Origin of the sequence: Bradyrhizobium sp. 604_D8_N2_3 (genome assembly GCF_051810765.1) — a bacterium.
Lineage (GTDB): Bacteria > Pseudomonadota > Alphaproteobacteria > Rhizobiales > Xanthobacteraceae > Bradyrhizobium > Bradyrhizobium barranii.
The window spans coordinates 5,754,142-5,806,656 of the sequence record NZ_JBPWPM010000001.1 but is presented as its reverse complement, the minus strand read 5'-3'; the positions used below and the strand labels follow the sequence as shown (position 1 = coordinate 5,806,656).

Genomic DNA, 52,515 nt, shown 5'->3' with positions numbered 1-52,515 from the left:
TTGGGGAACCTTTGGGGCTTGGGGAAGGAACCAGATTGAGACTTCTGAACTCCCTCGACCGTCGCGGCTGGTTGTTGCTTGGGGCAGCCGCGCTTGGCGCCGCGCTCTTCGGAGCTGTCGCCACGACCGGCACAACGGCTCATGCCGGCGCCGCCCTCGAAGAGCGCAAGCTGCCGATGAAGTTCAACTGGGTCGCCTGCGACCCGAACTGCCGCGGCTGGATCAGCGCGGTCGGCATCATCACCGCTGATACGCCGAGGGATTTCGAGGAGTTTTCGCGCGGACGCCAGCTTGGCGGCGCGACCGTGGTGCTCGACTCCAGCGGCGGTTCCGTCAACGACGCGATCACGCTCGGCCGGCGCTTCCGCAATCTTGGACTTTCGACCACCGTCGGCATCAGCGTTCAGAACCGCAGCGGGCAGTCGGCCCGTCCGGCGGTTGCGCCCGAAGCCTATTGCGAATCCATGTGCGTGTTCCTGCTGCTGGCCGGCAAGAAGCGCTACGTGCCGGAAGCCGCTCATGTCCGGGTCCACCAGATCTGGATGGGCGATCGTGCCGACGATGCCAAGGCGGCGAGCTACAGCGCGCAGGACCTGATGATCGTGGAGCGCGACATCGGCCGGCTCGCCAAATACACGTTCGATATGGGCGGCGCCGGCGACCTGCTCTCGCTCGCGCTCAGCGTGCCGCCGTGGGAAGATCTGCACGAGCTGGATGCTGGCGAGCTGAAGCTCACCAATCTCGTCACCACCAATCTGGTGGCCGACGTGCTGCCGCATGTGGACGTCGCGGCGCCCGCGGTGGCGGAACTTGCACCGAAGACGCAGGCGAGGTTCGGCGCGGAAGCGGAACCGCAGCCCGTCAAATCGACCAAGACGGCGGAAGCCTTGGTGCCGACCGGTGCAGCGCAAAGCGCAGGCTCGCAAAAGTAGGATTTCCCTGATCGTCATTCCGGGGCGTTCGCAAAGCGACGAAGCCGGAATTCAGATATCGTAGCGCGACCGGGTTCGCGCCGGCGCAGGCGTCGGAATGACCTCGACCAAATCAGCCCTGCGCCGCGGCCAGCTGTTTGGCTTTCGCCTCGATCTGGCCGATGGCATCGACCACGGCATCGAAGGTCAGGAGGGTCGAGGCGTGTCGCGCCTTGTAGTCGCGGACCGGCTCGAGGAACTTGATCTCTTCCCATTTGCCTTCGGGAGGCGCGCCGTTCTCCTTGAGCATCTTGCGAACGGTTTCGCGTAACTCGCGGAGTTCGCTCGCGGTCGAGCCGACGACGCGACTTGCCATGATGGATGAAGAGGCTTGTCCGAGGGCACAGGCCTTCACGTCATGGGCGAAGTCGGTGACCTTGTCGCCCTCCATCTTGAGGTCGATCTTCACGGTCGAGCCGCACAATTTGGAGTGGGCGGTGGCGGTGGCGTCGGGGTCCGGCAGCCGTCCGAGGCGTGGAATATTCCCGGCCAGTTCGATGATCCGCTTGTTATAGATGTCGTTCAGCATGTGATGGAGTCCAACACTTCCGCACCGGATCGGCCTTGGCGGGCGCCGTCCACGGTCCTATATAGGGGCGGAACTGGCGGAAAAACAGTCCAGCGGTGCGGCACAGCGGTCCAGACCTGCGCTGCCAGCGTGATGACCCAAGGGCCTTTTTCGTCAAAACTGTTCTCTTCAGGCGTCCGGCGGCTTGCCGCCCCGTCTGCCGGTGACACTCCGGCCGTTAGGCCGTCGAACGGAGTAGACATGGACGCTACGATCAAATCCATCCGCCCGGGCAAGCCCTCCGACCGCCAGCCCGAGAGCCGCCCGGCTGAGCTCGACCCTGCCGAATTCCTCGCGGCCGCCGTCCGCGCCGACCAGCCGCGCCCCGCGCGCGCAGAGGCGGAAGCGGCGGTGAAGACGCTGCTCGCCTATATCGGCGAGAACACCGCGCGCGAAGGCTTGCTCGACACGCCGCGCCGTGTGGTCGAGGCCTTCGACGAGCTCTATCAGGGCTACCACCAGTGCCCGGCCGAGGTGCTCGACCGCACCTTCGGCGAGACGGCCGGCTATGACGACTTCGTGCTGGTGCGCGACATCGAGTTCACCTCGCAGTGCGAGCATCACATGATGCCGTTCTACGGCAAGGCGCACATCGCCTATACGCCGGTGGAACGCGTCGTCGGCCTGTCGAAGCTTGCGCGCCTGACCGACATCTTTGCCCGCAGGCTCCAGACCCAGGAGCACATGACGGCGCAGATCGCGGCGGCTATCGACGAGATCCTCAAGCCCCGCGGCGTTGCCGTGCTGATCGAGGCCGAGCATACCTGCATGTCGGTGCGCGGCGTTGCCAAGCATGGTGCCTCGACCTTCACCAGCCGCTTCACAGGCATGTTCCGCGACAATCCGGCGGAGCAAGCTCGTTTCCTGTCCCTGGTGCGAGGCACGACGCGCTGACCTCGCGAAGGTCTATGTTCGCGTCATGCTCTAGCGAGGACGCCCGTGTCCGCTCACTCCCATGAGATCGAGGAAGGCCTCGCTTTCCTGCCGAAGTTCGACGCCGGCGGCCTCGTGACCTGCGTGGCGACCGACGTCGCCACCGGTGACGTGCTCATGGTCGCGTACATGAACGACGAGGCGCTGCGCAAGACGATTGCGACCGGCGAGGCCTGGTACTTCAGCCGATCGCGCAATGCCTTGTGGCGAAAAGGTGAGACGTCGGGTCAGACCCAGCGCGTGATCGAGATCCGCACCGATTGCGACCAGGACGCGGTCTGGATCCGTGTCGAGCAGATCGGCGCGGCCTGCCACACCGGCCGCCGGTCCTGCTTTTACCGCAAGGTCGACGCCGAGGGCGGCGGCGCCAAGCTGGTCTTCATCGATGCGGACAGGTTGTTCGATCCGGACGCCGTCTACAAGAAATAGCCGGCCGTCACCCCGAGTTCGGGCCGCAATGACGGCGAGCGGCCAGATTAACCCCGCATTAACCATACCTGTCCCACGGTGAGACGACAGGCGCCGAATTGCCGGCGTCGCTCAACGCCGCACGGGGCGGGCACTCCATCATGTCGGTCGACAATTCCAGTGCCTCTCAGACGACGGGTCTCGATCCGTCGCGGGCACGCGTCGCCGGCGCGATCAAGCAGGTCTCCAACCGGACGGGCGTCAGCTTCCAGTACATGCTGACCACCGCCAAGATGGAATCGGATTTCGATCCGACGGCGGAAGCCACCACGTCGTCCGCGCACGGGCTCTACCAGTTCATCGACCAGACCTGGCTGGGTACGGTGAAGGAGGCGGGCACCCAGCTCGGCTATGGCAATTATTCCGACGCCATCACCAGGACGTCGTCGGGCAGTTACGCGGTCGATGATCCCGCCATGAAGCGGTCGATCATGAAGCTGCGCGACGATCCGGAAGCCGCCTCCACCATGGCCGCAGCGCTGACGCAGTCGAACAGTTTCAAGCTCACCGGATTGCTTGGCCGCAGGCCGTCTGACAGCGAACTCTACATGGCGCATTTCATGGGTGTCGGCGGCGCCGCAAAGCTGATCGCCAATGCCGAGGACAATCCGCAAGCGGTCGGCGCGCGGCTGTTTCCCAATGCGGCCTCCGCCAACCGATCGATCTTCTACGCCAGGGACGGCCGCGCCCGCAGCGTCTCCGAGGTCTATTCGGTGCTCGACGCGCGCTACGCCAGCGCGGCGAATTCGAAGACGACGCGCAGTGCGATGGCGATGTATGGCGACACGCCATCCACGACGCAGGTCGCAAGTGCCAATGGCGTGCAGCCCAGCGCGCCTGTCATCGACAACGCCGCCTATCTGCAGACCTTTCCGGAGGCGCGCGGCGTTACGCCGGTGAGTGCGACGTCGTCGTCAACGGCTGCGGACAACACGCCGATCACACCCGCATTCCGCTCGATCTATCAGCCCGGCGATACCACGCAGCCGGTTTCGACCACGGTGCAGAAATTGTGGGGCAGCAACGCCTCGCTAGCCTCGATCGCATCGGCGACGCCTGACGTGCGTCCGCCGCAACCACTCGATCTCTTCAGCGATCGCAGCGGTACGTTCTCGAGCTGATCGTTGCGCGAATAACCCGCTCTCGTGTCCCGGACGCGTGGCAGGCGGCTTTGTTCCCTTAACAAAACGTCAATAAAACCAGCCAGTTATGGTGAACGCTTTGTTAAGCGTCGTGGTTTATTTTGTGTTGCAGGTGACAAGCCGTCACCGTTTTCGTTTGTTGTGTAAGCCGGAAGCAGCATGATTGTTCGGCAGTTCATCAATTGGATCAGGACGGCGCCCGCCGGCGAGCGGGCCGAGGCGACGCGGGCATTGGCCCGGGCCTGGCTGATCTCAGACCTTTCCCATGACGACCGTATCGCGGCCGAAGGCGCGCTCCTGATGCTGCTCGACGATCCCTCGCCGCTGGTGCGGCAGGCGATGGCCGAGGCTTTTGCGCGCAGCACCGATGCGCCGGCGTCGATCGTGCGGGCGCTGTCGGCGGACCAGCCGACCGTCGCGCTGCCGGTGCTCGAACATTCTCCGCTCCTGATCGACGCCGATCTCGTCGACATCGTCGCAACCGGCAATGACGAGGTGCAATGCGCGGTCGCCCGCCGCATCGCGTTGCCGGTGTCGGTCTGCGCCGCCATCGCCGAAGTCGGCTGCGCGGCGGCAGCCCTCGAGCTGATCGAAAATCCCCACGCCGAGCTCGCGCCGTTCTCCTGGAATCGCATCGTCGAGCGCCACGGCCATCTCGCCGCGATCCGCGAGGCGATGCTGGTGCTTGAGGATTTGCCGGCCGCGACGCGCGCCGCTCTGGTGGCAAAACTTTCCGAGACCCTTGCGCAGTTCGTCGTGGCGCGGAACTGGCTGAGCGCCGACCGTGCCGAGCGCATCGCGACCGAGGCGCGCGACCGCTCGACCATGAACATCGCGGCGCGCTCGCGCGGCGAGGACATGCAGGGCCTGGTGCATCATCTGCGCGTCACCGGCCAGCTCACCGCGGGCCTGATCCTGCGTGCGCTGCTGTCGAGCAATCTCGATTTATTCGATGCCGCGCTCGCTGAACTTGCCGACCTGCCGCTGGCACGCGTCTGCGCGCTGCTGCACGACCGTGGCGGCAACAGCCTGCACGCGCTGCTCCGCCGCGCCGGGTTGCCCGAGGCGACATTCGCGGCGTTCCAGGTCGCACTCGATGCCTGCCACGAGCAAGGTTTTGTCGATACCGATGACGGCGCGGCGCGGCTGCGCCGGCGCATGGTCGAGCGCGTGCTCACCCATTGCGAGACCGACCGCGGCGCCACCGAACCGCTGATGGTCCTGCTCCGCCGCTTCGCCACGGAATCCGCGCGCGAAGAGGCAAGGTTGTTCTGCGACGAGCTCGTCGCGGATGACGCGCTCGATCCCGTGTATGACGATCTGATCGCGGCGTAGCGAGATGCCGTAGGGTGGGCAAAGGCGCGTAGCGCCATGCCCACCATTTATCCGCACAGCTTATATTGGTTGGTGGGCACGCTTCCGCCTTCGCTCTTCGAGCTACGGCGGACGAGTCGCTTTGCCCACCCTACGACACTTGCGCTCGCAATGACGCGAGGAGAGCGCCGGGGCGCTACTCCGCCGGCGCGATGCTCGGTGCCAAAATCACCTCGAGATGCTCGGGGCGGTCGCGGTTGGCGTGGGCGAGATAGTCGTCGGCGACCTTGCGCAGGCGGCGGCTGAGCTCGGCCGAGACGCTGATGCTGTCGAGCTTGGTGTTTTCATGCACGATGGCGAGGATGGCGTTGATGTGGTGCGTGAACAGCTCGGCCGGCACCTTGTCGAGATCGGGTGCGTGCTCGATGACGCGGCACAGGCTCTCCGCAACTCCCGCCGCCGCCGGATAGCCGAACGTCGCAGCGTCGCCCTTGATGTCGTGCGCGGCGCGGAACAGCTCGTCGCGCCGCTCCTTGGTGAAGCCCTCATGGCGGATAGCGACATAAGCGGCCGACAGACGATTGACCTCGGTCGCCATCCAGTCCTTGAACTCACCGGCGAGGCCCGCCAGCGCCTGCTCGGCGCGGGCGACCGGATCGTCCAGGTCCTTTTCTTCGACACGGCGCAGAACCTTGCGCAGCGGATTGGGCTGCGTGATCACTTGGTGCGTGGCGAAGGCCGTGACCTCGATGTCCTTTGCGCCGTTCTTCGCCATGATGTCTGCCCCGATCGTGTGAGACGTTGCGCTAGATGGAGGAACGAGCCTTGTCGAGCAGCGAGGGTTGCTGGAGCACCTCGTGCTTTTCGCCGACGCGGCGCTCGGGGCCCATATAGGCGGAGTTGGTGTTGCGGCGCCGGTCCGGACCGAAATAGGTCTTGGTCTTGATGAAGGGCCGGGGATTGGCGACGACGTTGAGGATGCGCTGGTAGAGGCCCTTGGCGGAGATCGGCTTGGCCAGGAATTCGGTGACGCCGGCATCGCGCGCGACCGTGACGCGGCGTTTCTCGGAATGACCGGTCAGCATGATGATCGGCGCGTAAGGATTGCCCTTGGATTCCGGCTGCCGGATCATCTGCGCGAGCTCGAGCCCGTCGAAGATCGGCATCGCCCAGTCGGTGATGACGATGTCGGGCACGTAATGGCTGTACATTTCCAGCGCGGTGGCGCCGTCCTCGGCCTCGTAAACCTCGCGCGCGCCGAAGGAGTGCAGCAGCGTCCGCAGGATGCGGCGCATGTGCGGATTGTCGTCGCAGACGAGGAAGCGCAGCTTGTTGAAATCGATGCGGAACATGACGCCTGGGCCGGAGCGGTCAACTTTCGTTAACCATATCGCGGCGGGGGTTAAGGAAGGGTTGCTGCCGGCATTTCGCGGAGTACGTGACGAGGGAAGGGATTAATATCGTAATTCTGCCATTTTTTATTGTAAAACGATAAAAATATACAATTAAATGGGAGCTAGTCCGATGAGCGTCGTCGCGTTTCCTTTTCCTGCGCCGGTCGAGCCGCGGTTGCGGCGCATCGGACGGATCGTGGCCGTCGGCGCGCTCCTCTGCGTCGCCGGCGGTGTGCTTGCGGTGCCGCTGCTCTGGTCGAGCGACGAGATGCTCCGGCACTGGATCGCGACCCAGTCCCCGCTGGGGGCGCGGCCCTTCACGCTCAACCTCAGTACGCGCCTCGCCGGTGCCCTGATCAGCCTGATCGGACTTGCGCCTGTCCTCTACGCCTTGTTGCAGCTCTCGATGCTGTTCTCCCGTTTCGCGCGCGGCGAGGTCTTCGTGACCGACAACGCCTGGCGCATCCGCCGGATGGGCCTCGCGCTGATCGCCAACGCGTTGATGTCGCCGCTGGTGCAGATGCTCACCACGCTCAACCTGACGCGGGCCAACCAGCCGGGCCAGCTCGTGGTCATGTTCGGCATCGAGCAGTCGCATGTGCTGTCGGTGCTGAGTGGCCTCGCGCTCGTCGCCTTCGCGACCGTGATGGCCGATGCCGTTCGCATGTGGCACGAGAACAGCGAGATCATCTGACCATGCCGATCATCGTCAACCTCGACGTCATGCTCGCCAGGCGCAAGATCAGGTCGCGCGAGCTTGCTGCGCGCATCGAGCTCACGGAGGCGAACGTCTCCCTGCTGAAGTCGGGCAAGGTGCGCGGCATCCGCTTCGACACGCTCGAGCGGATCTGCGCCGTGCTCGACTGCCAGCCCGGCGATATCCTGGAATATGTCCCCGACAGCGCGGACGACGCGCTGGAGCCGCGCGGGGCTGGCCGGAAATCGGCCTAGCCAATCCTTCAAGTCCAGACTGGAGATGCCTGCGATGAACCGCCTGGCGCGTGTTCTTGCGAGCGCGGCTGCGCTCATGCTTGCCGGTTGCAGCTCGGTGCCGCTGACATCGATTCCGCCGCTTGCCCGCATCGATGCCAGGACGACGGATCTGTCGATGCTGCGCGTCGCCGTGCAGTTGCCTGACGCGCTGCGGCCACGTTCGGGCGGCGTCAAGCTCGACGTCGTCACCAAAGTGTCCGGCGAGGCCGAGACCAGGACGAGCTTCGCCATGATGGAGATGAGCGACCCGCGAGATCGCGCCGGCCTGCCTGCGCCGTCGCTGGGCTCCTCGACCTACGCCTATCGCTTGTCGCCAGGCGATGCTGCACGCTTCGAAGCGCTACGTGCGTCGATGGTCGAGCAGGGGAGGCAAGGCAAACGCGGGTCGATGGGGCTCGGCGTGGCAGCCAGGGAATTCTGTCGCGCCAACGCGGCGCCGCAGGGATCGCTGCCTGTCACGATCTATCTGATGACGTCGGAGACGAAGAGCTTCGTTCCCGTTGTCAGGGATTTTGATCTGCTCGGAGATCCCGCCATGGCGGGCGGCCTGGAATCGATTCAGCCTTGCGGCCAGTGATCCGCGCCGGCGCTCAGTAACCGAACTGCTCGCGCAGGATGCGCTCTTCCAGGCTGTGGCCGGGGTCGAACAGCATGCGCATCGAGATGGTCTTGTCGGACAGCACCTCAACGCGGCGGACGTCGCGCACCTCGTCATGGTCGGCCACCGCCGCCACCGGCCGCTTGTCGCCCTCCAGCACCTCGATCACGACGTAAGCCGTATTGGGCAGGAGCGCGCCGCGCCAGCGGCGCGGGCGGAAGGCGCTGATCGGCGTCAGCGCCAGCAGCGCGGCGTTGATCGGCAGGATCGGTCCCTGCGCGGACAGATTGTAGGCGGTGGAGCCGGCAGGCGTCGCCACCATGATGCCGTCGGCAATCAGCTCAGCCATGCGCTCGCGCTCGTCGATCAGGATCCGGAGGCGCGCGGCCTGGAAGGTCTGCCGGAACAGGGCGACCTCGTTGATGGCGTGATGCAGGTGAACGCGGTCGTTGACGTCGGTGGCGCGCATCAGGAGCGGGTTGATCTCGGATTCCTGCGCTGCCTCGAGACGGGCGCGAAGGTCGACCGTCGAGTACTCGTTCATCAGGAAGCCGACGGTGCCGCGGTGCATGCCATAGATCGGTTTGCCCGAGTGCATGTTCTGGTGCAGCGTCTGGAGCATCAGTCCGTCGCCGCCGAGCGCGACCACGACATCGGCGTCGTTCGGGTCGCAATTGCCATAGTCCCGAGTGAGCTGGCCGAAGGCGGTTTGCGCCTCGCTGCTTGGGCTCGCGACAAAGGCGATCCGGTTGTATCGCGCTGGCTTGGTCATGGCTTCCGGGCAGGGCCGCTGGCTGGAGAAAGTTCCGCCGGGCTCGTCTATACGACCTGGGCCTGCATTGTCGAGAAGGACCGCTGTTCAAGGCAAACAGCGTCCATCCCGATTCAGGGCAAATCCGGGTCGATTTGTGCTCGCCCGGCTTCTTCAGGCGCCGCCGGGCCGGCCATCCCCCAAACCGTCGCAATTTCTCGCTAGCCTTGCGATGCTCGCCGGCTCTCGCAGCCGGACAAGGAGAACGATCATGGTCATGCGTTTGCCGGCGCTCCGCCGCGCGACCCTGGTACTGGCGGTGTCGACTTTCGCGCTCGCGGGATTTGCCCGCGCGGACGATCCGCCGCAGCCGCGCGCCGAGACGACGGCCCCAGCGGGACAGAAGGGTGGGCGCGGCGGCAACGCGCCAGGTGCGTCACAGGGTTCATCGTCCGCCGCCGAGCTGCATCGTCTTCCGTCGGATTCGACCACGAAGCAGACGCTCGATCTGCCGGGCCGTGCTCTCGACTTCACCGCGACTGCCGGCTCGATCCGCGTGTTCGACGGCAAGGGTGAGCCGCTCGCCGACATCGCCTATACGTCCTATGAGCTCGATGGTGCCGACCGCGCGACGCGCCCCGTGACGTTCCTGTTCAACGGCGGTCCCGGCGCGTCCTCGGCATGGCTCCAGTTCGGCGCTGCGGGTCCGTGGCGGCTGCCGCTCGATGGCGAAGCCCTGTCGCCGTCCGCCTCACCCGATGTGAAGCCGAACGCGGAGACGTGGCTCGACTTCACCGATCTCGTCTTCATCGATCCCGTCAGCACCGGCTACAGCCGTTTCGTTGCCAGCGGCGAGGACGCGCGCAAGTCCTTCTACTCAGTCGACGGCGACGTCAATTCGATCGCGCTCGTGATCCGCCGCTGGCTGGAGAAGCACGACCGGCTGACCTCGCCGAAATATGTCGGCGGCGAAAGCTATGGCGGCATTCGCGGGCCGAAGGTCGTGCGCCAGTTGCAGCTCCAGCATGGCGTCGGCGTCAGGGGATTGATCCTGGTGTCGCCGCTCCTGGACTTCCGCGAGTTCACCGGCACCAGCCTCCTGCAATATGTCGCGACGCTGCCGAGCTATGTCGCGGTGGCGCGCGAAGCCAAGGGGCCGGTCAAGCGCGCCGATCTCGCCGACGTCGAGGCTTACGCGCGGGGCGAGTTCCTGGCCGACCTCGTCAAGGGCGAGGCGGACAAGGAGGCCACCAATCGCCTTGCCGACAAGGTTGCCGAGCTCACCGGGATCGACCAGGCCGTGAGCCGCCGGCTCGCCGGCCGTTTCGACGTCGGTGAATTCCGCCGCGAGTTCGACCGCAAGAACGGCAAGGTGACAGGGCGCTACGACGCCTCGGTGCGAGGCTTCGATCCCTATCCGGATTCGAGCAGCTCCCGGTTCGGCGATCCCTCGGGCGATGCGCTCCAGGCGCCGCTGACGAGTGCGGCGGTCGATGTTCTCACGCGCAAGCTCAACTGGCGGCCGGATGGCTCCTATGAAGTCCTCAACGGCGCCGTCGAGGGCAATTGGGATTTCGGCCGCGGCATCAACCCGCCCCAGTCGGTGTCGGAGCTGCGCCAGATCCTCGCCACCGACGGAAAGCTGAACGTGCTGGTCGCGCACGGCCTGTTCGATCTCGCCACGCCCTATTTCGGATCGAAGCGGGTGCTCGACCAGCTTCCGGCGTTCGCCACGCAGCGGGTCAAGTTCGTCGTCTATCCCGGTGGCCACATGTTCTATTCGCGCGACGGCTCGCGGCAGGCGTTTCGGAGCGAGGTCGAGGCTCTTATCCGAGAGTAGGCCGCCGCTTGCGCGGCGGATATCTCCGCGCGATCTCGCGCGCCACGACACGCTCCGGCTTGATATTGGCGCCGGCGATCCAGATGTCGCTGACCTTGCCGCGCGCGTCACGGACGCGGCGCACCGGCTCGCCGTGGCTGGAGTACCCGGCAGCCCAGGCGAGCTTGCCGGTGTCGCGGCCGGTGACCTCGATCTCGGCGGCATCCATGAACGGATTGATGAACTGCGGATTGGCGACCAGCACGCGGTTGCCCGCGGGGACGAGGTCGGTTGCGCCCCAGATCGTCCACCAGCGGCCGTTCCAGTCGCGGACGCGGCGGTCGGGGGCGCCGCGAGTCCTGAACACGCGCAGGATCTGCATCGCGCCGTCCATCCAGAACGGCGCCGCGCCGTCGATGGAGTTGCTGAGGATGCTGATCGCGAGCTCGCAAGCGGGGATGGAGCAGGTCCGGGAGATGTAACCCTGAAAATGGCCGCCATGGCCGAACCAGTCCCAGCCGTCGGTTTTGCCGGCGTTGATGCCAAGGCCGTAATAGGCCTCGAAACTCTGCGGGATGCGCCAGTGATGCCGGGTCATTTCGCGGCGGCTTGCGACTGAGAGCACGCTCTTCCTGGCGTTGGGCGCAAGCTGCGCGAAGAAGCGGGCCGTATCGCCGGCGGTGGCGGCGAAGCCCGTAGCGGACGCCATCGCGTGCGTCGGATTGTCGCCGGGGATCACGCAACGCTCGCCCAAGGGCACTTTTCGCGTGTGGCCGCGCGCGAACGATGCGCCCTTGGGAAGCGGCGCATCCGGCTCAGTCTCGCGCAGGCCTGCGGGCTCGATGATCTCGCGCTTGATCCAGGCGGAGTAGGGCTCCTTCGACACGGCTTCGATGACGAGGCCGAGCAGGCCAAAGCCGTGGTTGGAGTATTTGAAGCGCGTCCCCGGCTCGATCGCGGTCGGCAGCTTCAATTCCGCGAGCAACTCCCTGGCGTTGAGATAGGGACGGTTGTCGATGAACTGTCCGGAATCGGCGCCATCGCGCGTCAGCCCCGCGCTGTGCGAGAGCACCTGCGCAATCGTCGTCTCGGCGACGCGCGGATGCAGGCCGCCGACATGTTGGCCGACCGTGTCGTCGAGCCGGAGCTTGCGCTGGTCGCGCAGCTTCATGATGCCGGCGGAGGTAAAGCTCTTCGAATGCGAGGCGATACGGCAGCGGTGGCGCGGGGTGAGCTTCTCGCCAGTGTCGAGATTGGCAAGACCAAAGGCGTGCTCGGCGACGATTTCGCCGCGATGGGCAAATGCGATGATGACGCCGGGCTGCTGGAATGCCGTCTGTTGGAATTCGATCCAGGAGCCGATGTAGTCGATCGCGGATCGCAGCCACGTATCCATTGCGCACCAATTTGCGAGGGGAGCACTTGATGCGAGAGGCTAACCGAGAAAGCGGAACGGGCACAACCCCGAGGTTGTGCCCGTTCGTTTCGTTCGAGGATGCGATGTCTCAGTAGACGAGCGTCGCGCCGGTCGGCTTGTCGAGCGCCGCGGCGAGCGAGCGATACTCGGAGCTGTCGGTGCCGGCGAGCGAGGCGATCTTGTTCAGGTGGTACTGCGCCTGTTCGCGGTTGCCCTGCTCGAGCTGCCAGAGGCCGTAATACTGCCAGGTGCGGACGTGGTTCGGATCGTCCTTCAGCGCGATCTCGTAATAGACCTTGGACGACTGGTAGTCGCCGAGCTTGCGATAGGAGTAGCCGATCAAATTGGCGACGTCGGCGACGTCGTCGCGCTCGAGCGACTTCAGCTGACCGATCGCGCTCGTGTAGTCGTGACCGTCGTAGATCGTGGTGTAGGCGGTGCGATAGGCCGCGAGGAATTTGGGATCGCTGATGGAGGAGCTCTTCTTCTTCCCCTTCTTGGCCGAGCTGTCCGACTTCGGCGGCGGCGAGGGCTCGTCGCTGCCCGCGGCGTAGGCGCTGGTCAGCATCGGTCCGGCGGCCAACGCCATCGAGACAAGCCCCGGTACCAGAAGCATGGAAAGTTTGCGCATCTATCTTCTCCCGTATGGAACGTGGCGATCCTACACGATTGCCCAAAGACCGGAACACCCAGAGGGCAAAAACATTCCCGCTTCGCACGATCTATTCGCCCCTCCGCAGATGACAAACTTGTCATCGAGATGAACAGAAGCCTGCAAGGGACTTCAGACTGGGTTCAGCGCGCGCCGCCTAGGCTCCCACCCACGATCGAAGAGTAGGCGAGAGGGCGCCGCCTCAAGATCCTTCCAAGAGGAGACCAACCATGTTGAAGACCATTTCCGCAGCCTTGCTCGCCGCTTCCGTAATCGCAGCCCCGGCCTTCGCCGCTGAAGCCGGCAAGACCACCACGACCGCGCCGGTGATCAAGGCGGACCAGAGCCAGACCAAGGTGTCGACCACCGCCGTGAAACCCGAGGCCGGCGTCAAGGCCGACACGAAGGCCGCCGACGTCAAGGCGGACGCCAAGGTGGATACCAAGTCGAAGGCGATGAACGCCAATGCCGCGGTCACGCCCGATGAGCACAAGGCCGTGCGCACGCATCGTCACCACCACAAGCATCTGTCGGCCAAGAAGTCGCTGAAGGCGCAGCCTGACGTGACCAAGCCGGCGGCCATCGACAAGCGCAGCTAACGACTGATCCGGCGCGGCGGCATCCCTGGCATTGCCCGCCGCCGCGTGCGGAATTCAGGCCCGGCCCGTCGTCTCGGCGTCAGCGCGAAAGCGCAGGCGCCAGCGGCGGGGCGGTGCGTTATTTGCGCAGCATACGAGCAGGACCGAATTCCCTTCGTGCAACCTTGGGGCTAGAACATCCTCCGAGTCTGATCGAGCGGAGAGCGTGGCCTGTGGGGCGGTTGGCGAAGCGTGCGGTGATCTTGGCGTTGGTTCTGGTCTTGCCGCTGGCGCTCGCGGCATGTTTCGGCAGCGACGGTGATCGTCCATCCCTGATGGAGGGGACCCAGGCGGGAGGGCCGCAGCCGTTTCCCGACAATTTTCGCAGTGACACGCTGGCCTTGATGCGCGCTTACCTCAACAATCCCGTCGGTGTGCGCGAGGCCACCATGGCCGATCCGGTGCTGCGCGAGATCGGCGGACGGCAGTTCTACGTCGCCTGCCTGCACTTCACGCCACGCGAGACCGACGGCAGCTACAAGGGCATGCGCGAACGGGCCGCCGTCTTCGTCAACGGGCGGGGCGACCGCATCGTCGATCGCGCCGGCGAGCTCTGCGCCGGTGCGGTTTACGCACCCTTTCCGGAACTGGAAAAGATGGCGCGGTAGCGCAAAGCCGGCCTTCATCGGCAGGTGCTAGGACAGAGGCCGCCGGAGCCGCTGGATCACAATTTGGCGAGCTTTGAACGGGGCTGGTTTGCCTTGCGACAGATCGTTACAGCCCGCCTTGCGCAGACGACGAAAACAGTCGGTGCAAGCAGGTGTGACGGAACAAATCGCGTTGTTGCCACTCCGTCACAGTTACAGACGATCAACGTTCCGGCATCGCCGCGAAGCAACCTAATTCACGCCACGTTGTTTCCTGAGTGTCGAATTTGAAAGAACGGGGATGATCATGAAGACGATTTTGCTGGGCGCAGCAGCCGCTCTGCTGGCGCTGGTCGCACCGGCCGCTGCGGCCGACATGCAGCCGCGCACCTATACCAAGGCGCCCGCCTATACGCCGCCGCAGGTGATCTACAACTGGACCGGTTTCTACATCGGCGGCCATGTCGGCGGCGCGTTCGCCGGTGACAGCAGCTTCCAGTCGAGCGACGCCCGTTTCCTGGGCGGCGTGCAGGGCGGCTTCGACTACCAGTTCGCGCCCAATTGGGTGGTGGGCATCGAGGCCCAATATTCCTGGCTGCCGACCAACAACAACGGTGTCACGTTCCCGCTGGGGACACAGGTGACGTCCAACACCGACCAGCTCGGGTCGGTGACCGGCCGCATCGGCTACACCTGGGGACCGGCGCTGGTCTATGCCAAGGGCGGTTACGCCTGGCGTAATGGCGGCCTCGGCGTCAATGTCGCCGGCGTGGCGCAGCCCTTCACCGCCACTGGCAACAACAAGGACGGCTATACTGTCGGTGCCGGCCTCGAATACATGTTCGCACCGAGCTGGTCGGCCAAGGCCGAGTATCAGTATTACAACTTTGGCAGCACGACCTTCACCTCCGGTCCGGCCGACGTCGTCGGCGTCCGGGGCCGGGAGGACGAGCATACCGTCAAGGTCGGTGTGAACTACCGCTTCGGCTGGGGCGGGCCGGCAGCCTCGCGCTACTGACGCTCAACAGCGACCACGACCTGACAAGGGCCGGCTCACGCCGGCCTTTCGTTTGCCAGGCCCTTGTTTGCCTGCCTGTTGTTTGCTTTGCGTGAACCATCTGGCGCGTCATTTGCAAGCAAATGGTCTGGGGCGCGCGTTCTCACGCGCGTCATGGGACTGGCGTAAAGCAAAAATAATTTTTGCCGCCTACGGAACTCGCGCTCCGGAAGGCGTTATATGAGAATTACCGGGCTGGTGGGACGACGGACATGCGTATCTTTGTGTCGGCAGTAGTGCTCTCGTGCTTCATCTCCCTGCCGTGCGCTGCACAGACAATCCTCAAATCCGAGCCTCTGATGCTGGCACCCTATGAGGTGGCCTTCGTCAAGGACGCTTCCTGCCCATCCGGTAAGGTGCTGAAGGTAACGGGCGCGATCCGCGGGCTGCACCGTCGCAAGGCCTGCGTGGTGCTGGCGGGCGAGCAGGCCTCGCTGGCGACCGCGACCCCCTGAGAGATCCCATCCTGAGATACCCTGGGTCTAACCTCAGGAATTCAGCGCAAGCTCCATCCTCGACTGCTGTTCGGCCTCGGCCTTGTTCCTGGCGGGGTCCTCGCCCTGGGCGGCCCGGCAGGGCTTGATCTCGTAATCATTGTCCAGGACCCGGCGCGGCCCGTGGCGCTGGTCGTCGGTGCTGACATCCACGACGAGGCCGCTTTGCTGCGCGAGCTGCCAGACGTCGGCCTCGCTGGGATAGGCCTTGCTGATTTGGGCGTCGTTGCAGAACAGGGCGTAGGGCATTCTTCCCGCTCCCGGAAAGCGCGTTAACGGCTTCATGGGGCAGGGGGTTCCGGGACGATTACGGGGGCGTGATCGGAGCCGTGGACCCTGAGTCTTTAACGAGTCCTGAATCCCAAAAAAAAGAATCCCTGGGACTCATTTGCCGGAATCAGCGGATGTTTTCGGCCATGACGACCGACCTCAAGACCTGCTGCGGGCACATGCTGCTGCCACTGACGCTGGGATTGCTCAGCGCCTGTGCGGCCAATCTCTGGTTGGTTTGGTCCTGGCTGTAGGTGTCTGATCGACCGTCGGCCTTAGTTTTCGGCTGGCGGACGGAGGGAGGGGTCGCGAATGGCCGCGCGGAGCCTGGTCAGGGTCGCCGCGCAATACTCCTCCCGCTCACGCTCGAATCGCTCCTGATGCTTGCGGAAATTGGCGATGCGGGCCTGCATCTCGGAACGGAAATCGCCGCTTGTCCGTGCTGGCGGGATCATGACGGGCGGGGCGAGCGGGACTGGCGGCGGCTTGATCTCGACCGCCAATGTCTCGACCGCCACGGTCTCGACGGTGACGGTCCCCACCGGCACGTCCGGTGCAGCCGTCGGTCTCTCCGGCGGATGGAAGTCACCCTTCTTGCCGGTTACCGATTGGACGAAGGCCATTGTCTGCGCGATCAGTGCGTCGCGCTCGCTGATCCACTTCATGGTCCACCTCTGTTGGAGCTATTCCAGCAAAGCTAGCCGGCCGAATCAAGGAGGTGTCCGGCTGGGGATTGCATATTTTTCCCGACCGCCCGACAGTGGGGAATGGACGTCAAATCCGACCAGTCGGACGAAGCGCAGGGCCTGAGGCTGGTCCGTGCGTTCTTGTCGCTGCCGCCCGACAAGCGGGCGGAGGTGATCGCGTTCGTGGAGGAATTGGCGCGGGCTCAAGGCCGGCCCGAGGCGGGCACAGAGGCATCGCCGACGTGAGCGCTATCGCTCGCGCGGGTTGATGTTGGGCTCGAACGGCGCGCCCACCACCCGGACCGCTGTCGGCGCCGTAACGTCGATCGCCGCGCGTTCGGCGACCTGCGTTGCCGGAGCCGGCCCTGGTGCCAGTTCGAACAGCGCAACGGTGCCGGCCACCGCGACACAGCACAGCGTCACTGTCGCCAGCAGAAACATGTTTCGGTTTTCTTCCTTGATCCGCATGGGCCGACAACGGCTGACGCCGGCGACCGGTTCCGGCCGGTCATGTCCGGATCACGCCCCCAAAACAGGCAGAAGCTTACACGAGGCTTACGCCGACCCCCCGAATAGTTATTTTTCCGTAAGACTACTCGGGGGATTTGGCATCAAATCTTAACGTCCGCCGGTTCCAATGCCCGTTGCTGGGATTATGCGTCGGCAGAAGCATTGGGGCGGCTGTTATGAGCTTTCTGAACAATCTGAAAATCGTGTGGAAGGTCGCGCTGATCGTGGCGGTGATGGGATGCGCGATGCTTGCCGTCGCCGGCTTCGCGGCGCGCGAACTTTCGGCGACCGTCGACGGATTTGCCGAACTCTCCGCCGCGCAATCCTCGGCGCTCAACCTGACGCGGGCCCAGCGCCGCGCCGAGACCTATCATGCCGCGCTCTATGCGGTCTTCACCGAAGCGACGGAGGCGGGCAACGCTGGCCGTCTCAAGATCGCCAACCAGAACCGCAGCGAAATCGGCCAGTACCTCGATGCGGCCGTGCAGGACGACCCGTCGCGCGCCAGCCAGGTCAAGAGCATCGGGGACCAGCTGAAGGCCGCGTTCGCCAGCTGCGATCCGGTACTTCAGGCCGGCGCGCAGGCAAGCAGCGTGGAGGAGAATGCCAAGGCCGCCGAACGTGCGCACAAGGAGTGCGATCCGGTGCTGGACGCGGCGCTCGCACGCATCGTCCAGTTCGTGACCGAGTCCGCACAGGCGGTCAGCAACCGCAAGGAAGCCATCAACCGCGACGCCAGGTCCGCGACCTGGACCGTGATCGGAGTCAGCGCCGGCGGCCTGATCGTCGGCATCGCGATCGCGCTGTTCATCGGCCTCAATGCGATGTCCCGGCCGATCGCCCGGCTCAAGCTCGCCATGGAGGGTCTCGCCCGCAACGATCTCAAGACCGAGGTGCCCGAGAAGGACCGGAGCGACGAGATCGGCGACATGGCCAGGACCGTCGAAGTCTTCAAGACCAACGCGCTCGAGGTCGAACGTCTCAAGGCTGCGCAGCTCGAGATCGAGAAGCAGGCTGCCGAGCAGCGCCGCCGTGACATGGTCAACCTGGCCGACGGCTTCGAACGCGCGGTCGGCGAGATCATCGAGACGGTGGGCTCGGCGTCCACCGAGCTCGAAGCGTCGTCCTCGACGCTAGCCACCACCGCGCAGCGCGCGCAGGAGCTGACCTCGGTGGTCGCGGTCGCTTCGGGTGAAGCCACCGGCAACGTGCAGTCGGTCGCGACCGCCACGGAGGAGCTGTCGTCCTCGGTCAACGAGATCAGCCGGCAGGTGCAGGAATCCGCGCGGATGGCGGGCGAGGCCGTCACCCAGGCGCGCACCACGACCGAGCGGGTCAGCGAGCTCTCGATCGCGGCGACGCGGATCGGCGATGTCGTCGAGCTGATCAACACCATTGCCGGCCAGACCAACCTGCTCGCGCTGAACGCCACGATCGAGGCGGCACGTGCCGGCGAGGCTGGCCGCGGCTTCGCGGTCGTCGCCTCCGAGGTGAAGACGCTGGCCGAGCAGACCGCGAAGGCGACCGGCGAGATCAGCCAGCAGATTTCCGGCATCCAGACCGCGACCCAGGAATCCGTCAACGCGATCCGCGACATCTCCGCGACGATCGAGCGGCTGTCGGAGGTGTCGTCCACCATTGCCGCGGCCGTCGAGGAGCAGGGCGCCGCGACCCAGGAGATCTCGCGCAACGTACAGCAGGCCGCTCACGGCACCCAGCAGGTCTCCACCAACATCACCGACGTGCAGCGCGGCGCGGCCGAGACCGGCTCGGCGTCCTCGCAGGTGCTTTCGACCGCCAAGATGCTGGCGACCGACAGCAACCGGCTGAAGGACGAAGTCGGAAAATTCTTGCGGACCGTGCGCGCGGCGTAAGTGTGTGCGGCGGCACTCGTCCGCCGCGCTCACCGCGCCTAATGCGGAAGCAAGAGGCCGAGCGCGAACACCAACAGCATGGCCGTCATGACGACGGCCGTCACGGCGCCGGCAACGATTTTGGCCTTCTCTTTGCTGGTAGTCGAGCGCATGCGGCCTGCATGCTACCTCATGTTGAACTTCGGTCCAATCTGCGGTCAGGAGCCATCTTCGTGACCCGCCTCGATCAGGCGGCGAGCCTTGGCTGGAAGAACCGTGTGACGCGATCGATCGCATCGGATGTCATCGGGTCGGTGTCGGAGAAATCAAAGCCGTGGGCTTTGCCTGGATAGGGCACGAATTCGGCCTCGGCGCCGACCGACTTGCCGAGCTCGACCAGTTGCCGTCCCTTCGCGACCGGCACGTTCCTGTCCGCCTCGCCATGCAATGCGATCAGGGGCGGCAGGTGCTTGACCTTGGCGGCCATAGCGTCGGGCATGCCGCCATAGAGCACCGCGAGCGCGGTGATACGCGTGTCCCGCGCGGCGGTGTCGGCGGCGACGTAGCCGCCCAGCGAGAAGCCGAGCAGGACGATGCGCCCGGAACTGTCGGACCGGCCCAGGATGGCCGTCACGGTGGCGGAGACCGTGTTGGCCCAATCGTCGAACCGCGTCGTGTCATAGGCATCGCGGCTCTCATGCGTGCTGGACTTCGGCGTCAGCGCGGCCGTATCGGCCGGTGTCATATAGCGGAGAAAATAGACGTCGATGCCCTTGGCGGACAGCGCATCGGCATATCGCTCGTAGGCGCGGAGCCTAAGCTCGATGCCGCGGGACCCGTGCAGCACGATCACGGCAGGGCGCTTCCCGGCCACCGTCGCCGCGTAACGCGATACGGGCAGGCTGTCATTGCCGGAGGTGACGCTGAACTGTTCGCCTGGTGCACCGTGTGCAGGGATAGACGTCAGCAGCGCGGCGATGCCGGTCATGGCCGTTCGTCGGGTAATCATCAGCGAACTCGCGCCAGGGAGATTTCGGAGGCGACGCGTCGGCTGTATAGTGTGCTTGCGACGGAATCTTGACGCGAGTCCCGCCCGATGATCACCAATCGTCCACCCGTGCTCGCCCATGAGCGCTTCGTTGCGGACCGCGAGAACTTTGACGGCCTCGATCTCGCCGCGCGGTTCGAGCGGATCGAGCAGACCAACCTGTGGGGCGCGGCCACATCCGTCTCGGGCCTCGGCTCGGAGGACCCGGCGACCGCTGCGATCCGGGAGGAGCTTCCTCCCCTGCTGCAACGGCTCGGCGCGAGCTCGCTGCTCGATGCGCCCTGCGGCGATGCCGGCTGGATCGGCCGCATCAAGCTCGACCTCGACTACACCGGCATCGACATCGTGCCGTCGCTGATCGAGACCAATCGCCGGCGTGTGGCCGGCGGCGATTGGTCTGGCCGGTTTCTCGTTGCCGACGTCACGCGCGACGCGCTGCCGCGCGCGGATGTCATCCTGTGCCGGGACTGCCTGGTTCATTTGAGCTTCGACAACATCGCCCGCGCCGTTGCCCGCTTTGCCCAGAGCGGCGCGGGCTTCCTGCTGGTCACGACATTTCCCGAATGGGATGCAAATCGCGATTGCGCGGATGGCGATTGGCGCGCGCTGAACATGGAGAAGGCACCATTCAACTGGCCCGCGCCGCGCGCGCTGATCAACGAGCGTTGCGAGGAGGGCGGCGGCGGCTGGCGCGACAAGAGCCTTGCCCTATGGCGTCTGGATGAACTGCCCGATCGTATCCGCACGGCCACAGCGATGTGACGGACGCAGGCGGAACTCCATTGCGTCCGTGACCGCACTGGCGATACACTTCAGGTTGTGTGACGCGATCTTTGGGTCGCGTGTCGACGATGCCGGAGAACGCCATGAGGCCGAGTTTTGCCGTAGCGGCTCTGTTGATCTGGTGCTCCACGCCGGCACTGGCGCAGCAGGACGGCGCCGCGCTCTACGCCACCCACTGCGCGCAATGTCACGATGCCGGCGATGCCCAGAACCGCGCGCCCGCGCGCGGCGCCATGCAGGCGATGTCGTTCGATCACGTGCTGGGGACGCTGACCTCCGGCAGCATGGCCGCGATGGCGAAGGAGCGTAGCGACGACGAGCGTCGCGCGATTGCTGCTTTCGTCACCGGCAAGGCCGCAATCAACAGCGCATCCGACGCGCAGGGCCGCTGCACGCAGCAGATCAGCGGCTTTCCGCAACCGCTCGACGGTCCACGCTGGAACGGGTGGGGCGTCGATCTCAACAACAGCCGCTTCCAGCCGGCCGACATGGCGGGGCTGACCGCGGCGCAGGTGCCGCGCCTGCGGCTGAAATGGGCCTACGCGTTTCCCGGCGCCTCGGTGTCCTTTGCGCCGCCGACGATCATGGGCGGCCTGCTGTTCATCGGCGGCACCGACCGCAAGGTACATGCGCTCGACGCGCGAACCGGCTGCACGCTGTGGACGTTCGCGATCGATGCGGCGGTGCGCGCCGCGATCACGGTCGCGCCGCTTCCCGGCTCCGATCAGTTCGCGATCTTCTTCGGCGATTTGCGTGCCAACGCCTATGCCGTGAACGCGCTGACGGGGGCGCTGATCTGGAAGACGAAGGTCGAGGAGCATCCGGCCGCGCGCATTACCGGCGCGCCGGTGCTGCATTCCGGCGTTCTCTACGTGCCGGTGTCCTCGCTTGAGGAGGCCGCCGGCTCGCAAGCCTCTTACGAATGCTGCACCTTCCGCGGCAGCGTGGTGGCGCTGGAGGCCGCGACCGGCAAGCCGGTCTGGCAAGCCTATACGATCCCCGAAGTGCCGCATCCGACCGACAAGAACGCGAAGGGCGTGCAGCTGTTCGGCCCGTCCGGTGCCGCGATCTGGTCGGCGCCGACGATCGATGTGAAGCGCGGCGCGATCTATGTCGCGACCAGCAATTCCTATTCGAATCCGCCATCCGCGACGAGTGACGCGATTCTCGCCTTCGATCTTGCGACGGGAAAGCTGCTCTGGAGCCAGCAGGCCACGCCGAAGGACGCTTATGTCGTGGCATGCTACGGCGTGGACAAGACCAATTGTCCCGAGGATCACGGACCCGACCACGATTTCGGCCAGTCGCCGATCCTGGTAACCATGCGCGACGGCAGGCGCGTTCTTGCCATCGCACAGAAATCCGGCGTCGTGCACGGGCTCGATCCCGACGACGGCGGCAAGATCCTGTGGCAGACGCGGATCGGGAAGGGCGGTGCGCTTGGCGGCAGCGAATGGGGCTCGGCCGCCGATCAGGATCGCATCTATGTCGCTAACTCCGACGTGCGTTTCCTGCGTGACGGCACCAGACGTCTCGACTCCACGCAAGGCGGCGGCCTGTTCGGCCTCGATCTCGCCAGCGGGACAGTCGTGATGGAGGTGCCTCCTGTCGCCTGTGGCGATCGTCTCCAATGCAGCCCCGCGCTTTCGGCGGCGGTGAGCCTGATCCCCGGCGTCGTGTTCTCCGGCGGCGTCAGCGGCTTCCTGCGGGCCTATGCCAGCGACGGCAAGCTGCTCTGGGAGTTCGATACCGCGCAGGATTACAAGGCCGTCAACGGCGTCCCCGCCCATGGCGGCGCGATCGACGGTCCCGGACCGGTCATCGCCGGCGGCATGCTCTACACCAATTCCGGCTACGGCCAATGGAGCGGCGTCGCCGGCAACGTGCTGCTGGCGTTCGAGGTGGGGACGGAGTGAGCGCGACGTTCGGAGGCGCGATGATCGATGCCCGATGCAGTTGTGGCGCCGTTGCATTGTCGCTCGCGGGGCCATCCCGCGCGGTCGTTGCTTGTCACTGCATGGACTGCCAGCGCCGAACCGGTGCGCCCTTCGGCGTCGGTGCCTTCTACGCGGCTGAGGCCGTCACGAGCTCGGGGACCCCAAGCGAATACGTTCGCAAGGCCGCGAGCGGCGGCAAGGTCCGCAGCTATTTTTGCACCCATTGCGGTTCGACGGTCTATTGGAAGGCGGACAATCTGCCAGGGATGATCGGCGTCGCCGTCGGCGCGACGGCGGACCCGAATTTCCCGGCTCCGCTAAGATCGGTTTTCGAGCAGTCGAAACATGGCTGGGTCGAAATCAACGGTGCGGAGCACTTTCAGCAAAGCAGTGCGCCGAAGAATGCAAGCTGAGGTTTCCGCCTCAAGCGCTGTTGCCGGCTGAGGGGATTGAACCCCCGACCTTCAAGGGGATCTACGAAGCTTGACCACAGCGCTGGGCATGTGGTGCGCGTTCCCGTTCGCTGTGGGAACGCTAGGTTCTTAGTTCCGGTTCAGCAATGAAGGTCAGCTTAGACTTGCCACATAAGTCACCTTGCCGCGCGGTGAAAAACCGCGCGACGATGAGTAGCATTGCTTTTTTGATCGCCCAGTTCGTTCTTCTTGGAGAGCAGATCTTGTCGATCGTGGGTGCACTCTCGCGAGAAGCCAGCACGTGATTGAGCTTTGGAACAAGTGGTACGGGACCTTGGCCTCTGTCGAGGCGCTGGCAGCCGTCGTCGTTATTGCCGTGGTGACCGCTGGCATTCTTACGTTAATTGAGAGTCAGCGGCATAGGACAAAACATTGATGGGGAGACGTCGGAAAACGATCAGCTAGACCAGAGTAGTTCAGCAGGTGAGTGGCGCTAAAAAATGCTCCTATGCAGGAGGATCAAATGATCCTTTCTCGTGCAAGTTGGACAAACAGGAATGCTTCTTGGCGGCAAGCATTTTGCACATGCGCGGTGTTGAGCATACTGGTCGCAGCTCCTGCATTCTTGATGATACTCCTGCTGGATTCCCAGCTCGTCTTGCCAGCGCTCAGTATTCTATTTTTCTCAGACGCGATGATCACTGCGGTCTTGGCTTGGGCAAAGTCGGGAAATGCGACATTAGAAAATGTAACGCTATGGGATGTTGCCGGGGCATTGACCATGTTGGGTTGTGCCGCCGCGATTCTTGGCGAACCAGATCAAGTGGCAGTTCTTTTCGAGCAACCGGTCAGACTACATTCGGACGCGGCTCTAGGCGATAGCGCTAGCCCCTGATAACCGGCGGCGTTAGGACCCCCGTTTCTTGGTGGCAGGTATCGGTCAACCGATCCGATAGACGTATGCGATCTCGCTTGCAGCTGCCCATTCCCCCGCGGCGGGGACATGACCCGTGCCTGATTATTTCGATACAGATGTCCTTAGCGTATTCTTGCAGATCGTTCTGATCGACCTGGTGCTTGCTGGCGATAACGCCATCGTCATCGGTCTTGCTTCAGCCGGACTTCCTGAGGCGCAACGAGGCAAGGCGATTTTGATCGGTATTGTTGCCGCGACGATACTGCGCGTCTTACTCGCCGGGTTGGCGACGCAAATCCTCCAGATCGTCGGCCTCTTGCTCGCCGGCGGGATCCTGTTGTTGTGGGTATGCTGGAAAATGTGGCGAGAGTTGCGCACATCCTCCACAGAGCCAACAGGTGCGATGGACGCCGCTGGAGCAATTGCAGGCAGCAAAGCTCGCAAAACACTCGCTCAAGCGAGTTGGCAGATTGTCGTGGCCGACGTTTCCATGTCTCTCGACAACGTTCTGGCCGTGGCAGGGGCAGCACGCGAGCATCCGATGATCTTGATTTTCGGCCTGGGGCTTTCCATCGCGATGATGGGCGTGGCCGCTTCTTTCATTGCGCGCCTTCTGCAAACTTATCGATGGATTGCTTACGTCGGTCTCGCCGTCATCCTTTATGTGGCGGGTGACATGATCTTTCGCGGGACGTTGGATGTCATCAACGTTGCGTCGATATGAGATGCTGTTTCACCCTAGGTATCCTAGGTCGTCAGGCAGAATTCGAACGCGGTACGCATAGGCTGCAGATGGGGTGTGAAGCCCGCAGAAGAAAGGGCCGCCTTTGTGGGGCGGCCCTGTCCAAAGTCTGTCGACGCCGGTCAAAAAAATTAGGTTAGAGCAAAGCCAGCCCCGGGAATGAAAACAACTAAGGATACAACGCCGCGCCCGGTTGAGGGACATCGAAATAAAACAAGCTAAGCGCTGGTGCCGGCTGAGGGGATTGAACCCCCGACCTTCGGTTTACAAAACCGCTGCTCTACCGCTGAGCTAAGCCGGCAAAACCAAACAATTATAAGCAGTTAACGAGAAGAAACTTGTCCAGTCGGCACGTTGGGGTGCACGGTCGGGCAGCGTTTGCGTCGATATAGCCGCAGTCGGGGTGTAGGTCTAGTCTGACTGGCTTGCGCTCTTCTCCGCACCGCCGCCTGGCAGAAAATGTGTAGAGCCGGAAACCAGACTGCCCCCGTTGGAGGTACGGGCGAGGGATGTCAGACCAAAAGAACGGATGATCGTCGACGCAACCGTCAACCGATTCTTGGAAGACTAAAGCTGACAAAACGAATGGTGCTCCAAAGCTGTCGAAGCCTTGCGCGGTCTCGGAACCAAACACGTCCCTTTGGAGTGAGGACGAGACATGAAACGCTTTCTCGCCGTCGCCGCTGCACTCGCGGCCGCCGACGCTCACGCGGCGCCTCTTGACGATGCAATCAACTGCGCGAATTACGCGACTATTGATGCGGTCTGTCGTGAGCAAAAAGACCCAAGCGACCCTTTGCTCGGCAAACTCAAGACTGCAGCAGGCGTGTTGCACGGTCGCAGCATTCGCATAGGTGCGCAGGCTGGCGTTTCCAAAGAAGCGGTTGGAGCCTTGGCTACGGTCGCCAACGACAAGATGACAAACGAGATGTCGCGCAAGTGCGACAACATCAAAGTGTTGCGTGATCAATTCGAGGGCACTTGCCGCCCGGTGATGGATCAAGCGTATAAAGATACGCTCATGATGATAGACGAGATCATGAAGGGAAAGGGTCGCTAAGATGATAGCGAACGCGCCGCGCTAAAGCACTAGCGACCTTTTTTGTGCCTGCGCATTGCAGGGCAGAGCGAGAATGGTGACGGAGGGTGAGGGCAAACTTCATGGCTTCATACCCTCTTCGATCATGCGCAGCGTCTTGGGAGCGCCAGCGCACCACTTGGCCATCGCAGCCTTGTCGCCGTTCCACGACCCGATGATAGCGGCGCTGCCTATCATCACTATTTTCTTGCCGACGTTTTTCAGCAATAGCTCCTTGGCCTGCTCGACAGCCGGGGACAGCTTGATCTCGCAGACCGATTCGTACAACGCGATCCTGATTGCCAGACTGATCTTGGTGCTTTCCACGTCGGATGCTTCTTCGGTCGCAGGAACGGCCAACAAGGTCGCATTCTTCTGGTTCAATTGTTCCTGCGCTTCGTTTTCTTTAAGTTTTCCGTCGGCGTAGTCTTGCAGGATGACCCGTACCTCCGGGGCGATCCTTAACCACTTTTGTCGTGAGGCTGCATCGACACAGATCGACCAGAGACTGGACATGTCGCGCCGCTCACGATTGGCGATGTAGTCGTAACCCTCGGCGTAGTCCTTTTTCCAGCGTGAATTGTTTCGGTACATCCGGTCGAGCTTGGCTTTCTCCTTCGCATCGGCCACGGTCAGGATACCCTTACAATAGAGTTCGAGGGAGGCGTTCGCAAAACCGTAGTCACTGGCGGCCTTGCCGTGATCGACCGCGTGCGCGGCGCCGGTCAGGGCGAGCAGTGTTGCGGAGGCTAGGACGATGCCGGCGGTGCCGGGTAGTCGTTTCATGTGTCACCTCATATCCGCGAAGTGAACTTTTCGGCATTCCATGCTTCCAGAGGTGCGTTTCGCCGCCATGAAACAGGCGGCCCGTAGGGCCGCCTGATCCTCTTCACCCGACTTGTGCGGTGTTACTGGCAGATGTGCTGGAGGCCGTCCGCTCCCTTGTACCAGGTCCCGGGCCGGCAAACGATGCCGTTGCGGGCCGCATAGGTATCCCAATTGCCGTACCAGCCCATTTCGCTACGGCCGCCGGCATATCCACCGGAATTGTCATAGGCGTAGGAATTGTCCCAGCCGCGGAACGGCGCGGATGCAACGGCTGCCGCGGTGCCGACGGCGGCGCCAGCAACGGCGCCTGCGGTGTCGACCGGCCAGAAGCCCGATCGAGTTCCGTCATCCGGATTCACTTGGCCGCGGGCCATGTGCCGGCGCCGATAGGCGCGATCGGTGGTGGGATTGCCGGGGGTGAGATTCTGGCAATTGGGATCCTGGAAGAGCCCCGTGCAGCGGCCCGAATTGTCGACTGTCGTTTGCGCGAAGGCCGGTGTTGCCAGCGTGGACGCGACGATCGCGGCCAAGCCAAGAAGCTTCAGGCTCGTCATGGCATTTGCTCCATGTTGTTGAGACCTGTGCTAAGCGCGCCATCCGGCAGTCGTTCCGCGGCTTCTCGCATGTGGGGTCACATCGACGTGAGCCCGCCGAGGATGTACAGTTTGTGCCACGCAACCTCGTGCGATCCAGCATGTGCGGCGGGTTTGTGTCCCGTTAACGCTTCGCTAGCGCAGCTTGCGGCATTTGAGCCGCTATCGACCCTTGCACGTTAGGCTTACCGGAAATTGGTGAGCGGGCCTTAACCTTCTCCGCGTGGCGATCGGATAGGTTGAGCGTCGGATAAACCGGGATCCTTCCATGCGCGCTCTCGCGCTCGCCGCCTTTCTGATCGGATTGCCCGCGACGGCGTTTGCCGGCGGCGGCTTCGATATCGTCGTTCCCGGCCGCCCGGGCGTGCCCATCATCATCGACAACATCGACGCGTCCTACAGCGTGGTCGAGGGGGTCTGGGGCCTCGGCAAGAACGTCCAGGTGCAGCCGACCATCTATGGCGGGCGCTACATCGCCGAGCGGCAGCCCGAGGACGTCGGCCATTATTATCCGACCATGGGCTTGCGGCCGGGCTACGGCCGGCTCGAGGTCGAGCCGCCCGCCAACCGCAAATTGCCCAGGCCCGCCGAGAGCTATCACCAGAGCTGGGGTGTGCAATCGGCGCCGCTGCCGCCGCAGATGGACGTGCCCGTCAATCCGCCGCCGGTGATCTTTGCGCCTGAGATCAACGACCGTCCGCGGCGTCCTCGGCCGCGGCCGCATGCACAGGCGCCCGGAAGGCCGCCAACTTAAGAAACGTCAAAAATTCAAGAAAAAATCCAAGATACGAAAATCAACAGGAGAGAGTAATGCGTCAGATGATTTCGGGACTGGTTGCGGCGGCTGCCGTGATGTTCGTCGCCACCGCGCCCGCCGCGGCTTGCGGCTTCAGCACGTGCGCACCGGTTGCGCCGGTCTATAGCGGCTGCAACACGGGTTGCGGTAGCTGGGGCTATGGCCCGGGTTATGGCGGATGGGGCTTTGAGCACCTCGCCGAGCCAGCCACGCAGTATTACTACGTCAACCAGGGGCCGACCTACACCGGACCGGGCGCATTCGCGCCGTACCCGACCTATCGTGAGGACGCAGTCGTCGCGCCCGCCAACTACGGCTACGGCCGTGGTTATGGCTACGGCAACGGCTATGGCTATCGTGCCGCCGCCGCCTATCCCTATCAGCGCCCGTACTACCGTCCGTATCGCTACGGCTATGGCCCGCGCTACGGCTATCTGCCGCGCACGCACTACGGCTACGGTCCGCGCTACGGCTACGCCCACCGCGCGCCGTATTACGGCGGCCACCGCGTGCTGCGCCGCTATTACTGATCGTTTGATTGGTTGAGTTGACGAAGCGCCCGTCCGCGCGATGCGGATGGGCGTTTTGTTGTTTGGATTCTTAGTTTGACGCGTTTTCTTGACGCGAAGCGGTATCCAATTCGCTCGAAAACGCTCTACCGCTTCATCAGCCCGAGACGGCTCGCGCCGACATAGAGCGAGAGCACGGCGGCGTTGGAGACGTTGAGGCTCTTGATCTCGCCGGGCATGTCGAGCCGCGCCACGACGCTGCATGTCTCGCGGGTCAGTTGCCGCAGGCCCTTGCCTTCGGCACCAAGCACCAGCGCGAGCGGCTCGCGCAGCGTGACGTTCGAGAGGTCCTCGCTGCCTTCGCTGTCCAGCCCAACGGTCTGGAAGCCGCGCTCGTTCAGCGCGGTCAGCGCTCGGGCGAGGTTCTGCACGGTCACCATTGGCACCAGCTCGAGAGCACCGGAGGCGGCCTTGGCCAGCACGCCGGTTGCCTCGGGGCTGTGCCGTGCCGTGGTGACGATCGCCTTCACCGCGAAAGCCGCTGCGGAGCGCAGGATGGCGCCGACATTGTGCGGATCGGTGATCTGGTCGAGCACCAGCACCATGCCTTCCTGGTCCAGGGTCTCGATGTCGGGCGAGGGCAGGGCGTCGGCCTCGGCCAGCAGGCCCTGGTGCACGGCGTCGGGCGACAGCAGGCGGTCGATCTCCTGGGGCCGGACGATCTCGGGCGCGACGCGGGTCGCGATGTTCTCGTCCGCAAGCCGCTTTGCGGCGTTCTCGGTCAGCGTCAGCTTGCGGATCTGCCGCTGAGGGTTGGCCAGCGCCATGGTCACGGTGTGCCAGCCATAGAGGATGACCGGTCCGTCGGACTGCGAATCGCGGTCGCGCCAGGCCGGCCGGCCGGCTGATTTTCCGGGCCTGTTGAAGGGCTTAGCCCCGCCGCGGGGGCCCCTTGGGGTGAATTTTCGATCCTTCATGGGCTCGCTTGTGTCACGGGTCCCGGAATATGGCAATTTGGGTGGCTTCGGGGGCGATTTTAGCTGTTCGCCTCGGTTGACTTTGCCCCACCGCATCGCCCATAAACGCGCCCGGTCGCGCCCCCATCCGGGCTGTCGCGGCCTTCACGTTCCATGGCCGTCTTCGGTCGCCGGCAAGGTCCGGCCCGATTGTGCTGCCGTCGAGCGGGGGAGTGTCCCGAGTGGCAAAGGGAGCTGACTGTAAATCAGCCGCCTCATGGCTTCGCAGGTTCGAGTCCTGCCTCCCCCACCAGCCTTCGCTCGCTTCGCGAGCTACGGCTGGGCAAGCCAGACCAAATCACCGTCACGCGAAGCTAGCGAAGGCTGTCACGCCGTAGCCGGGAGGGCGCAGGCGGACTGGCCCAGAGCGTAAGTCACCCCATCATCTCCCTGACGATCGGCACCACTTTCCGCCCGTAAAGCTCGATGCTTTTCATCAGCTTCTCGTGCGGCAAAGGCCCCGCCGAATATTTCAGCTGGAAGCGCGAAATGCCAAGCGCCTTTGCGGTCTTGGCGATCTTGCGCGCGACGGTTTCCGGCGAGCCGACATAGAGCGAGCCGTGCTCGGCCTCATTGACGAACTCGTCGCGGCCCATCGGCGGCCAGCCGCGCTCCTTGCCGATCCGGTCGCGCATCGCCTTGTAGTCGGGCCACAGCTCTTCGCGCGCCTGTTCGTCCGTCTCGGCGACGTAGCCAGGCGAGTGCACGCCGATCGCCTGTGCCGGGCGACCGAACTCCTTGAAGGCGCGGTGATAGAGATCGACGTAAGGCGCAAAGCGCGTGGGATCGCCGCCGATGATCGCGAGCATCAGGGGCAGGTCGTAATGCGCGGCGCGCACCACCGATTGCGGGCTGCCGCCGACGCCGATCCAGGTCTTAAGCCGGCCATTCTCGACCGGCGGATAGACCAGTTGATCTTTCAGCGGCGGACGCAGCTTGCCCTCCCAGGTCACCGGCTGCCGCGACAAGAGTGCCGTGAACAGGTCGAGCTTCTCCTCGAACAGCGCCTCGTAAGCGCGCAGGTCGAAGCCGAACAGCGGAAAGGACTCGGTGAAGGAGCCGCGGCCGAGGATCACCTCGGCACGTCCGTTGGAGAGCGCATCCAGAGTCGCAAAGCGCTGGAACACGCGAATGGGGTCGTCCGAGCTCAGCACCGTCACGGCCGAGCCGAGATGGATGCGCCTGGTGCGCGACGCGATCGCGGCGAGCACGGTCTCGGGCGAGGAGATCGCGAAATCGGCACGGTGGTGCTCGCCGAGGCCGATGAAGTCGAGGCCGAGCTCGTCGGCCAGCACGGCTTCGTCGACGACATTGCGGATCACCTGCGCGTGCGCAAGCATGGCGCCGGTGGCGTCCCTGGTGACGTCGCCAAAGGTATCCAGTCCGAATTGAAGCGGTGGGGTCATCGATCAGGTCTCTGAGGGGGGCGCGAGCGGCGCCCGCATGTGGGAAATTGTTTACTGTGCAGCTAGGGCGTGGAGGCCGCTTCGACAATGCTGCTCCGGGAAAGGCATGGTTTCCAGTTTTTCACCGCGCCGGCGGGATCAATCGGACCTGGCGAACATCTCCACCAGGGTCTCGCGCAGCCAGCGCTGCGCCGGTACGGTGTCGTTGCGCTGGTGCCAGAACAGGCTGACGATGCGCGGCGGTGCCTTGAGTGGCAGCGGCATGGCGTGCAGGAACGGCGCGTGCCGGGATTGCGAGCGCAGATCGCTCGGCAGCACGGCGATCAGGTCGGACTGACGCACGACCTCGTAGGCGGCGCTGTAATGATTGACGGTCGCGACCAGATTGCGCGACAGCCCGCGCGAGGCGAGGAAAAGATCGTAGGACGGCAAGGTCTTGCCGGCGAGGCTCACATCCACGTGTCCCGCGTTGAGGAAGCTGCGCGTGCTCAGCCGCTTCATCGCCGCGAGCGGATGGCCGCGCCGCATGAAGCAGGCGTAGTCGACGGTCCACAGCGAGCGCGAGCGAATGGCGGCCGGCTGTTGCGCCTCATTGACATAGACGCTCAGCACGCAATCGACCCTGTTGTCCTCGAGCTGGTCGGCGATCTCCAAAATGGTGTTGGGCACGGTGTGGATGCGCGCCTTGGGCGCGACCTTGCCGAGATGACCGAGGAGGTTCGGCATCACTAGCGAGGCGACGTAGTCCGACATCGACAGGCTGAACTCGGTCTGCGCGCGGGCGGGATCGAACACCTGCTCGTCGAGCGCGCCACGGACGCTTTCCAGCGCCTCGCCGATCGGTTCCCACAGCACCACGGCGCGCTGGGTCGGACGAATCCCGGTGCCTGATCGGACGAACAGGGGATCGCCGAGCGCGTCGCGCAGGCGTGCGAGTGCGTTGCTGACCGCGGGCTGCGTCATCGTCAGCGCGCTCGCCGCGCGCGTGACGCTGCCTTCGGTCATCAGCGCCTCGAAGACTTTCAGGAGGTTGAGGTCGAGCGCGCGGAACGACACAAACATTCACCATGGTGATATATTAGATCATGATTATAAATTATGACGATAATGTCACTTTGTCTATGGTTCCCCAAGGGACACGCGGAGCGCCGGGCCGCCAAGACTGAGGGGACTTTCATGTCGATGATCTCGGCGCGCATCGAGCGCCTTCCATTCGCGCGTTTCCACACGCATCTGCTGTTGATGGGCGGGCTCGGCTACGCATTCGACGCGATGGACGCAGCCGTTCTGGCGTTCATCCTGCCTGTGCTGCGCACTGCCTGGAACCTGTCGAGCGTGCAGATCGGCGTGCTCGGCAGCAGCACCTATATCGGCTTCCTGTTCGGCGCGTTGTTCGCCGGTACGCTCGGTGACCTGATCGGGCGCCGCGCGGTGATGATGTCGGCGCTGGCGCTTTACTGCGCGGCATCGATCGTGAGCGCGATGGTCGATACCTGGCCGTCCTTCTTTGCTGCCCGCGTTGTCGCCGGCATGGGGACCGGCGCGGAGAGCGCGATCATCGCGCCCTATCTCGCGGAGTTCGTCGCGCGGCGTTATCGCGGCAGCTTTACCGGCGCACTCGCCGGCTTCTTCTCCTTCGGCTTCGTCGCCGCAGCCTTGCTCGGCTACTTCATCGTTCCCGCCTACGAGAACGGCTGGCGCATCGTGCTGGTGATCACAGCGGTGCCGGTCGTCATGCTGCTGTGGTGGCGCCGGGCGCTGCCGGAATCGCCGCGCTGGCTCGAAAGCCGGGGACGGGAGAAGGAAGCCGAAGCCGTCCTCGACGGGATCGAGGCAGGCTTTGCGCGCGCGGGCCATGTCCTGCCGCAGCCGGTCGTCGAAGCGACGGCGCCGGCCGGAGCTACCGGAACGCTGCTCGCCAATTTCGCGGCGCTGCTCGCCGGCCGCCAGGCGCGCATCACCATCATGACCTGGATCATGTGGCTGGCGATCACCTTCAGCTATTATTCCTTCTTCGTCTGGATCCCCGGCCTGCTGGTCCAGAACGGGATGAGCATTACCAAGAGCTTCGCCTATTCGATCGCGATCTATTGCGCGCAGATCCCCGGTTATTTCAGCGCCGCGTATTTCAACGAGCGCATCGGGCGGCAGGCGACGATCGCGACCTACATGGTGCTCGGCGGTGCCAGCGCGCTCGGGCTCGCCTTCGCGCAAAGCGACCAGCAGATCATGGCGGCGGGGATCTTCCTGTCCCTGTTCATGAACGGCACCTATGCGGGCGTCTATGCCTATACCGCCGAAGTATTCCCGACGCCGGTCAGGACCACGGGGGCCGGGCTCGCCTCCGCAATCGGTCGCATCGGCGCGATCGTCTCGCCGATCCTGGTCGGCTATCTCTATCCGAATTTCGGCTTCGCCGGCGTATTCGGGGTCACCACCACTGTGCTGCTGCTCGGGGCAGTCACCGTCGTGCTGATGGGCGTGCCGACGCGCGGCCGCTCGCTGGAAGAGATCGCGGCGGGTGAAGTTGCATGACGCGGACGAAAGTTACCGCTGATCCCTGGCTCTGCGCCGTCGCGGCGGCGCAGAGCAGGGCGGATCAGCCGGATGCACTGTTCGCGGCACTCGACGAAGCCGTGAAGTCGGCGATCGGGCACAAGCTGTTCACGATCCTGACCTACGACGGCGACAGCGGCGAAGCCGCGCGGGTCTATTCCAATCTTCCCGGTCCGTATCCGACCGGCGGACGCAAGCGCCTCGCGCCGGGCCCGTGGACCGAGGCCGTGCTCGACCGCGGCGAGGCCTATATCGGCCGAACGCGGGACGATCTGCGCAAGGTGTTCTCCGACCACGAGCTGATCGCCTCGCTCGGCTGCGCGAGCGTGCTCAACATGCCCGTGCGCTGGCGCGGCCGTACGCTCGGCTCGCTCAATCTGCTTCACGAGGCGGGCTGGTATGGCGAGGACGATATCGCCGCGTGCCTTCCCTTTGCCCAGCTCACCTTGCCGGCGCTGCTTGCGCCGGCCGACTTCTGACAGGATTCCGCGATGTCCAGCATCCTCTTCAAGAACGCCGCGCTACTCGATCCGCTCCAGGCGGAATTGCTGGCAGGCCATGATGTGCTGGTCGAAGACAGCCTGATCAAGGAGGTCTCGGACCGGCCGATCCAGGCCACCGCCGATCGCACCATCGATCTCAAGGGCAGGACGCTGATGCCCGGCCTGATCGACCTGCATGTGCACGCCATCGCCGTTGAGCTCAACCTGGCGCAGCAGGTGCACATGCCGAACGTGCTGGTGACGCTGCGCTCGACGCTGCTGCTGCGCGGCATGCTGCGGCGTGGCTTTACCACCGTCCGCGACGCCGGCGGCGCCGGCCATGCGCTGAAGCAGGCGATCGAGACCGGCCTGACCGACGGGCCGCGGCTGTTCGTCTCCGGCCGTGCGCTCAGCCAGACCGGCGGCCACGGTGATATGCGGGCGCGCTCGGATTACCTCGCGAGCGACGCCCCGTGTCCCTGCTGCGTGCGTGTCGGGGCGCTGGCGCGCGTTGCCGACGGCGTCGATGGCGTGCGCAGGGCGGCACGCGAGGAGCTCCAGATGGGCGCCGACCAGATCAAGATCATGGCGTCCGGCGGCGTCGCTTCACCGACCGATCCGGTCGGCGCCTTCGGCTACTCCGAGGACGAGATCCGCGCCATCGTCGAGGAGGCGCGCGGGCGCCAGACCTACGTGCTCGCCCACGCCTACACCGCTGCCGCCATCGAACGCGCCGTTCGCTGCGGCGTGCGCACCATCGAGCATGGCAATCTGGTCGATGCTCCGACCGCGCGCCTGATGGCCGAAAAGGGTGCCTATGTGGTGCCGACCCTCGTCACCTACGAGGCGCTGGCCAACGAGGGCGCCCAATACGGCCTGCCGCCGGAGAGCGTGGCCAAGATCGCCGATGTCCGCGACGCCGGTCTGCGTTCGCTCGCGATCTATCGCGACGCCGGGGTAAAGATGGGATTTGGCAGTGATCTGCTTGGAGCTTCTCAACGCCTCCAGAGCGACGAATTCCGCATTCGCGCCGAAATTCTGGGAGCGCGCTCCGTCATCGCCAGCGCGACTTTGATCGGCGCCGAAGTGCTCGGCATGGAGGGCAAGCTCGGTCGGATCGCGCCCGACGCTATTGCGGACCTGCTCGTGGTCGACGGCAACCCGCTGCGCGATGTGGCCTGCCTGCTCGGCCAGGGCGAGCACATCCCGATGGTGATGAAGGCAGGCAAGGTCCAGTTCGACCGGCTGAACGCCTAAAGCGTTTTCGAGCGAAGAGGATACCGGTTCGCGTTAGGAAAACACGTCTAAACAAGCCTGCGCTACCGCCACATCCCCCGCATCCGCGCCCCGATATCGATCTTCGGGCCCTGCGCCGCCGCGCGGGCCGCAGCCGAAGCCGCCTTCGGCCAGGCGGTGCGCTCGAACAGATAGACGAGGGATTCCGGGATGAAGCGGGTGCGCGAGGCGTAGACGTGGCGGTCGCCCTTGGCGGCCTGTCCGTGCACGAAGAAGCGCTGCGGCACGACGAGGTGGAGATCGTCCTTGGCGCGCGTCATCGCGACATAGAGCAGGCGGCGCTCCTCCTCGAGCTCGGCCGAGGTGCCGGCGCCGAGATCCGACGGCATGCAGCCGTCGACGACGTTGAGCACGAACACCGACTTCCATTCCTGGCCCTTGGCGGAGTGGATGGTGGAGAGGATCAGATAGTCCTCGTCGCGAAGCGGAGGACCTGATTTGTCGCTGGTCGCATCCGGCGGGTCGAGCGTGAGCTCGGTTAGGAATTTTTCGCGCGAGGCATAGCCGCTCGCGATCTGCTCGAGCTGCATGAGATCGGCGCGGCGCGTCTCGGAATCCTCGTGGATGCGATCGAGATGCGGCTCATACCAGAGCCGTACGCGCTCGAGATCGGCGGGCCATTCCGAGTAACGCAGATTTCCGACCGTGCGGACGAAGTCGGTCCACTCGGCGCCGGTGCGTGGCGGCACCGCAAGCTGGCCGAGCGCGGCAAGCGGGTCGATGCTCTCCGCCATCTGGTCGAGCACGCGCTGCGCGGTGGCGGGGCCGACGCCGGGCAACAGGTGCAGGATGCGGAAACCGGCGACGCGGTCGCGCGGATTTTCGGCAAAGCGCAGCAGCGCCAGCACGTCCTTGACGTGCGCAGCATCGAGAAATTTCAGTCCGCCGAACTTGACGAAGGGGATGTTGCGGCGGGTCAGCTCGATCTCCAGCGGACCGGAATGCGAGGACGTCCGGAACAGCACCGCCTGGTGCTTGAGCAGCGCGCCTTGCTCGCGGTTGGCCAGCACCTCCTCGACGATGTAGCGGGCCTGGTCGGCCTCGTCGTGGACGGTGACGAGCTGCGGCTTCTGCGACGAGGTGCGGTCGGTCCACAGGTTCTTGGTGAAGCGTTCGCGCGCAAGCCCGATGACGCCGTTAGCCGCCGCCAGCACGGGTTGGGTCGAGCGATAGTTACGGTCGAGCGTGATCATCTCGGCGCGGGGGGAGAAGCTTTGCGGAAAATCCAGGATGTTGCGGACAGTGGCGGCGCGGAACGAATAGATCGACTGCGCGTCGTCGCCGACCACGGTTAGCCCGCGTCCATCCGGCTTCAGCGCCAGCAGGATCGAGGATTGCAGGCGGTTGGTGTCCTGATATTCGTCGACCAGCACGTGATCGAAGCGGCCGCCGATCTCTTCGGCGATCAGCGTATCGCCCATCATCTGCGACCAGTAGAGCAGGAGGTCGTCGTAATCGAGCACGTGCTGGGCCTGCTTGGCCTCGACATAGGCCGCGAACAGGCCCTTCAGCTCGGCGGCCCAGCCCGCGCACCAGGGATAGTGCTGGCCGAGCACTTTTTCGATCTCCATCTCGGCATTGACGCAGCGCGAGTAGATCGACAGGCACGTGCCCTTGGCGGGAAAGCGGCTCTCGGTCTTCGACAGGCCGCGCTCGTGCCGGACCAGATTCATCAGGTCGGCGGAATCCTCGCGGTCGTGGATGGTGAAGGCTGGATCGACGCCGATCCGCTCGGCATATTCGCGCAGGAGGCGCGCGCCGATGCCGTGGAACGTGCCGGCCCAGGTGAGGGCGTCGCGCATGATCGCGGCGTTGTTCTCGCCCAGCACCTTTCGTGCGATGCGTTCGACCCGGGCGGCCATCTCGGCCGCGGCGCGGCGGGAGAACGTCATCAGGAGGATGCGTCGTGGATCGGCGCCCGCGACGATCAGGTGCGCGACGCGATGGGCGAGCGTATTGGTCTTGCCGGAGCCCGCGCCGGCGATGACGAGCAGGGGCGCGCCCACGGTCGCGCCGTCAGCGACGCCATGCTCCACGGCGCGGCGCTGCTCCGCATTGAGCGTGTCCAGATATGTCGCCACGAATCGCCCCGGTGAAAGGGTGAGAGTCGGCGATCCCGGCGCGAATCGCAATGCGGCTGGACGGAACCAATGTTAAGACCTAGGGACAAGACGGCCCGAAGTTCCAGCCCGAGAAGCGCGCAACCCGGCATGACCGAGCTCAAGCCCGACCAGTTCGAGATGCGGCGGCTGGAGTCGCTCAGCAACACCATCTTTGGTGTCGCCATGACGCTACTCGCCTACGACCTGCCCAAGGCCGCGGTGTTCACCAGTGCCCCGAGCTGGAGCGATCTCGCCCATGTCTACTCCGGCAAGCTCGCCGGTCTCGCGCTCAGCTTCATCATCGCCGGCGTGTTCTGGATCAGCCACCACCGCCGGCTCGCGCGCCAGCCCGTGGGCAGCCGCGGCATGGTGATCCTCAACCTGTTCTTCCTGCTGTCGATCGTGCTGCTGCCGGTGACCAACGGCCTCTACATCAATTACAGCATGAGCAGCGCGGTGGCCGTGCTCTACGGCCTGCATCTGACCGCGATCGCCGGCCTCAATGCCTGGCTGTGGTGGACGATTTTGGGCGGCTGGCGCCACGAGACCATGGCCTCGATGTTTCCGCTGCTGGTGTTCATTCCGGGCACGATCGTTGCGGCCTTCGCGCCGCACGTCGCGCCCTTCCTGTGGTTCATCGCCTTTGGCGGGCTGTTGATCCAGCGCTTCTATGCCGCGCCGACCGGGCCAGGCGCGTGAGGCGGCGGCTCACCCTTTTGTCGCGCCGAACCCGTCGGCCGGCACGTAAAGCTTGACCGGGCGGATTTCGTAGACCGCCGACGGGTTGACCTCGCGCAGCTTTCGCGCCGCCGCGATCGCTTCCTCATCGGTATCGTAGTCGACGAGATGGAAGCCGAGAAGCTGCTCCTTGGTCTCGGCAAACGGGCCGTCCAGCACCATGCCCGCGCCGGGGCCGCGCAAGGTGTGCGCCTTTCGGGTGTCATCCAGACGGGCGGCCGGCCCAAGGTGTCCGCTTGCCCTCAAGGGCGCCTGAACCTCGATCACTTTGGCCACGACCGCGGCGTCCTGCTCCGGCGCCCAGGACAAGATCTCGTCTTCCACATGGTAGGCCAGGATGGCGTAAAGCATCGTCACCTCGTTTGTTTTTGAGCTCGCAGTCCGAAGCATGTATGAGCGCGGTCGATACCGACAATCCCGGAGACTAACATATTGCGTCGCGCAAGTTGCGACGAAACCGTCCTGAAACCCGATTGCCGCCCTCGGAGGTGAACGCCGCCCAAAGCCGAGGCGACTGATTGCCACCAAGAACACTTCGGAGGCGGCCATGTCGACCATAAAGATCATCTGCGACGCGCGTCGGGCGGGAAAATCGGAAGCCGCGGATTTGCACGACCAGTCCGGCCATCACCGCTATTACGGGAGCTCGGCCGAGAACGGCGGCGAGCGGATCGTCGAAAGCCGCCGCGGAAAACGCCCGCGCGCGCTCAATGTGTGCGGCTTCTGAAGCCTTCGGCGACACCGTCTTTCGACATGGACGTCCTGCAAATATCGATCGCGGCGATGCCGTTCCTGCTTGCGCTGATGAGCCGGACGCGAAAGGCAATCGCGCCGTGCCTGCTGACGAGCATCATCACCGTGGTGCTCGGCGCCGAGCCTTATCGGGCGGTCATGGCCTGGTGCGTCGGCGTGCCGATTGCCGCCGTTGCCCTGCGTGAGCGGCTTCGCGCGAGCTGACCCGGCGCCGTCACGGCGTACTCAGGACCTGTTTGACCAGCGCCTCGCGCAGCGTTGCCAGCTCGCCGCTCGCTTCCATCTGCGCGATCACCTTGCCGACCTTCGGCACCAGATCGCGATGGCGTTCGTGCAAATAATGGTAGATGTGGATGCGCTCCAGCGGTGGCGAGAGCGGGACAATCCTGGCCTGCAGATTGAGTTTCCTCACCGCCACGAGCCCGCTGAAGAGGTCGGTGACCATCAGCTCGAAACGGTCGGCGTCGAGCATCCTGATCATGTTCTCGAGGCTGGTGGTCGCGGTGACGCGGGCCATGCCGCGTGTCCCGGCCTCTGAGGAGCCGACGCCGCGGACGATTCCGATGCTGTACTCCCTGATCGAATTCCAGCCGGCCACGTCGAAACGAAGTTTCGTCGCGAAGACCGTCGGCTCGATGTAGTTGATCGCCGGCGTCACCTGAATCAGCGTCGGGTAGTCGCTGGAGAGCGTTCCGATCCGCTGGATCTCGCCATCGACCTCGCCGGCGCTCGACAGCGCCAGCGCGCGCTTGCCGGGGACGTCCTCGAACGCCAGCTTGATATTCAGCTTGGCGTAGACGGCCCGCAGCATCTCGCCGCCGACATATTGATCCGGGATGTCGGCGATCCGCGCCAGCCGGATCAGCTCCTGCGCGTGCGACGGACCTGCGGCGAGCAATGACAGGCAGGCGACGATGATCCGCCACATGACGCGTCTCCTTTGCCCTGCATAGCTACCATTGGATTCGGATGGCCGCGATCCACCTGGGGTGGCACCCGTGTGGCGGCCGCACCGCTCGCTTGTCTTGCAGGCGACTGCGGACTTTAGCCAATGTCATTCTAGTACGCGAAGTGATAGTTTGCGCGAGAATCCTGCTGCTGGGCGCAAGACAAGACCCCGCCAAGCCGCCCATGGGCCGGCAGGATCGCCACGCAGGTCGCGTGATGAGAGAATTTCAACTGTCGAATTGCTCGCGGCTGCGCCCCGCCGTCCGGAGCAGGGTGCCGCCATTCCGGGGACGTGGTGCATGGGCAACGCAGGCGACGAGGACTCCAAGCGCAGCAGTCGCGCCGGTCCCCCGGCGGCCGCGAAGCAGGATTTGAGCGGGATCGGCACTGCATTTGCGCCAGGGATGATCGGAGCGCTGCTGTCGCGGATCTTCAACTGGTCGCGCAGCGGCGTCGGGCCGCGCCTGCTGGCCGCCGTGCTGCTGTTCTCCTCGATCGTCACGCTGATGCTGACCGCGCTTCAGCTCTATCTCGACTACGACCGCGAGGTCGGTGTCATCGAGACGCGGCTCGACGAGATCGGCCGCAGCACGACCGGCAGCCTCGGCGAGAGCCTGTGGAATCTCGACCAGAACCAGCTCAAGCTCCAGCTCGACGGCATCATGCGGCTGCCCGACATCCGCGCCGCCGAGGTGCGCGAGGTCGCCGATCGCCCCAATCCGATCCGTGTCGCGGTCGGCGAGCCGAGCACCCGCTCAGCCGTGACACGCGACTATCCGCTGAGCTACAGCGTCCAGGGGACGTCACGCCCGATCGGCGTGCTCCATGTCGAGGCGACGCTGGCCGAGGTCTATCAGCAATTGCTGAACCGGGCCCTGGTCATCCTGGCAAGCCAGGCTGCGAAGACCTTTGTCGTCTCGCTGTTCATCATCTACATGTTCCATCTGCTGGTGACACGGCATCTGGTCGCCATCGCCGAGTTCGTCGGCCAATACAGCCTGTCGCGGCCACCGCCGCCTTTGCACCTCGAGCGCCGGCCGCCCCGCGATCCCGACGAGCTGGACAAGGTGATCGACGCCTTCAACGCGATGTGCGCGAACCTCGGGCGCGCCTATGGCGAGCTGCGCGAGGCCAACGCAAATCTCGAGCGCGACCTGAATATCCGCCGGCGCGCCGAAGAGGACGCGCGTGCCAGTGAAGAGCGTTTCCGCGACTATGCCGAGACCGCGTCCGACTGGTTCTGGGAGACCGGACCGGATCATCGCTTCACCTACGTATCCGACCGGGCCGGCGCCTTCGGCATGGACAACAAGGCGCTGGTCGGCAAGCACCGCACAGATGCCGCCTCCGACCGCGACGCCGAGCCTGAGAAATGGCGCGCGCACGTGGCGACGCTGGACCGCCACGAGCCGTTCAGGAAGTTCGAATATCGCGGGCGCGACGTGGCCGGCCGCATGCATCATTTCAACGTCAACGGCCAGCCGATCTTCGCCGCGGACGGACGCTTCATGGGTTATCGCGGGTCGGCCACCGACCTCACGGCGCAGCACGAGGCCGAGGAGCGGCTGCGCCAATCCCAGAAGATGGACGCGATCGGTCAGCTCACCGGCGGCGTCGCTCACGACTTCAACAACGTGCTCACGGTCATCACCGGCACCATCGAGATCATCCAGGAAGGGCTTGCCGACAAGCCCGAGTTCGCCGCGATCGCACAGCTGATCGACGATGCGGCGGCGCGCGGCGCCGAGATCACCTCGCAGCTCCTGACCTTCGCGCGCCGCCAGCCGCTGGAGCCCCGCGACATCGACGTCAACGCACTCGTGGTCGAAACGGCGAAGCTGCTCAAGCCGATCCTCGGCGAGCATATCGAGATCGTGACCCGGCTCGCGGACGGCGCCTGGTCCGCGATGGCAGATCCGTCGCAGCTCTCGTCCGCGATCGTCAATCTCGCCGTCAATGCGCGTGACGCGATGCCGGGCGGCGGCCGGCTCACGCTTGAGACCGCGAACCGCGACCTCGACGGCACCAGCGGTGCCGGCGACGGCGATGTCATGCGCGGCGCCTTCGTGATGATCGCGGTGGCCGACACCGGTCACGGCATCCCGGCCGACATCCGCGAGCGCGTGTTCGAGCCGTTCTTCACCACCAAGGGCGTCGGCCGTGGCACCGGGCTTGGGCTCAGCATGGTCTACGGCTTTGCCCGCCAGACCGGCGGCACCGTCGTCATCGAGAGCGAGGAGGGGCGCGGCACGGTGATGCGGCTGTTCCTGCCGCGGTCGAAGGGCGAGGCGCCGGCCAGGACGGCGCCGGTTCAGCCGCCCGCGTCGGCACGCGGGCACGAGACGATCCTCGTGGTCGAGGACGATCCGCTGGTGCAGGGCTATGTCATCGCCCAGCTCGGCACCCTCGGCTATCGCACGCTCGCCGCCAGCGACGGCGCAGCCGCGCTTGCGCTGGTCGACCAAGGCGTCAAATTCGATCTCCTGTTCACGGACATCATCATGCCCGGCGGCATGAACGGACGGGAATTGGCCGAAGCCGTCCGGCTCCGCCGGCCGGGAGCGAATGTGCTCTACACCTCCGGCTACACCGACGACACCATCGTCCACGAAGGACATCTCGATCCCGGCCTGGCGCTGCTCAGGAAGCCGTACCGGAAATCGGAGCTTTCGCAGAAGATCCGCGAGGTGCTTGCAGGCGAGCCGTCGGCCTGAGCGGAGCCATCCATGCAGGCGCCCACCCATGAAAAAGGCGCGGCGGGGAGGCCCCGTCGCGCCCGATTTCTTGCTCGCTGGTCCAGGGCTGAGAGCGCCCCGATGCCAAGCCTTTCGTCAAAGCCTAGCGGGCGATCCCAGCGAGGTGACAGCGCTTGAGATAAGACACTGGATCACCTCCTTTCGTTTGGTTTCGGGACTCTGAATATAGGACGAAATCCCGCCGCCGTTAAGGGGCGCCCGGGGGCGGGAACTAGCCTGTCCGCAAGACGGGAAAGACCGGTCCGGAGCAGTTGAGACTGCCGCCCGGTCGTGTTAGGGAGCCAGTGATGCGGGTGTAGCTCAATGGTAGAGCAGCAGCCTTCCAAGCTGAATACGAGGGTTCGATTCCCTTCACCCGCTCCAATGTTTTCAATGACTTGCGGCATTTTTGCTCCTCCATTATGACAAGCCGGCTGCTGCGCATTATGACAAATGTCCGCCGTTTGTTCGTTTTCGCTCTACATTCTTAGGGTGTCTGCGTCCCACGATGCACGCGACGCTTCTTGATCGCGTTCACGATTTGCCGGGTTGTTTTCTTGGTGTACTTCGGCAGCACTTTCGGTGTGGTGTGGCGACCTGATGCGAGCATCTCGCGGTCGGTCAGTTCGGCATCGCCGCCCTCGGTGAAGCCGCCATGTCGGAACGAGGTGAAAGACAATTCGTCGCGAAGGCCCGCGGCGCGAATCACTTCCTTCACCTTGCGCGACAAGTGCGTGAAGTCCGGCTGGTCAGGCTTCGGCCATGTCGGCCACGGGCCGCGGTTGCCCCAATCCCTGACCAGCATCAGGCCGCCGATGCGTGCGCGCTTGATGGCGTCGAGTTCGGCCATCAGCTCCGGATAGAGCAGGGTGCCTTCATCGTCGATCAACGGAATCCAGCTTTGCTTCTGGGTCTTCTCGTCGATCACGCGGACCATGTCCGGATGTTGCTTTGGTCTATAGTGCGAAACGTCGAACGTCGCGAAGATGTCGGTCTCGCGCTGGAGCCATTCCCATCCGACCAGCGCGGCGGTCGCCAGCGATGGCAACTTCATCTCGATGGCCTTCGCGCGGAAGATCTGCAACTCCTCGAATGTTGCAGTCGGTGTCTCGCGGTCGGATGATTTCAGACCCATGCTGGCGAACGGATTGACCAGCGGCAACTTGCCTGGATGTTTCCGCGAGACGACGTTCCACGCGCGGCGGCACGACTTCATCGCGTGATTGACTGAAGTGCGGCGCTCGCGGATGACGTTGCCCTTGGCGTCCCTAAGGACCAGCAACTTTTCGTACAGCGTATCGGTGACAGCGGTGGTGATCTTGGCGAGATGAACTTGTCCCAGCTTGCGGCCATCCTTCAACACGTGGCCGCTGACCAGCTTGAAGCCGGCTTCGTGATTGCGCTTCTGCTTGCCGCTCAGTTTGGTATAGCGCCGGTCCGCGCGATATTCGGCGGCCATCCAGTCGAAGGTGCCGGCGGCGATGGCAGGCGAGACGGCGTCATCGGAAGCGCCACCCGTGCGCCAGCTGTCGAATGCCTTCAGCAAAACATCTTCGGCGCGACGAACCGCAGCCTCGTAATCGGCGCCGAGCGCCTCGCTTGTGACCGGGCAATTCTTCTTGCGTGCCCAGCTCGGCGCGTTGAAGAAATAGCCCCAACCTCCTTTGACCGGATGCCGCTGTGTGTAGCGGGGCAGGGGCAGGGCGGAGCGGGGCGGTTTCATTTTCAAAGGAGCTTTCTGATTTCGTCGGCGGTCTCGGTGTCATCGTCGGCGGCATCGCTGCCGTCTTTGAGTTTGAATTTGATGCGCCCGTCTTCCATTTCCACGGACGCCACTTCCTTGCCGGCGGCTTCGAGCGCACGCACGATCCGCTTCACGTCGGTTTCGCGAAAGCTGCTGGGTGCGCGGCTCATCACATCGCCTCTGCGCCAGACCTCTGCTTTTGCTTCGTCGATTTCGGCTTGAGAATGGATGGTTGCTCGACCTCCCGCTCAAGCAACCTTCGCACCGTCTCCGTCATGTGGATGTCGGCCATCGCGCACATGACCTTGAGCTTGCGATGCACAGCGGGTGTGATCTCCACCGTAAAGCGTCGATTCTTTTCCATCTGAAAACATCCTTACGCAGAAACACCAAATCACCAGCATCATTCCAGTCACTCAGGTGGGGCACCGTCAAGGTGTTGGGCCTCGCGCGGCTGTTCGGGCGATTATTTATTTTCAGACTAATCTGTGGCGGCTCACAACCGGATGTAAGTAACGACCGCCCAGACCAACCGCTTTGGAGTTCGTAATGTTGCATAACGCAACGCGTTGCAAGGTGCAACCCCATCGGTTAATCTGTTCGGATGAAAGCAGCGGAATACGCCAAATGGCTGGAGCAGCACCAACTCACGCACGAAGCTGCCGGTGAGACGTTCGGCTTCAGTAAGTCGACATCGTCGCGCTACGCCAACGACATCATTCCGATTCCGCGAATGCTTGAGCTGGCCATCGAGGCGCTAGAGGCGCGGTGGCAACGCAAGATCCGCAAGCCGTGATCTCCCAACTCACGCTCCGCCTGATCGCTCCGAACGATTACACCGTGCACGATGACGGCCAGCTGATCGGCCGCATCCGCTACACCCGCGAGCGCTCGCCCGGCTTCTGGATGTGGACCTGCATCGTGACCTTGCCCGGTGCGCCGTTCGGCGGTGCGCCAACACTGGAGAACGCCAAGGCGCGATTCAAGGAAGCCTGGGAGACGTTCAAGGGCAAGCAGAGTCCAGAGAGGCTGACGGCGGCCTATGCCGAGATGAACCACGCCAACCGGCCGGACCGGTACCGGCGGTGAAAGCTCCGAGGGGGACGACCCGTTGGATGGTGCAGAATCAGAGTATGCCCTTGGGAGTGGAGATGCCTTGCTTCAATAAGGGAATCACAGTGCTGAAGTTTTCGCTCGTTACCACCGTGTTGATGTTCACCACAGCCGCGTTTGCTCAAAGCCCCTGCCAGAGCATCAATAGCATTCATCTTAGTCTGAACCGAATCGTCGATCGGATCGAATTGGTTCCTCCCGATGAAGCGAACTACATCCGAACCGAGAAAGCGAAAGCGCTCGAACAACAGAACCGAGGCCGCTTCAATGCGGTCTACAATCGGCGTTTTTACGCCGCCAGCGAATTCCACAACGATGCGGCTGTTGTGATGCAAAATGTTGTCGCGGCGGAAGGGGCAAGCTCGACTAAGGAGGCCGCCAGTTACCTGATCGTGGTCCTGTCGCGGCTGAGTGATCTGAAAAGCAGCCTGGATGATTTCATTCAAGCAGACAGTAAGCGGCAACAGCAGACACTGAGTTCGGAAGACAAGGGCAACCTGTCCTATGAGATCACAGGGCTAAAGGGGCTCACGACCAACATCCTTCAATGTGTTGTAAAACGTCTGTGAACATTCGTCCTACGCGTAAGTCATCCTCAAGGCGACTTCGGAGCAATGATCGCAGGTGTGGACGGATAGAAATGCTCTTTCACCACCACGCCCGCAAAAAACGCAACGATTGCGCTGACCAACACCATGATCAATTGATCTCGATTTCGCTCGAAAAACCCCCGCCGTTCGGAGCGACGCTGCATCTTGATCACGCTCACCCGGCGCAAATTCACGTAGCTAGCCCAGGGTCCCCACAGCGACAGCGTATTCAAAGCGCCAGAGGCTATCTGAGCAGCCAATTCGGGCCGAGCGTTCAGATAGAAAATATTTAGCACCACCGACACCGTGGGAAGGATCATCACGAACCAGAAACGGTATGCCCAAGGCAACAGCCTTTGACACCGCGATAGGACGGCATCGAGTTCGAGCAGCAGCTGCGCCGCTTGTGGACCCGGCGAGATGAAAAGCCGAGCTTCCGAGCGATTGAGTTTTATCGAGACCGATGGCTGGGTGGTGTCGACATCCAAGACGAAGATTGTCGCTTGCGCTCCGACGTGTTCTTTCAATTCGTCGAGGTTTTTGAACTGATAATCTTCGGTGCTTAAGGTGACCTCGGCGTGCTGTTTCAGAGCACTGACGATCTCTGCCAGATCCTCCCACCAGATCACGACTGGTCCATAGCTGCGCCAAAAGGCTTGTTGCCTCTTTACTTTTTCCACCAAGAATCACCGCCACCAGCCCGAAAGAGTGCCGGTGATATGCTAGTCGACTCAAGGTTGCCGGCGATATGGGACCGTGCCGGCTATCCCCAGCCAAAATGTTTGGCAAATCGGTTCAGCGCAGCGCCTCCATCACCCGGCTGAACGCCGGATGCTGTCGATTCTTGACCTTGATCCATTGCTCGCTGCGGCCGGCGCGGTACCAACTGTCGCGATGCTTGGAGACCAACCCCTCCAGGCCAAGCTTGCAAGCATGCCTGAACAGCTCGGGCCCGACCTCGCCCTGTTCGAACGGCGCAACGTGGATGCCGTCAACGCGGCGCGCCAGCACCCTGGCAAGGTTGGTCTTGCGGAGCGTCAGTGGCAGCTTGCGCAGATCATCGCCGTCAGCCACCAGCACATCGAAGGCGTAGAGCTGCACGGCATCATCGTGCTTGCGCGAATGCAGGGCGTTGAAATCGGAGACGCCATCGGCACCGAGCAGCACCGCCTCGCCATCGATCACGAAGCGCGCGGTCCGGACGCGCAAGGCCGCCTCTAGGATACGCGGATAGCGGCTGGTCCAGTCGTGACCGTTGCGGGTGAACAGGCGCACGCGCTTGTCCTCGCGCTCGACGATGAGCCGATAGCCGTCATGCTTGATTTCGTGAAGCCAGTCTGGACCGGTGGGGACCTTGGCGCCGCGTGTGGGAACACAAGGCTCGAACGGGGATTTGAACATACGGACTATTTAGTTGCTAGACGCGAAAGTGGAAGTCGTCACGCAGCCCGCTTGCGAAAGCCACTGGCCACCCAGCCTATCGCCACGCCAAAAATGAGAAGCGCAACGGGAGGCACCAGTAAAACGGTCAGCGCTCGTTGCAGCCGGTCGGCTCTCTTGGTGCTCTCATCGTCGATGACCTTGAGCAGTTGATCGGCAGATTCGTCTAGCTGCCCGAATTGCTTTTTGGCTTCGGCGGCTTCCCCTTTTCGAATCAGGGCTTCAGCTCCCCTGTTCGCTCCCGCGATGATCTGCCGTCGAAGCTCCTCGCGCGGCCGCGAGCCGTCTAACTCGTCCTTGATGCCACCACTGTATTCGACGTCGATACTAACCCTGCGCTGCCAAAGTCCCTTGAATTCGTCTTTGCCCAGAATTGCAACGGTTGCCCCACACCAAAGAAGGGTCAGCAAAATCCACAACCTAAAAAAACCACTTGCCCACGTCATAGCTTCATCAAGGCCTCAAATGAGGAAAACGATTTTTTCTTCTCAATTTAATGCGGCGGGTCTCGCAGAATCATTCGTTTCAATTGTAGTTTTTCCCGAACGATGAAAGCGTGCGCCACGTTCGAGGGCACCTGCACGAAGGTGAACCACGTTCGCAAAGCCTCTTCTTCTGTAGCGCAGGCTGAGAAAGCCCGCTCGGCTACAAGATGATTTTCGCCCGACAAGCCAATGGATACGAGAGCAACGCAATCTCGATATTGCCTAACAAGCGAGTCACGTTGGTCAATCGGTGCTTGCTGAGCGATGCTCGTTGACGCGAACAGGCACAGAATGACAGTTAGCAGGTATCTCGTCACAGGATGACCGACCTTGCTCATTGCTTCACCACCGCACCGGCGGCACATGCTCTGTCATCGCGTAGTAGAGGTGCCAGAACCAGGACGTTCGAGTCTGGACATTCTCAAGACAGTCCCATCTTTTTGCCGGGTTAGCCGGGTCTAGCTTGCACAAATCGACAAACAACGCGTATCGCTGGTTCTCGATGCGCACGACACGATCCGCAAGAAATCCCGCCACCAATATCAGCACCGGAATTAGCGCATTCCTCATCACTTCACCTGGGGTAAATGTCAGTCGTCTACTGGTCGGTCAGGTCTCTTCGCGAGTTTGTGGGCCGCCCCATCGCCCGGAGTAAAGGTCGCCATGGTCAACGTCGAGACCATCATAGCGCTTTCAACATCTTAAGGTTTAGTACGCTTTGCGGGTTGGTCCTCCGCGTTCGCGGAAATGAACCACGCCGACAGGCTGTACCGGCGCTGAGGCCACTGACAGTTGTTATCGGCGAGCGCGATCAACCTAGATCGTTTCCGTTTTTCCCGTATAGTCACATCCGTTGCTGCTGCTGCTGCGAAATCCGCACGCACAAAAAAGCCGCCCTTGAAGGGCGGCTCTCTCTTGTTGTGTCGAGGCGATCGATCAGCGGCAGCCGCAGGACTGCTTGCCGTTGTAAGTGCTCGAACAGTCGTAGCGCGTTCCGGCCGGGCAACCCGCCTTCGCGGGCAGGATCGAGACGGTGAGCAACGCGAGCGCGGAAACAGCCAAAACCAAATGCTTCATAGTAAGCTCCCCCCTTAAGGTCGCCCCGATAATAGGGCGGCCGGGAACTCAGCATGTTCGCGCGCGATCTGCAATCGCTGGGCGCGATCGGATTTCTCATCACAATTGTTTAGGGATGCAGCCGGGGTGATCGCGCTCTTTAACGGCTTCTTTCAAACGGGGCTGTCCCGATTGAAAGAAGGCCAGCGCACCGTGTCGACCAGCACCCAAGGTCACCAGACATAGGAGCCGGTGCACCCGAAGCCGATAACGCGCTGGAGGAAAAGGATCGGGCGAAGCCACATTGGGCCGATCCGGCCCTTTCCGATTGGTGGCACCTCATCTGCGGCCAAAGACTTAAGGATTTTGCGCTTTGGTGGCGGTACCCGCCGTTGCTTTCCGGCAGGGAACGTATAGTTTCCAAACATATTGGTTACGGAGAAAGGAGACGGACATGCGCAAAGAACTGACCGCCTTCCTGCCCGCCGCTCCCGGCCATTCCAAGGGCCGCGCTCCGCTGCCGGAGCCCAAGCCGATCAAGCCGCGCCCGATCAAGGACCCGGACTATGCCGCCATTCGCAAGAAGGTGACAACCCGGTTTAGCAAGACGCTCGCCTATCTTGCTAAGTGAGCCGAACTGGCTCCCGCTCGACGTTGTCGTCGAGACCAATCGCGACGCAGTTCTAGCCACCGGCGAACCGTTTCATGTGAGAGACATCGGGCTTCTGGAATCAGCTCTCCATAAGCCCGTTCATCATTGGCACTACGGTCAGCATGATCTGGCCGAGCTTGCCGTCCAGCTGTTTCTCGGCATCGCCCACAACCATCCCTTCGAGCAAGGCAACAAGCGGACGGCCTGGACCGCCGCCTTGATGTTCCTGGAGGCCAACGGCTACGAACTGCAACACATGCTCGACTCCGACAAGCTCGGTGAATTCCTCACCAGGATCGTCGACCGGAAGATTTCGGCTGCACCGCTGGTCAAACTGCTACGAGGTTATGTTCGCCCGCTGGAATTCGAATGACCATTGCCGCAAGGTGCACGATGAAAACCTGGCACGCCTTCGCTTTCCTGGCCGCCGTCGCGGTGCTGATCCATTCCCGGATGCATTATGTGATCCTGATCATCGCTGCCCTGGTGCTGATCGTGCGGGGCTGGGCATGGCTGTGCTGCCGATTCCCGCGCACCATGATCGTGCTCAACGCTGTCATCATCGGCCTGCTCAGTGGCGGCCGGCGCGGTCGGTGGCGCTAATCACTTCCGATGTTGTTAAGGCCCAATCCGTTCCACGCCTGAAGCGCATCGAGCCGTTTTGCCGGACTCGTCGTCTGTTCGGTCAGCGCCTTCGCAATCTTGGTCTTCACGGAGGTGGGCACCAACGTCCTCAGTTGCGTGCGCCATTTGTCCGCCTCTGCCTGCAAGGTCTTGTTCCTTTTCCTGAGCGCAGTGATCTGGCGGACCGCCTCGCTCTCAGGGTCGAGCGGGACTTTGGCAGGCTTGGCGATCTTCTCTTTCAGCCGCTTGACCTCATAGTCCAGGCCTGAATTCCTGATCTGCACCAAGGTCAGCTCTTTGCTCAGCCGCTTGATCTCGGCCCGTGCGTCGTCCAGCTCCTTTGAGGTTGGTGCGGGCTTGGGGACCGCCTTGCGTAACCGCTCGATCTCCGCATCGCGCTTGGCCCGGAAGCGCGCCTGTCGCTCGGCATTGTTGAGGCTCATGATATTCCCTCCGTTACGTAACGGAGCTGATCATCGGCATGGGCAGGCGTCAAGCTCCCGTTACGTAACGGAGAGAATCAATGCACCGTCGGCCGCGGCGTGCGATCGTGGTCGCGACCATGGTCTCGGAATCGGCCAGCGCAAACACTTTGAGATGCGCGGCGCGGCCTACCGGGCAGCGCAACACAGAGATCGCAGATGTCGTGACTACTTCCGGTTTGCGTTCGCGTCCGGACACGTTGCTACGCCGTGAAAACGCGATAAGCCAACGCGACTTGCGCTTGGTGCCGAACTCGATCTTGCTGCCTATCCTCGCTGCGCTATTGCTAGCGTCGCGATCAAAGTCTGGCGGCACCAACAATACATTCAGGAACGTGATATGGCGGGAGCGCCGGCCAGGCCCGCTTTGGGTGGCGATGCTGGATTGCCGTCGGGTTTTCCTCTGAAAGGCGACATGACACGGATTCGAGCGACCTTCGGCTAATCGCCCAGCAGCTGACATCTCACGATCATCAACTACCTTTACCGGCCGGCTGCGAAATCGTCGTCTGGCATGGTGGGCATTCCCTCGATGGCTTCGATCTTTCGAGGGCTCAGGCCGAGCAAGATATGACCGCAGACAGCGAGGGCAAATATCCTCACCGAAACCGTCCGGGGCGCCCTTCTTAGCTATCTCAACGAGTAGTATAACCCAGCTTTCGAGGGTTGAGAATCATGAGTCTCGTGGACGAAATCATTGAACTGGCATCGAGCGACAAAGAGCCGATCGGCAACGTATTGCGCAAGTGCCTCATTCTCGAAAGCCAGTACTCGAACGAAGCGTTCCGATCATGGCTTGATAAAGAAATGGACGGCTATGATGATGACGAAGAGGATCTTCCGTCCTATCGAGCCTTTCGCGCCATCTCCTACGGGCATTTCATTGGGATAGCGGGTAGATCACTTTCGAGCCAACCATTGTCCCTGCACATCCTGGAAAAGGATGATTACGAGCGGATGAAGATTTGCGCGCTTACGCAGCCAGCCTCCGCATATGAAGGACGCAAGGACGCCTCTTCCGACGCGCAGTTTCCGTGGAATCCAGCACTTACGGTGAAATATCAAAACCGTTTCTTCAAAGACAGCGATCTGGTTCTAAACCGTGCATGGCAGATTATCCCTGGCTCTGTCATTGTCGGGCTATTGGAGACCGTAAGAAACCGCATCCTGCGATTTGCGCTGGACATGAAAAAGTCGATTGCCAACGAAGGTTCGTTAGCTATTTCGACGGAACAGGTCACAACTATGGTGCAGAAGAATATTTTCAAAAAAGAAGATTGGACTTAGGACGCGATCTTTTTGTACAGGATTTTCATCACACCCCAAAATACCTCGGCAGACGGAACGGCCAGCAAGCCAAAGCCAATTGCATAAGACACGACCGCAACTGCCCGCGCGGCCGGATGGCTCCTGTTCAGGAAGTCGAAATAAAGATGCAGATGTTCAGTTCTGTATCTCTCTCTATCGCTCTCGGTGACGGTCCGATTTTGGCCGATCGAACGAAACTCGTCGCTCAGCTCCATCATCTGGGCGTGATAG

Annotated in this window: 64 protein-coding genes and 3 tRNA genes (1 of these 67 only partly in view); 39 read left to right on the top strand and 28 right to left on the bottom strand. The window is 63.4% G+C overall.

Annotated features, from left to right (window positions below):
* Positions 1–35: 35 nt before the first annotated feature.
* Positions 36–932 (top strand): hypothetical protein, encoded by an 897-nt coding sequence (locus AB7245_RS27845; RefSeq protein ID WP_439035108.1) that lies wholly within the window; start codon positions 36–38, stop codon positions 930–932.
* A gap of 112 nt (positions 933–1,044) precedes the next feature.
* On the opposite strand, the gene AB7245_RS27840 is transcribed toward AB7245_RS27845, so the two are convergent.
* The gene (locus AB7245_RS27840) at positions 1,045–1,500 is read right to left on the bottom strand and encodes an iron-sulfur cluster assembly scaffold protein (RefSeq protein ID WP_085405347.1); all 456 of its coding nucleotides are present in this window, start codon (positions 1,498–1,500) and stop codon (positions 1,045–1,047) included.
* Between the two features lie 240 nt (positions 1,501–1,740).
* Between AB7245_RS27840 and folE the strand changes: the two genes are divergently transcribed.
* The 4 genes from folE to AB7245_RS27820 all read left to right on the top strand — a co-directional run bounded on the left by folE (position 1,741) and on the right by AB7245_RS27820 (position 5,417).
* Positions 1,741–2,433: a GTP cyclohydrolase I FolE gene (gene folE / locus AB7245_RS27835; RefSeq protein ID WP_063982517.1), complete on the top strand. Its 693-nt coding sequence runs from the start codon at positions 1,741–1,743 to the stop codon at positions 2,431–2,433.
* Positions 2,434–2,478: 45 nt separating this feature from the next.
* Positions 2,479–2,901, top strand: a complete 423-nt coding sequence (gene hisI, locus AB7245_RS27830) for a phosphoribosyl-AMP cyclohydrolase (protein WP_085405348.1) — start codon at positions 2,479–2,481, stop codon at positions 2,899–2,901.
* 140 nt (positions 2,902–3,041) lie between these two features.
* Positions 3,042–4,061, top strand: a complete 1,020-nt coding sequence (locus tag AB7245_RS27825; protein ID WP_231142209.1) for a lytic transglycosylase domain-containing protein — start codon at positions 3,042–3,044, stop codon at positions 4,059–4,061.
* A 180-nt stretch (positions 4,062–4,241) separates the two neighbouring features.
* Positions 4,242–5,417, top strand: coding sequence for a DUF2336 domain-containing protein (locus AB7245_RS27820; RefSeq protein ID WP_085405350.1), 1,176 nt, complete (start codon positions 4,242–4,244; stop codon positions 5,415–5,417).
* Positions 5,418–5,592: 175 nt separating this feature from the next.
* Here the strand turns inward: AB7245_RS27820 and AB7245_RS27815 are convergent, their stop codons facing one another.
* Both AB7245_RS27815 and AB7245_RS27810 read right to left on the bottom strand, forming a co-directional pair.
* Entirely contained in the window at positions 5,593–6,171 is a 579-nt protein-coding gene (locus AB7245_RS27815; RefSeq protein ID WP_085405351.1) for an Hpt domain-containing protein, read from the bottom strand.
* Between the two features lie 31 nt (positions 6,172–6,202).
* Positions 6,203–6,748: a response regulator gene (locus tag AB7245_RS27810; protein ID WP_008549760.1), complete on the bottom strand. Its 546-nt coding sequence runs from the start codon at positions 6,746–6,748 to the stop codon at positions 6,203–6,205.
* Positions 6,749–6,920: 172 nt separating this feature from the next.
* Here AB7245_RS27810 and AB7245_RS27805 point away from each other — a divergent pair, with 172 nt between their 5' ends.
* The 3 genes from AB7245_RS27805 to AB7245_RS27795 are packed head-to-tail and all read left to right on the top strand — an operon-like array spanning position 6,921 to position 8,360.
* Positions 6,921–7,484 carry a DUF2975 domain-containing protein gene (locus tag AB7245_RS27805; RefSeq protein ID WP_085405352.1) on the top strand — a complete coding sequence of 188 codons (564 nt, stop codon included), beginning with the start codon at positions 6,921–6,923 and terminating at the stop codon, positions 7,482–7,484.
* A 2-nt stretch (positions 7,485–7,486) separates the two neighbouring features.
* The gene (locus tag AB7245_RS27800; protein ID WP_049807677.1) at positions 7,487–7,741 is read left to right on the top strand and encodes a helix-turn-helix domain-containing protein; all 255 of its coding nucleotides are present in this window, start codon (positions 7,487–7,489) and stop codon (positions 7,739–7,741) included.
* A 34-nt stretch (positions 7,742–7,775) separates the two neighbouring features.
* A complete protein-coding gene (locus AB7245_RS27795) occupies positions 7,776–8,360 on the top strand; it encodes a hypothetical protein (protein WP_085405564.1) in 585 nt (194 codons plus the stop codon).
* A gap of 13 nt (positions 8,361–8,373) precedes the next feature.
* Here AB7245_RS27795 and AB7245_RS27790 read toward each other — a convergent pair whose 3' ends face one another.
* On the bottom strand, positions 8,374–9,153 hold the full coding sequence (locus AB7245_RS27790; RefSeq protein WP_063982521.1) for an NAD kinase: 780 nt from the start codon (positions 9,151–9,153) through the stop codon (positions 8,374–8,376).
* A 250-nt stretch (positions 9,154–9,403) separates the two neighbouring features.
* On the opposite strand from AB7245_RS27790, the gene AB7245_RS27785 reads away from it, so the two are divergent.
* Positions 9,404–10,972 carry a S10 family peptidase gene (locus tag AB7245_RS27785; protein ID WP_231142207.1) on the top strand — a complete coding sequence of 523 codons (1,569 nt, stop codon included), beginning with the start codon at positions 9,404–9,406 and terminating at the stop codon, positions 10,970–10,972.
* On the opposite strand, the gene AB7245_RS27780 is transcribed toward AB7245_RS27785, so the two are convergent.
* Entirely contained in the window at positions 10,959–12,347 is a 1,389-nt protein-coding gene (locus tag AB7245_RS27780) for a serine hydrolase domain-containing protein (protein ID WP_085405354.1), read from the bottom strand. The two genes, AB7245_RS27785 and AB7245_RS27780, sit on opposite strands and share 14 nt — an antisense overlap.
* Before the next feature lie 109 nt (positions 12,348–12,456).
* Positions 12,457–12,999, bottom strand: coding sequence for a tetratricopeptide repeat protein (locus tag AB7245_RS27775; protein ID WP_028150223.1), 543 nt, complete (start codon positions 12,997–12,999; stop codon positions 12,457–12,459).
* Positions 13,000–13,250: 251 nt separating this feature from the next.
* Between AB7245_RS27775 and AB7245_RS27770 the strand changes: the two genes are divergently transcribed.
* From AB7245_RS27770 to AB7245_RS27755, 4 genes are all read left to right on the top strand, one after another.
* Positions 13,251–13,619, top strand: coding sequence for a His-rich protein BRANT (locus AB7245_RS27770; protein WP_085405355.1), 369 nt, complete (start codon positions 13,251–13,253; stop codon positions 13,617–13,619).
* A 212-nt stretch (positions 13,620–13,831) separates the two neighbouring features.
* Positions 13,832–14,266, top strand: a complete 435-nt coding sequence (locus AB7245_RS27765; protein ID WP_187388016.1) for a hypothetical protein — start codon at positions 13,832–13,834, stop codon at positions 14,264–14,266.
* Between the two features lie 286 nt (positions 14,267–14,552).
* On the top strand, positions 14,553–15,263 hold the full coding sequence (locus tag AB7245_RS27760) for an outer membrane protein (RefSeq protein ID WP_085405565.1): 711 nt from the start codon (positions 14,553–14,555) through the stop codon (positions 15,261–15,263).
* A gap of 251 nt (positions 15,264–15,514) precedes the next feature.
* Positions 15,515–15,757: a DUF6719 family protein gene (locus AB7245_RS27755; RefSeq protein WP_038935984.1), complete on the top strand. Its 243-nt coding sequence runs from the start codon at positions 15,515–15,517 to the stop codon at positions 15,755–15,757.
* A 33-nt stretch (positions 15,758–15,790) separates the two neighbouring features.
* On the opposite strand, the gene AB7245_RS27750 is transcribed toward AB7245_RS27755, so the two are convergent.
* Positions 15,791–16,045: a hypothetical protein gene (locus AB7245_RS27750; protein WP_014494365.1), complete on the bottom strand. Its 255-nt coding sequence runs from the start codon at positions 16,043–16,045 to the stop codon at positions 15,791–15,793.
* 296 nt (positions 16,046–16,341) lie between these two features.
* Positions 16,342–16,731, bottom strand: coding sequence for a hypothetical protein (locus AB7245_RS27745; RefSeq protein WP_063982526.1), 390 nt, complete (start codon positions 16,729–16,731; stop codon positions 16,342–16,344).
* Positions 16,732–16,833: 102 nt separating this feature from the next.
* Between AB7245_RS27745 and AB7245_RS27740 the strand changes: the two genes are divergently transcribed.
* Positions 16,834–16,998, top strand: coding sequence for a hypothetical protein (locus AB7245_RS27740; protein ID WP_014494368.1), 165 nt, complete (start codon positions 16,834–16,836; stop codon positions 16,996–16,998).
* 3 nt (positions 16,999–17,001) lie between these two features.
* Here AB7245_RS27740 and AB7245_RS27735 read toward each other — a convergent pair whose 3' ends face one another.
* On the bottom strand, positions 17,002–17,220 hold the full coding sequence (locus AB7245_RS27735) for a hypothetical protein (RefSeq protein WP_439035107.1): 219 nt from the start codon (positions 17,218–17,220) through the stop codon (positions 17,002–17,004).
* A gap of 218 nt (positions 17,221–17,438) precedes the next feature.
* Here AB7245_RS27735 and AB7245_RS27730 point away from each other — a divergent pair, with 218 nt between their 5' ends.
* Positions 17,439–19,136, top strand: a complete 1,698-nt coding sequence (locus AB7245_RS27730; protein WP_085405356.1) for a methyl-accepting chemotaxis protein — start codon at positions 17,439–17,441, stop codon at positions 19,134–19,136.
* Positions 19,137–19,362: 226 nt separating this feature from the next.
* On the opposite strand, the gene AB7245_RS27725 is transcribed toward AB7245_RS27730, so the two are convergent.
* Positions 19,363–20,124: a dienelactone hydrolase family protein gene (locus AB7245_RS27725; RefSeq protein WP_245344275.1), complete on the bottom strand. Its 762-nt coding sequence runs from the start codon at positions 20,122–20,124 to the stop codon at positions 19,363–19,365.
* A gap of 87 nt (positions 20,125–20,211) precedes the next feature.
* On the opposite strand from AB7245_RS27725, the gene AB7245_RS27720 reads away from it, so the two are divergent.
* The 5 genes from AB7245_RS27720 to AB7245_RS27700 all read left to right on the top strand — a co-directional run bounded on the left by AB7245_RS27720 (position 20,212) and on the right by AB7245_RS27700 (position 24,936).
* Entirely contained in the window at positions 20,212–20,925 is a 714-nt protein-coding gene (locus AB7245_RS27720) for a class I SAM-dependent methyltransferase (protein ID WP_085405358.1), read from the top strand.
* A 104-nt stretch (positions 20,926–21,029) separates the two neighbouring features.
* Positions 21,030–22,862 (top strand): outer membrane protein assembly factor BamB family protein, encoded by a 1,833-nt coding sequence (locus tag AB7245_RS27715; RefSeq protein WP_439035106.1) that lies wholly within the window; start codon positions 21,030–21,032, stop codon positions 22,860–22,862.
* Between the two features lie 20 nt (positions 22,863–22,882).
* Positions 22,883–23,296, top strand: coding sequence for a GFA family protein (locus tag AB7245_RS27710; protein WP_439035758.1), 414 nt, complete (start codon positions 22,883–22,885; stop codon positions 23,294–23,296).
* 523 nt (positions 23,297–23,819) lie between these two features.
* Positions 23,820–24,191, top strand: coding sequence for a hypothetical protein (locus tag AB7245_RS27705; protein ID WP_439035105.1), 372 nt, complete (start codon positions 23,820–23,822; stop codon positions 24,189–24,191).
* 115 nt (positions 24,192–24,306) lie between these two features.
* The gene (locus AB7245_RS27700; protein WP_085405359.1) at positions 24,307–24,936 is read left to right on the top strand and encodes a TerC family protein; all 630 of its coding nucleotides are present in this window, start codon (positions 24,307–24,309) and stop codon (positions 24,934–24,936) included.
* Positions 24,937–25,180: 244 nt separating this feature from the next.
* Here the strand turns inward: AB7245_RS27700 and AB7245_RS27695 are convergent.
* Positions 25,181–25,255, bottom strand: a tRNA-Thr gene (locus AB7245_RS27695).
* Between the two features lie 357 nt (positions 25,256–25,612).
* On the opposite strand from AB7245_RS27695, the gene AB7245_RS27690 reads away from it, so the two are divergent.
* Positions 25,613–26,014, top strand: coding sequence for a hypothetical protein (locus AB7245_RS27690; protein WP_085405376.1), 402 nt, complete (start codon positions 25,613–25,615; stop codon positions 26,012–26,014).
* Between the two features lie 99 nt (positions 26,015–26,113).
* Here the strand turns inward: AB7245_RS27690 and AB7245_RS27685 are convergent, their stop codons facing one another.
* The gene (locus AB7245_RS27685) at positions 26,114–26,818 is read right to left on the bottom strand and encodes a hypothetical protein (protein WP_085405377.1); all 705 of its coding nucleotides are present in this window, start codon (positions 26,816–26,818) and stop codon (positions 26,114–26,116) included.
* A gap of 122 nt (positions 26,819–26,940) precedes the next feature.
* The gene (locus tag AB7245_RS27680) at positions 26,941–27,414 is read right to left on the bottom strand and encodes a hypothetical protein (protein ID WP_085405378.1); all 474 of its coding nucleotides are present in this window, start codon (positions 27,412–27,414) and stop codon (positions 26,941–26,943) included.
* A gap of 307 nt (positions 27,415–27,721) precedes the next feature.
* Here AB7245_RS27680 and AB7245_RS27675 point away from each other — a divergent pair, with 307 nt between their 5' ends.
* Both AB7245_RS27675 and AB7245_RS27670 read left to right on the top strand, forming a co-directional pair.
* Complete coding sequence (locus AB7245_RS27675) at positions 27,722–28,207, top strand: hypothetical protein (RefSeq protein WP_071912719.1); 486 nt, start codon at positions 27,722–27,724, stop codon at positions 28,205–28,207.
* 56 nt (positions 28,208–28,263) lie between these two features.
* Positions 28,264–28,779: a hypothetical protein gene (locus AB7245_RS27670; RefSeq protein ID WP_063982537.1), complete on the top strand. Its 516-nt coding sequence runs from the start codon at positions 28,264–28,266 to the stop codon at positions 28,777–28,779.
* Positions 28,780–28,904: 125 nt separating this feature from the next.
* Here the strand turns inward: AB7245_RS27670 and rlmB are convergent, their stop codons facing one another.
* A complete protein-coding gene (gene rlmB, locus AB7245_RS27665; RefSeq protein WP_085405379.1) occupies positions 28,905–29,735 on the bottom strand; it encodes a 23S rRNA (guanosine(2251)-2'-O)-methyltransferase RlmB in 831 nt (276 codons plus the stop codon).
* A gap of 206 nt (positions 29,736–29,941) precedes the next feature.
* Here rlmB and AB7245_RS27660 point away from each other — a divergent pair.
* Positions 29,942–30,027, top strand: a tRNA-Tyr gene (locus AB7245_RS27660).
* 121 nt (positions 30,028–30,148) lie between these two features.
* On the opposite strand, the gene AB7245_RS27655 is transcribed toward AB7245_RS27660, so the two are convergent.
* Both AB7245_RS27655 and AB7245_RS27650 read right to left on the bottom strand, forming a co-directional pair.
* Complete coding sequence (locus AB7245_RS27655) at positions 30,149–31,180, bottom strand: LLM class flavin-dependent oxidoreductase (RefSeq protein ID WP_439035104.1); 1,032 nt, start codon at positions 31,178–31,180, stop codon at positions 30,149–30,151.
* 138 nt (positions 31,181–31,318) lie between these two features.
* Positions 31,319–32,242, bottom strand: a complete 924-nt coding sequence (locus tag AB7245_RS27650) for a LysR family transcriptional regulator (RefSeq protein ID WP_041958437.1) — start codon at positions 32,240–32,242, stop codon at positions 31,319–31,321.
* A 114-nt stretch (positions 32,243–32,356) separates the two neighbouring features.
* On the opposite strand from AB7245_RS27650, the gene AB7245_RS27645 reads away from it, so the two are divergent.
* Genes AB7245_RS27645 through AB7245_RS27635 form a run of 3 tightly spaced genes read left to right on the top strand, consistent with a single transcriptional unit; the run spans position 32,357 to position 35,475 of the window.
* Positions 32,357–33,715 (top strand): MFS transporter, encoded by a 1,359-nt coding sequence (locus AB7245_RS27645; protein ID WP_085405381.1) that lies wholly within the window; start codon positions 32,357–32,359, stop codon positions 33,713–33,715.
* Positions 33,712–34,215, top strand: a complete 504-nt coding sequence (locus AB7245_RS27640) for a GAF domain-containing protein (protein ID WP_071912729.1) — start codon at positions 33,712–33,714, stop codon at positions 34,213–34,215. Before AB7245_RS27645 ends, AB7245_RS27640 begins: the two co-directional genes overlap by 4 nt.
* 12 nt (positions 34,216–34,227) lie before the next feature.
* The gene (locus AB7245_RS27635) at positions 34,228–35,475 is read left to right on the top strand and encodes a metal-dependent hydrolase family protein (RefSeq protein ID WP_071912731.1); all 1,248 of its coding nucleotides are present in this window, start codon (positions 34,228–34,230) and stop codon (positions 35,473–35,475) included.
* Between the two features lie 62 nt (positions 35,476–35,537).
* Here the strand turns inward: AB7245_RS27635 and AB7245_RS27630 are convergent, their stop codons facing one another.
* A complete protein-coding gene (locus tag AB7245_RS27630) occupies positions 35,538–37,595 on the bottom strand; it encodes an ATP-dependent helicase (protein ID WP_439035103.1) in 2,058 nt (685 codons plus the stop codon).
* 129 nt (positions 37,596–37,724) lie between these two features.
* Here AB7245_RS27630 and AB7245_RS27625 point away from each other — a divergent pair, with 129 nt between their 5' ends.
* Positions 37,725–38,315 (top strand): TMEM175 family protein, encoded by a 591-nt coding sequence (locus tag AB7245_RS27625; RefSeq protein ID WP_085405383.1) that lies wholly within the window; start codon positions 37,725–37,727, stop codon positions 38,313–38,315.
* Positions 38,316–38,324: 9 nt separating this feature from the next.
* On the opposite strand, the gene AB7245_RS27620 is transcribed toward AB7245_RS27625, so the two are convergent.
* Positions 38,325–38,705, bottom strand: coding sequence for a YciI family protein (locus AB7245_RS27620; RefSeq protein ID WP_071917383.1), 381 nt, complete (start codon positions 38,703–38,705; stop codon positions 38,325–38,327).
* 196 nt (positions 38,706–38,901) lie between these two features.
* Between AB7245_RS27620 and AB7245_RS27615 the strand changes: the two genes are divergently transcribed.
* Positions 38,902–39,081, top strand: coding sequence for a hypothetical protein (locus tag AB7245_RS27615; RefSeq protein ID WP_028149875.1), 180 nt, complete (start codon positions 38,902–38,904; stop codon positions 39,079–39,081).
* Positions 39,082–39,107: 26 nt separating this feature from the next.
* Entirely contained in the window at positions 39,108–39,311 is a 204-nt protein-coding gene (locus AB7245_RS27610; RefSeq protein WP_085405384.1) for a hypothetical protein, read from the top strand.
* A gap of 10 nt (positions 39,312–39,321) precedes the next feature.
* Here AB7245_RS27610 and AB7245_RS27605 read toward each other — a convergent pair whose 3' ends face one another.
* Positions 39,322–40,035: a substrate-binding periplasmic protein gene (locus tag AB7245_RS27605; RefSeq protein WP_085405385.1), complete on the bottom strand. Its 714-nt coding sequence runs from the start codon at positions 40,033–40,035 to the stop codon at positions 39,322–39,324.
* 319 nt (positions 40,036–40,354) lie between these two features.
* Here AB7245_RS27605 and AB7245_RS27600 point away from each other — a divergent pair, with 319 nt between their 5' ends.
* Positions 40,355–42,769, top strand: coding sequence for an ATP-binding protein (locus tag AB7245_RS27600; RefSeq protein WP_354133639.1), 2,415 nt, complete (start codon positions 40,355–40,357; stop codon positions 42,767–42,769).
* A 331-nt stretch (positions 42,770–43,100) separates the two neighbouring features.
* Positions 43,101–43,174, top strand: a tRNA-Gly gene (locus tag AB7245_RS27595).
* Positions 43,175–43,277: 103 nt separating this feature from the next.
* Here the strand turns inward: AB7245_RS27595 and AB7245_RS27590 are convergent.
* Genes AB7245_RS27590 through AB7245_RS27580 form a run of 3 tightly spaced genes read right to left on the bottom strand, consistent with a single transcriptional unit; the run spans position 43,278 to position 44,898 of the window.
* On the bottom strand, positions 43,278–44,513 hold the full coding sequence (locus AB7245_RS27590; protein ID WP_439035102.1) for a hypothetical protein: 1,236 nt from the start codon (positions 44,511–44,513) through the stop codon (positions 43,278–43,280).
* A gap of 2 nt (positions 44,514–44,515) precedes the next feature.
* Positions 44,516–44,704 carry a hypothetical protein gene (locus tag AB7245_RS27585; RefSeq protein WP_439035101.1) on the bottom strand — a complete coding sequence of 63 codons (189 nt, stop codon included), beginning with the start codon at positions 44,702–44,704 and terminating at the stop codon, positions 44,516–44,518.
* Entirely contained in the window at positions 44,704–44,898 is a 195-nt protein-coding gene (locus tag AB7245_RS27580) for a hypothetical protein (RefSeq protein ID WP_439035100.1), read from the bottom strand. The genes AB7245_RS27585 and AB7245_RS27580 overlap by 1 nt, the downstream gene beginning before the upstream one ends.
* A 240-nt stretch (positions 44,899–45,138) precedes the next feature.
* On the opposite strand from AB7245_RS27580, the gene AB7245_RS27575 reads away from it, so the two are divergent.
* From AB7245_RS27575 to AB7245_RS27565, 3 genes are all read left to right on the top strand, one after another.
* Entirely contained in the window at positions 45,139–45,330 is a 192-nt protein-coding gene (locus tag AB7245_RS27575; RefSeq protein WP_439035099.1) for a hypothetical protein, read from the top strand.
* A complete protein-coding gene (locus AB7245_RS27570; RefSeq protein WP_439035098.1) occupies positions 45,303–45,623 on the top strand; it encodes a hypothetical protein in 321 nt (106 codons plus the stop codon). The genes AB7245_RS27575 and AB7245_RS27570 overlap by 28 nt, the downstream gene beginning before the upstream one ends.
* Before the next feature lie 89 nt (positions 45,624–45,712).
* The gene (locus AB7245_RS27565; RefSeq protein WP_439035097.1) at positions 45,713–46,216 is read left to right on the top strand and encodes a hypothetical protein; all 504 of its coding nucleotides are present in this window, start codon (positions 45,713–45,715) and stop codon (positions 46,214–46,216) included.
* 26 nt (positions 46,217–46,242) lie between these two features.
* Here AB7245_RS27565 and AB7245_RS27560 read toward each other — a convergent pair whose 3' ends face one another.
* The 4 genes from AB7245_RS27560 to AB7245_RS27545 form a co-directional block, all read right to left on the bottom strand.
* Positions 46,243–46,917, bottom strand: a complete 675-nt coding sequence (locus tag AB7245_RS27560; RefSeq protein ID WP_439035096.1) for a hypothetical protein — start codon at positions 46,915–46,917, stop codon at positions 46,243–46,245.
* Positions 46,918–47,032: 115 nt separating this feature from the next.
* Complete coding sequence (locus AB7245_RS27555; RefSeq protein ID WP_439035095.1) at positions 47,033–47,638, bottom strand: ATP-dependent DNA ligase; 606 nt, start codon at positions 47,636–47,638, stop codon at positions 47,033–47,035.
* A gap of 38 nt (positions 47,639–47,676) precedes the next feature.
* A complete protein-coding gene (locus tag AB7245_RS27550; RefSeq protein ID WP_439035094.1) occupies positions 47,677–48,123 on the bottom strand; it encodes a hypothetical protein in 447 nt (148 codons plus the stop codon).
* A gap of 975 nt (positions 48,124–49,098) precedes the next feature.
* Complete coding sequence (locus AB7245_RS27545; protein WP_439035093.1) at positions 49,099–49,239, bottom strand: hypothetical protein; 141 nt, start codon at positions 49,237–49,239, stop codon at positions 49,099–49,101.
* Between the two features lie 433 nt (positions 49,240–49,672).
* On the opposite strand from AB7245_RS27545, the gene AB7245_RS27540 reads away from it, so the two are divergent.
* From AB7245_RS27540 to AB7245_RS27530, 3 genes are read left to right on the top strand one after another with little or no spacing between them, the layout of a single operon-like run.
* Positions 49,673–49,849, top strand: a complete 177-nt coding sequence (locus tag AB7245_RS27540; RefSeq protein WP_439035092.1) for a hypothetical protein — start codon at positions 49,673–49,675, stop codon at positions 49,847–49,849.
* On the top strand, positions 49,839–50,243 hold the full coding sequence (locus AB7245_RS27535; RefSeq protein ID WP_439035091.1) for a type II toxin-antitoxin system death-on-curing family toxin: 405 nt from the start codon (positions 49,839–49,841) through the stop codon (positions 50,241–50,243). The genes AB7245_RS27540 and AB7245_RS27535 overlap by 11 nt, the downstream gene beginning before the upstream one ends.
* Complete coding sequence (locus AB7245_RS27530) at positions 50,240–50,473, top strand: hypothetical protein (protein WP_439035090.1); 234 nt, start codon at positions 50,240–50,242, stop codon at positions 50,471–50,473. Before AB7245_RS27535 ends, AB7245_RS27530 begins: the two co-directional genes overlap by 4 nt.
* Here AB7245_RS27530 and AB7245_RS27525 read toward each other — a convergent pair.
* Entirely contained in the window at positions 50,470–50,937 is a 468-nt protein-coding gene (locus tag AB7245_RS27525) for a hypothetical protein (protein WP_439035089.1), read from the bottom strand. The genes AB7245_RS27530 and AB7245_RS27525 overlap by 4 nt on opposite strands.
* 714 nt (positions 50,938–51,651) lie before the next feature.
* On the opposite strand from AB7245_RS27525, the gene AB7245_RS27520 reads away from it, so the two are divergent.
* Positions 51,652–52,263 (top strand): hypothetical protein, encoded by a 612-nt coding sequence (locus AB7245_RS27520; RefSeq protein ID WP_439035088.1) that lies wholly within the window; start codon positions 51,652–51,654, stop codon positions 52,261–52,263.
* Here AB7245_RS27520 and AB7245_RS27515 read toward each other — a convergent pair.
* A protein-coding gene (locus tag AB7245_RS27515) for a hypothetical protein (RefSeq protein ID WP_439035087.1) crosses the window boundary here: on the bottom strand, positions 52,260–52,515 show its end. Its footprint extends 545 nt past the window's final position; the window shows 256 of its 801 coding nt (coding positions 546–801); the start codon falls outside the window, past its right edge; the stop codon is at positions 52,260–52,262. The two genes, AB7245_RS27520 and AB7245_RS27515, sit on opposite strands and share 4 nt — an antisense overlap.

Bases quoted from the DNA above. Each gene is read 5' to 3' on its own strand.
- AB7245_RS27840 (WP_085405347.1), bottom strand. From the start codon at position 1,500: ATGCTGAACGACATCTATAACAAGCGGATCATCGAACTGGCCGGGAAT.
- folE (WP_063982517.1), top strand. From the start codon at position 1,741: ATGGACGCTACGATCAAATCCATCCGCCCGGGCAAGCCCTCCGACCGC.
- AB7245_RS27825 (WP_231142209.1), top strand. From the start codon at position 3,042: ATGTCGGTCGACAATTCCAGTGCCTCTCAGACGACGGGTCTCGATCCG.
- AB7245_RS27820 (WP_085405350.1), top strand. From the start codon at position 4,242: ATGATTGTTCGGCAGTTCATCAATTGGATCAGGACGGCGCCCGCCGGC.
- AB7245_RS27815 (WP_085405351.1), bottom strand. From the start codon at position 6,171: ATGGCGAAGAACGGCGCAAAGGACATCGAGGTCACGGCCTTCGCCACG.
- AB7245_RS27810 (WP_008549760.1), bottom strand. From the start codon at position 6,748: ATGTTCCGCATCGATTTCAACAAGCTGCGCTTCCTCGTCTGCGACGAC.
- AB7245_RS27805 (WP_085405352.1), top strand. From the start codon at position 6,921: ATGAGCGTCGTCGCGTTTCCTTTTCCTGCGCCGGTCGAGCCGCGGTTG.
- AB7245_RS27800 (WP_049807677.1), top strand. From the start codon at position 7,487: ATGCCGATCATCGTCAACCTCGACGTCATGCTCGCCAGGCGCAAGATC.
- AB7245_RS27795 (WP_085405564.1), top strand. From the start codon at position 7,776: ATGAACCGCCTGGCGCGTGTTCTTGCGAGCGCGGCTGCGCTCATGCTT.
- AB7245_RS27790 (WP_063982521.1), bottom strand. From the start codon at position 9,153: ATGACCAAGCCAGCGCGATACAACCGGATCGCCTTTGTCGCGAGCCCA.
- AB7245_RS27785 (WP_231142207.1), top strand. From the start codon at position 9,404: ATGGTCATGCGTTTGCCGGCGCTCCGCCGCGCGACCCTGGTACTGGCG.
- AB7245_RS27780 (WP_085405354.1), bottom strand. From the start codon at position 12,347: ATGGATACGTGGCTGCGATCCGCGATCGACTACATCGGCTCCTGGATC.
- AB7245_RS27775 (WP_028150223.1), bottom strand. From the start codon at position 12,999: ATGCGCAAACTTTCCATGCTTCTGGTACCGGGGCTTGTCTCGATGGCG.
- AB7245_RS27770 (WP_085405355.1), top strand. From the start codon at position 13,251: ATGTTGAAGACCATTTCCGCAGCCTTGCTCGCCGCTTCCGTAATCGCA.
- AB7245_RS27760 (WP_085405565.1), top strand. From the start codon at position 14,553: ATGAAGACGATTTTGCTGGGCGCAGCAGCCGCTCTGCTGGCGCTGGTC.
- AB7245_RS27755 (WP_038935984.1), top strand. From the start codon at position 15,515: ATGCGTATCTTTGTGTCGGCAGTAGTGCTCTCGTGCTTCATCTCCCTG.
- AB7245_RS27750 (WP_014494365.1), bottom strand. From the start codon at position 16,045: ATGCCCTACGCCCTGTTCTGCAACGACGCCCAAATCAGCAAGGCCTAT.
- AB7245_RS27745 (WP_063982526.1), bottom strand. From the start codon at position 16,731: ATGAAGTGGATCAGCGAGCGCGACGCACTGATCGCGCAGACAATGGCC.
- AB7245_RS27740 (WP_014494368.1), top strand. From the start codon at position 16,834: ATGGACGTCAAATCCGACCAGTCGGACGAAGCGCAGGGCCTGAGGCTG.
- AB7245_RS27735 (WP_439035107.1), bottom strand. From the start codon at position 17,220: ATGCGGATCAAGGAAGAAAACCGAAACATGTTTCTGCTGGCGACAGTG.
- AB7245_RS27730 (WP_085405356.1), top strand. From the start codon at position 17,439: ATGAGCTTTCTGAACAATCTGAAAATCGTGTGGAAGGTCGCGCTGATC.
- AB7245_RS27725 (WP_245344275.1), bottom strand. From the start codon at position 20,124: ATGATTACCCGACGAACGGCCATGACCGGCATCGCCGCGCTGCTGACG.
- AB7245_RS27720 (WP_085405358.1), top strand. From the start codon at position 20,212: ATGATCACCAATCGTCCACCCGTGCTCGCCCATGAGCGCTTCGTTGCG.
- AB7245_RS27715 (WP_439035106.1), top strand. From the start codon at position 21,030: ATGAGGCCGAGTTTTGCCGTAGCGGCTCTGTTGATCTGGTGCTCCACG.
- AB7245_RS27710 (WP_439035758.1), top strand. From the start codon at position 22,883: ATGATCGATGCCCGATGCAGTTGTGGCGCCGTTGCATTGTCGCTCGCG.
- AB7245_RS27705 (WP_439035105.1), top strand. From the start codon at position 23,820: ATGATCCTTTCTCGTGCAAGTTGGACAAACAGGAATGCTTCTTGGCGG.
- AB7245_RS27690 (WP_085405376.1), top strand. From the start codon at position 25,613: ATGAAACGCTTTCTCGCCGTCGCCGCTGCACTCGCGGCCGCCGACGCT.
- AB7245_RS27685 (WP_085405377.1), bottom strand. From the start codon at position 26,818: ATGAAACGACTACCCGGCACCGCCGGCATCGTCCTAGCCTCCGCAACA.
- AB7245_RS27680 (WP_085405378.1), bottom strand. From the start codon at position 27,414: ATGACGAGCCTGAAGCTTCTTGGCTTGGCCGCGATCGTCGCGTCCACG.
- AB7245_RS27675 (WP_071912719.1), top strand. From the start codon at position 27,722: ATGCGCGCTCTCGCGCTCGCCGCCTTTCTGATCGGATTGCCCGCGACG.
- AB7245_RS27670 (WP_063982537.1), top strand. From the start codon at position 28,264: ATGCGTCAGATGATTTCGGGACTGGTTGCGGCGGCTGCCGTGATGTTC.
- rlmB (WP_085405379.1), bottom strand. From the start codon at position 29,735: ATGAAGGATCGAAAATTCACCCCAAGGGGCCCCCGCGGCGGGGCTAAG.
- AB7245_RS27655 (WP_439035104.1), bottom strand. From the start codon at position 31,180: ATGACCCCACCGCTTCAATTCGGACTGGATACCTTTGGCGACGTCACC.
- AB7245_RS27650 (WP_041958437.1), bottom strand. From the start codon at position 32,242: ATGTTTGTGTCGTTCCGCGCGCTCGACCTCAACCTCCTGAAAGTCTTC.
- AB7245_RS27645 (WP_085405381.1), top strand. From the start codon at position 32,357: ATGTCGATGATCTCGGCGCGCATCGAGCGCCTTCCATTCGCGCGTTTC.
- AB7245_RS27640 (WP_071912729.1), top strand. From the start codon at position 33,712: ATGACGCGGACGAAAGTTACCGCTGATCCCTGGCTCTGCGCCGTCGCG.
- AB7245_RS27635 (WP_071912731.1), top strand. From the start codon at position 34,228: ATGTCCAGCATCCTCTTCAAGAACGCCGCGCTACTCGATCCGCTCCAG.
- AB7245_RS27625 (WP_085405383.1), top strand. From the start codon at position 37,725: ATGACCGAGCTCAAGCCCGACCAGTTCGAGATGCGGCGGCTGGAGTCG.
- AB7245_RS27620 (WP_071917383.1), bottom strand. From the start codon at position 38,705: ATGCTTTACGCCATCCTGGCCTACCATGTGGAAGACGAGATCTTGTCC.
- AB7245_RS27615 (WP_028149875.1), top strand. From the start codon at position 38,902: ATGTCGACCATAAAGATCATCTGCGACGCGCGTCGGGCGGGAAAATCG.
- AB7245_RS27610 (WP_085405384.1), top strand. From the start codon at position 39,108: ATGGACGTCCTGCAAATATCGATCGCGGCGATGCCGTTCCTGCTTGCG.
- AB7245_RS27605 (WP_085405385.1), bottom strand. From the start codon at position 40,035: ATGTGGCGGATCATCGTCGCCTGCCTGTCATTGCTCGCCGCAGGTCCG.
- AB7245_RS27600 (WP_354133639.1), top strand. From the start codon at position 40,355: ATGGGCAACGCAGGCGACGAGGACTCCAAGCGCAGCAGTCGCGCCGGT.
- AB7245_RS27590 (WP_439035102.1), bottom strand. From the start codon at position 44,513: ATGAAACCGCCCCGCTCCGCCCTGCCCCTGCCCCGCTACACACAGCGG.
- AB7245_RS27585 (WP_439035101.1), bottom strand. From the start codon at position 44,704: ATGAGCCGCGCACCCAGCAGCTTTCGCGAAACCGACGTGAAGCGGATC.
- AB7245_RS27580 (WP_439035100.1), bottom strand. From the start codon at position 44,898: ATGGAAAAGAATCGACGCTTTACGGTGGAGATCACACCCGCTGTGCAT.
- AB7245_RS27575 (WP_439035099.1), top strand. From the start codon at position 45,139: ATGAAAGCAGCGGAATACGCCAAATGGCTGGAGCAGCACCAACTCACG.
- AB7245_RS27555 (WP_439035095.1), bottom strand. From the start codon at position 47,638: ATGTTCAAATCCCCGTTCGAGCCTTGTGTTCCCACACGCGGCGCCAAG.
- AB7245_RS27550 (WP_439035094.1), bottom strand. From the start codon at position 48,123: ATGACGTGGGCAAGTGGTTTTTTTAGGTTGTGGATTTTGCTGACCCTT.
- AB7245_RS27545 (WP_439035093.1), bottom strand. From the start codon at position 49,239: ATGAAGCATTTGGTTTTGGCTGTTTCCGCGCTCGCGTTGCTCACCGTC.
- AB7245_RS27540 (WP_439035092.1), top strand. From the start codon at position 49,673: ATGCGCAAAGAACTGACCGCCTTCCTGCCCGCCGCTCCCGGCCATTCC.
- AB7245_RS27530 (WP_439035090.1), top strand. From the start codon at position 50,240: ATGACCATTGCCGCAAGGTGCACGATGAAAACCTGGCACGCCTTCGCT.
- AB7245_RS27525 (WP_439035089.1), bottom strand. From the start codon at position 50,937: ATGAGCCTCAACAATGCCGAGCGACAGGCGCGCTTCCGGGCCAAGCGC.
- AB7245_RS27520 (WP_439035088.1), top strand. From the start codon at position 51,652: ATGAGTCTCGTGGACGAAATCATTGAACTGGCATCGAGCGACAAAGAG.